General features: G+C 70.4%; 39 protein-coding genes, 1 pseudogene and 1 riboswitch (1 of these 41 running past the window's edge). Of the genes and pseudogenes, 12 read left to right on the forward strand and 28 right to left on the reverse strand.

The window, feature by feature from the left end:
* The 4 genes from EF387_RS03075 to EF387_RS03090 form a co-directional block, all read right to left on the reverse strand.
* Positions 1 to 490, reverse strand: the 5' portion of a protein-coding gene (locus tag EF387_RS03075) for a GntR family transcriptional regulator (protein WP_128374895.1). 206 nt of this gene lie to the left of the window's left edge; only the first 490 of its 696 coding nucleotides appear in the window; the start codon lies at positions 488 to 490; its stop codon lies beyond the left edge, outside the window.
* 236 nt (positions 491 to 726) lie between these two features.
* Complete coding sequence (locus tag EF387_RS03080; protein ID WP_128374896.1) at positions 727 to 1521, reverse strand: M23 family metallopeptidase; 795 nt, start codon at positions 1519 to 1521, stop codon at positions 727 to 729.
* A 12-nt stretch (positions 1522 to 1533) separates the two neighbouring features.
* Positions 1534 to 1690: riboswitch (cyclic di-AMP (ydaO/yuaA leader) on the reverse strand.
* Positions 1691 to 2128: 438 nt separating this feature from the next.
* Positions 2129 to 3514: a M16 family metallopeptidase gene (locus EF387_RS03085; protein WP_128374897.1), complete on the reverse strand. Its 1386-nt coding sequence runs from the start codon at positions 3512 to 3514 to the stop codon at positions 2129 to 2131.
* Positions 3511 to 4929: a M16 family metallopeptidase gene (locus EF387_RS03090; protein WP_128374898.1), complete on the reverse strand. Its 1419-nt coding sequence runs from the start codon at positions 4927 to 4929 to the stop codon at positions 3511 to 3513. Before EF387_RS03090 ends, EF387_RS03085 begins: the two co-directional genes overlap by 4 nt.
* Before the next feature lie 651 nt (positions 4930 to 5580).
* Here EF387_RS03090 and EF387_RS03095 point away from each other — a divergent pair.
* A complete protein-coding gene (locus EF387_RS03095) occupies positions 5581 to 8037 on the forward strand; it encodes a DNA gyrase/topoisomerase IV subunit A (RefSeq protein ID WP_128374899.1) in 2457 nt (818 codons plus the stop codon).
* 18 nt (positions 8038 to 8055) lie between these two features.
* Here EF387_RS03095 and EF387_RS03100 read toward each other — a convergent pair whose 3' ends face one another.
* The gene (locus tag EF387_RS03100; RefSeq protein ID WP_420802515.1) at positions 8056 to 9132 is read right to left on the reverse strand and encodes a CobW family GTP-binding protein; all 1077 of its coding nucleotides are present in this window, start codon (positions 9130 to 9132) and stop codon (positions 8056 to 8058) included.
* A gap of 317 nt (positions 9133 to 9449) precedes the next feature.
* Between EF387_RS03100 and EF387_RS03105 the strand changes: the two genes are divergently transcribed.
* Entirely contained in the window at positions 9450 to 10007 is a 558-nt protein-coding gene (locus EF387_RS03105) for a DUF6082 family protein (protein ID WP_128374901.1), read from the forward strand.
* A 132-nt stretch (positions 10008 to 10139) separates the two neighbouring features.
* On the opposite strand, the gene EF387_RS03110 is transcribed toward EF387_RS03105, so the two are convergent.
* Positions 10140 to 10376: a hypothetical protein gene (locus EF387_RS03110; RefSeq protein ID WP_128374902.1), complete on the reverse strand. Its 237-nt coding sequence runs from the start codon at positions 10374 to 10376 to the stop codon at positions 10140 to 10142.
* A 402-nt stretch (positions 10377 to 10778) separates the two neighbouring features.
* Here EF387_RS03110 and EF387_RS03115 point away from each other — a divergent pair, with 402 nt between their 5' ends.
* The 3 genes from EF387_RS03115 to EF387_RS03130 all read left to right on the forward strand — a co-directional run bounded on the left by EF387_RS03115 (position 10779) and on the right by EF387_RS03130 (position 14409).
* The gene (locus EF387_RS03115; protein WP_238431312.1) at positions 10779 to 11867 is read left to right on the forward strand and encodes a sucrase ferredoxin; all 1089 of its coding nucleotides are present in this window, start codon (positions 10779 to 10781) and stop codon (positions 11865 to 11867) included.
* A 197-nt stretch (positions 11868 to 12064) separates the two neighbouring features.
* Positions 12065 to 13732: a sensor histidine kinase gene (locus EF387_RS03125; protein WP_128374903.1), complete on the forward strand. Its 1668-nt coding sequence runs from the start codon at positions 12065 to 12067 to the stop codon at positions 13730 to 13732.
* Positions 13729 to 14409 (forward strand): response regulator, encoded by a 681-nt coding sequence (locus EF387_RS03130; protein ID WP_128374904.1) that lies wholly within the window; start codon positions 13729 to 13731, stop codon positions 14407 to 14409. The genes EF387_RS03125 and EF387_RS03130 overlap by 4 nt, the downstream gene beginning before the upstream one ends.
* 105 nt (positions 14410 to 14514) lie before the next feature.
* Here EF387_RS03130 and EF387_RS03135 read toward each other — a convergent pair whose 3' ends face one another.
* From EF387_RS03135 to EF387_RS03145, 3 genes are all read right to left on the reverse strand, one after another.
* A complete protein-coding gene (locus EF387_RS03135; RefSeq protein WP_128374905.1) occupies positions 14515 to 16107 on the reverse strand; it encodes a solute symporter family protein in 1593 nt (530 codons plus the stop codon).
* On the reverse strand, positions 16104 to 16658 hold the full coding sequence (locus EF387_RS03140; RefSeq protein WP_128374906.1) for a DUF485 domain-containing protein: 555 nt from the start codon (positions 16656 to 16658) through the stop codon (positions 16104 to 16106). The genes EF387_RS03135 and EF387_RS03140 overlap by 4 nt, the downstream gene beginning before the upstream one ends.
* Before the next feature lie 178 nt (positions 16659 to 16836).
* Positions 16837 to 18960, reverse strand: coding sequence for a DNA gyrase/topoisomerase IV subunit B (locus EF387_RS03145; RefSeq protein ID WP_128374907.1), 2124 nt, complete (start codon positions 18958 to 18960; stop codon positions 16837 to 16839).
* 441 nt (positions 18961 to 19401) lie between these two features.
* Between EF387_RS03145 and EF387_RS03150 the strand changes: the two genes are divergently transcribed.
* Positions 19402 to 19632: a DUF7455 domain-containing protein gene (locus EF387_RS03150; protein ID WP_128374908.1), complete on the forward strand. Its 231-nt coding sequence runs from the start codon at positions 19402 to 19404 to the stop codon at positions 19630 to 19632.
* A 183-nt stretch (positions 19633 to 19815) separates the two neighbouring features.
* On the opposite strand, the gene EF387_RS03155 is transcribed toward EF387_RS03150, so the two are convergent.
* The 6 genes from EF387_RS03155 to EF387_RS03185 form a co-directional block, all read right to left on the reverse strand.
* Positions 19816 to 20634, reverse strand: coding sequence for a S1 family serine peptidase (locus tag EF387_RS03155; protein WP_128374909.1), 819 nt, complete (start codon positions 20632 to 20634; stop codon positions 19816 to 19818).
* Positions 20635 to 21436: 802 nt separating this feature from the next.
* Positions 21437 to 22984, reverse strand: coding sequence for an RNA polymerase sigma factor (locus tag EF387_RS03160; protein ID WP_128374910.1), 1548 nt, complete (start codon positions 22982 to 22984; stop codon positions 21437 to 21439).
* Positions 22985 to 23521: 537 nt separating this feature from the next.
* Positions 23522 to 24409, reverse strand: coding sequence for a FadR/GntR family transcriptional regulator (locus EF387_RS03170; protein WP_128374911.1), 888 nt, complete (start codon positions 24407 to 24409; stop codon positions 23522 to 23524).
* A 688-nt stretch (positions 24410 to 25097) separates the two neighbouring features.
* A complete protein-coding gene (locus tag EF387_RS03175) occupies positions 25098 to 25856 on the reverse strand; it encodes an NUDIX hydrolase (protein ID WP_128374912.1) in 759 nt (252 codons plus the stop codon).
* Positions 25857 to 25918: 62 nt separating this feature from the next.
* Positions 25919 to 27973: a glycogen debranching N-terminal domain-containing protein gene (locus tag EF387_RS03180; RefSeq protein WP_128374913.1), complete on the reverse strand. Its 2055-nt coding sequence runs from the start codon at positions 27971 to 27973 to the stop codon at positions 25919 to 25921.
* Between the two features lie 188 nt (positions 27974 to 28161).
* Positions 28162 to 29715, reverse strand: coding sequence for a DUF4192 domain-containing protein (locus tag EF387_RS03185; RefSeq protein ID WP_128374914.1), 1554 nt, complete (start codon positions 29713 to 29715; stop codon positions 28162 to 28164).
* Positions 29716 to 30099: 384 nt separating this feature from the next.
* On the opposite strand from EF387_RS03185, the gene rfbB reads away from it, so the two are divergent.
* The 3 genes from rfbB to EF387_RS03200 all read left to right on the forward strand — a co-directional run bounded on the left by rfbB (position 30100) and on the right by EF387_RS03200 (position 34348).
* Complete coding sequence (gene rfbB, locus EF387_RS03190) at positions 30100 to 31113, forward strand: dTDP-glucose 4,6-dehydratase (RefSeq protein ID WP_128374915.1); 1014 nt, start codon at positions 30100 to 30102, stop codon at positions 31111 to 31113.
* A gap of 202 nt (positions 31114 to 31315) precedes the next feature.
* Entirely contained in the window at positions 31316 to 33484 is a 2169-nt protein-coding gene (locus tag EF387_RS03195) for a RecQ family ATP-dependent DNA helicase (RefSeq protein WP_128374991.1), read from the forward strand.
* 222 nt (positions 33485 to 33706) lie between these two features.
* A complete protein-coding gene (locus tag EF387_RS03200) occupies positions 33707 to 34348 on the forward strand; it encodes a hypothetical protein (RefSeq protein WP_128374916.1) in 642 nt (213 codons plus the stop codon).
* 720 nt (positions 34349 to 35068) lie between these two features.
* Here the strand turns inward: EF387_RS03200 and EF387_RS03205 are convergent.
* From EF387_RS03205 to EF387_RS03215, 3 genes are all read right to left on the reverse strand, one after another.
* Complete coding sequence (locus EF387_RS03205; RefSeq protein WP_128374917.1) at positions 35069 to 35689, reverse strand: hypothetical protein; 621 nt, start codon at positions 35687 to 35689, stop codon at positions 35069 to 35071.
* A gap of 68 nt (positions 35690 to 35757) precedes the next feature.
* Positions 35758 to 36459, reverse strand: a complete 702-nt coding sequence (locus EF387_RS03210; RefSeq protein WP_128374918.1) for a ribonuclease HII — start codon at positions 36457 to 36459, stop codon at positions 35758 to 35760.
* 207 nt (positions 36460 to 36666) lie between these two features.
* Positions 36667 to 37290, reverse strand: coding sequence for a TetR/AcrR family transcriptional regulator (locus EF387_RS03215; protein ID WP_128374919.1), 624 nt, complete (start codon positions 37288 to 37290; stop codon positions 36667 to 36669).
* Positions 37291 to 37466: 176 nt separating this feature from the next.
* Here EF387_RS03215 and EF387_RS03220 point away from each other — a divergent pair, with 176 nt between their 5' ends.
* A complete protein-coding gene (locus tag EF387_RS03220; protein ID WP_128374920.1) occupies positions 37467 to 39014 on the forward strand; it encodes an MFS transporter in 1548 nt (515 codons plus the stop codon).
* Between the two features lie 336 nt (positions 39015 to 39350).
* On the opposite strand, the gene EF387_RS03225 is transcribed toward EF387_RS03220, so the two are convergent.
* The 4 genes from EF387_RS03225 to EF387_RS03240 all read right to left on the reverse strand — a co-directional run bounded on the left by EF387_RS03225 (position 39351) and on the right by EF387_RS03240 (position 44042).
* Complete coding sequence (locus tag EF387_RS03225; RefSeq protein ID WP_420802516.1) at positions 39351 to 41045, reverse strand: DUF4153 domain-containing protein; 1695 nt, start codon at positions 41043 to 41045, stop codon at positions 39351 to 39353.
* A 576-nt stretch (positions 41046 to 41621) separates the two neighbouring features.
* Positions 41622 to 42527, reverse strand: coding sequence for an ADP-ribosylglycohydrolase family protein (locus EF387_RS03230; protein WP_128374921.1), 906 nt, complete (start codon positions 42525 to 42527; stop codon positions 41622 to 41624).
* A gap of 42 nt (positions 42528 to 42569) precedes the next feature.
* On the reverse strand, positions 42570 to 43229 hold the full coding sequence (locus EF387_RS03235; RefSeq protein WP_128374922.1) for a histidine phosphatase family protein: 660 nt from the start codon (positions 43227 to 43229) through the stop codon (positions 42570 to 42572).
* A 207-nt stretch (positions 43230 to 43436) separates the two neighbouring features.
* On the reverse strand, positions 43437 to 44042 hold the full coding sequence (locus tag EF387_RS03240; protein ID WP_128374923.1) for a YdbC family protein: 606 nt from the start codon (positions 44040 to 44042) through the stop codon (positions 43437 to 43439).
* 127 nt (positions 44043 to 44169) lie between these two features.
* Here EF387_RS03240 and EF387_RS03245 point away from each other — a divergent pair.
* Positions 44170 to 44733 (forward strand): annotated as a pseudogene (locus EF387_RS03245) (TerD family protein); the annotation flags it as partial.
* Positions 44734 to 44905: 172 nt separating this feature from the next.
* Here the strand turns inward: EF387_RS03245 and EF387_RS03250 are convergent.
* The gene (locus EF387_RS03250; protein WP_128374925.1) at positions 44906 to 47785 is read right to left on the reverse strand and encodes a vitamin B12-dependent ribonucleotide reductase; all 2880 of its coding nucleotides are present in this window, start codon (positions 47783 to 47785) and stop codon (positions 44906 to 44908) included.
* 139 nt (positions 47786 to 47924) lie between these two features.
* Complete coding sequence (nrdR, locus tag EF387_RS03255; RefSeq protein WP_128374926.1) at positions 47925 to 48476, reverse strand: transcriptional regulator NrdR; 552 nt, start codon at positions 48474 to 48476, stop codon at positions 47925 to 47927.
* Between the two features lie 511 nt (positions 48477 to 48987).
* On the opposite strand from nrdR, the gene lexA reads away from it, so the two are divergent.
* Positions 48988 to 49773: a transcriptional repressor LexA gene (gene lexA / locus EF387_RS03260; RefSeq protein ID WP_128374927.1), complete on the forward strand. Its 786-nt coding sequence runs from the start codon at positions 48988 to 48990 to the stop codon at positions 49771 to 49773.
* A 611-nt stretch (positions 49774 to 50384) separates the two neighbouring features.
* Here lexA and EF387_RS03265 read toward each other — a convergent pair.
* The 4 genes from EF387_RS03265 to EF387_RS03280 all read right to left on the reverse strand — a co-directional run bounded on the left by EF387_RS03265 (position 50385) and on the right by EF387_RS03280 (position 57538).
* Positions 50385 to 52367: an ATP-dependent DNA helicase gene (locus EF387_RS03265; RefSeq protein WP_128374928.1), complete on the reverse strand. Its 1983-nt coding sequence runs from the start codon at positions 52365 to 52367 to the stop codon at positions 50385 to 50387.
* Positions 52368 to 52728: 361 nt separating this feature from the next.
* Positions 52729 to 53622 carry a GNAT family N-acetyltransferase gene (locus tag EF387_RS03270; RefSeq protein WP_128374929.1) on the reverse strand — a complete coding sequence of 298 codons (894 nt, stop codon included), beginning with the start codon at positions 53620 to 53622 and terminating at the stop codon, positions 52729 to 52731.
* Between the two features lie 39 nt (positions 53623 to 53661).
* Positions 53662 to 55878, reverse strand: a complete 2217-nt coding sequence (locus EF387_RS03275; protein ID WP_420802517.1) for an IucA/IucC family protein — start codon at positions 55876 to 55878, stop codon at positions 53662 to 53664.
* A 193-nt stretch (positions 55879 to 56071) separates the two neighbouring features.
* Positions 56072 to 57538 (reverse strand): diaminobutyrate--2-oxoglutarate transaminase family protein, encoded by a 1467-nt coding sequence (locus tag EF387_RS03280; RefSeq protein WP_202918134.1) that lies wholly within the window; start codon positions 57536 to 57538, stop codon positions 56072 to 56074.
* Between the last annotated feature and the right edge of the window lie 133 nt (positions 57539 to 57671).

The following is a 57671-nucleotide window of genomic DNA, read 5'->3' on the forward strand; positions in this document are numbered from 1 at the left end:
CCGGCGCCTCGACCGCGTACATCCAGGCGATCTTGTGGCGCAGCTGGGCAAGGGTGGAGGTCAGCGCGGGACTTCCGGAGGCCTGCGCGAGCGTTTCGTGGAACCAGCCGCCCAGGGAGCGCAGATCCTCGCTGTTGCCCCGCCTGGCCCGCTCCTGGCCCAGCCTGACCAGACCGCGCAGCACCTTCAGATGGGCCTCTGTGCGGCGCTGGGCGGCCCGCGCGGCGCCCAGCGGCTCCAGCAGCATGCGCATCTCCAGCAGGTCGCCGGCCTCCTGCTCGGTGGGCTCCGCGACGCACGCGCCCGCGTGCCGACGGGTCACCACGAAGCCCTCGGCCTCGAGGGTGCGCAGCGCCTCGCGCACGGGGACGCGGGAGACGCCGTAGCGCCGAGCCAGCAGTTCCTCGGTGAGCCGGCTGCCGCGCTCGTAGACACCCGCGACGATGTCATCACGGATCGCCGTGCATACCGAGTGCGCCGGAATACGCATGACCGGACCTCCGCCTTAATCCCCGTGAAACGTCTTCGATTGACGCTTGTTCAGCAGACTCTATTGCAGAGGACCGGAATTTCCGATGGCGGGCCGAAACTCATGGATATTTTTTGGACACCACCCCCGTCCGAACAGGCAGTCGTCCGCCGCATCGGGCGTCGCGCCGAACGCGAAGGCCCCGGCTCGATGAGCCGGGGCCTCGGAAAGCGGTGGGGCGAGCGGGGGAACCCTCGTCAGACGTTCACTCCGTGCGAGCGCAGGTACGCGACCGGGTCGATGTCCGAGCCGTACTCGGCGCTGGTGCGGGCCTCGAAGTGGAGGTGGGCACCGGTGACGTTGCCGGTCGCTCCGGAGAGGCCGATCTGCTGCCCCGGGGTCACCGTCTGGCCCACGGAGACGCTGATGGACGACAGGTGGGCGTACTGCGTGTAGGTGCCGTCGTTCATCTTGATCACGATGTTGTTGCCGTACGCGCCGCCCCAGCCGGCCTCCACGACCGTGCCGGCGCCAACGGAGAGCACCGCGGTGCCGCTGGAGGCGTGGAAGTCGATGCCGGTGTGGCTGCCGGAGGACCAGACGGCGCCGCCGGACCCGTAGCTCGTCGAGACGTACGAGCCGCTGATCGGGGACACGAAGGTGTTCAGGCGCTTGCGCTCGGCCTCGCGGGCGGCACGCTCCTTGGCCTCGCGCTCCTTCTCGGCCTCCTCGGCGGCCTGCTTACGCGCGGCCTGCTCGGCCTGCTTACGCGCGGCGTCCTCGGCCTGCTGGCGCGCGGCCTCCAAGGCGGCCTGCTCCTGGGCGGCGGCCTGCGCGTCGATCTGCTGGGCGGCCGTGTCGCCGAGAGAGACGACCGGGGTGAGCCCCGTGTCCTCGGGCGAGGGGGTGCCGTCGGCGGCGAGGGCGGGGGCGGCGAGGGTTCCGATGACACCGGTGGTGGTCAGCGCGGCGAGGCCCGTGACCTGGGCGGTCCGGCGCGTGGTGGTGCGGGTCGGGCGACGGTGCTTCCCGGTGGCACGGGTGAACGCCATGAAGGGGGTGGTCCTTTCCTTCCCTCTCGCCTACCGGGTTAGCTGACGGGTTCGGAGCAGGAAGGTCTCCTACGGCCACCCCTCGCAGGGCGTCCGATTCACCCCAGGGACTGCGGTTGGGTCCCCGGCTCCCCTGGCTCGCGCCATGGGGACTCGGCGATGACTGTCCGGTGCCGCGGGTGCGGCGCACTGCCTGACGAACAGCCGGACTGACGCTAAGCGGGAGTCCTTTCGAACAGCAAACGAATCCCGGTTTTTGTAGCCCACACCACAGAGCAGACAGGTAACTCCTGCACCAATACGGACATTTAAAGACCCCGGTGGCTGTGCGCCACCGGGGTCCCGGCTGTGCGAATGAGGTCCGCCGGAGCCCGACGGACGTGTCAACTAGTGCCACGGCAGGCAACGTTTGCCCGGTAAGGAGCGGCGTCCGGTGCGTGCTCTGGGGGTACCCCCTGCTCGAATAGCTTGGGGGAGTGCCGGCCGGAAGTCCTCGTACTGGACGTACTTGGGCTTTCGGCCGGTGCGGCGAGTGGGGGTCCCCCTGCTCGAAGAGCTTGAGGGAGTGCCGGGCGACGCGACGGGGCGAACGTTGCCTGTTGCGGCACTAGCCCGTCACGACCGTCACTTCGCCGATCCCCAGAGCCTTGACGGGCTCCGCGATCTGCGCCGCGTCGCCGACCAGGATCGTCACCAGCCGGTCCACCGGGAATGCGCTGACGGCGGCGGCGGTGGCCTCCACCGTGCCGGTGGCGGCGAGTTGCCGGTAGAGCGTCGCCTGGTAGTCGTCCGGGAGATGCTGCTCGACCTGGTCGGCCAGCGTGCCCGCGACGGCCGCCGCGGTCTCGAACTTCAGCGGTGCGACGCCCACGAGGTTCTGCACGGCGATGTCGCGCTCGGCGTCCGTCAGTCCCCCGGCGGCGAGCTTGCGCAGCTCGTTCCAGAGGTCGGCGAGGGCCGGGCCCGTGTTCGGGGTGTCCACGGAGCCGCTGATGGCGAGCATCGCGGCGCCCGTCCCGTCGGGTGCGGAACGCAGCACCTGCCCGAACGCCCGCACACCGTAGGTGTAGCCCTTCTCCTCGCGCAGCACCTTGTCCAGGCGCGAGGTGAGGGTGCCGCCGAGGCAGTACGTTCCGAGCACCTGAGCGGGCCACACGCGGTCGTGGCGGTCCGCGCCCACCCGGCCGATGAGCAGCTGCGTCTGGACGGCGCCGGGACGGTCCACGATGACGACGCGCCCGGTGTCGTCGGCGACCACCGGCGGAACGGGGCGCGGCTCCCCGGACGAACCCGTCCAGGCACCGAGCGTGTCGGCCAGCAGCGCGTCGAGGTCGGTGCCGGTGAGGTCGCCGACGACGACCACGGTGGCCGTGGCGGGGCGCACGTGCTTCTCGTAGAAGGCGCGTACGGCCGCGGAGTCGATGCCCGCGACGGTCTCCTCGGTGCCCTGGCGCGGGCGCGACATGCGCGAGGTGGCCGGGAACAGCTCCTTGGAGAGCTCCTTGGCGGCGCGCCGGCCGGGGTTGGCCATCTCGTGCGGGATCTCGTCCAGGCGGTTGCGCACGAGGCGCTCGATCTCGCTGTCCACGAAGGCGGGTGCCCTGAGGGCGTCGGCGAGCAGTCCGAGCGCCTTGGGGAGCCTCGACACGGGCACTTCCAGGCTCAGGCGGACGCCGGGGTGGTCGGCGTGCGAGTCGAGGGTGGCGCCGCAGCGTTCCAGTTCGGCGGCGAACTCCTCGGCGGAGTGCTTGTCGGTGCCCTCGGAGAAGGCCCGGGCCATGATCGTGGCGACCCCGTCGAGTCCGGTCGGCTCGGCGTCCAGCGGGGCGTCGAGGTGGATCTCCACGGCGACGACCTGCTGTCCGGGGCGGTGGCAGCGCAGCACCGTCAGGCCGTTGTCCAGGCTGCCGCGCTCGGGCGCGGGGAACGCCCAGGGCCTGGCCTCGCCGGGCTGGGGCTGCGGGTGGAACTCCATGCTCACGAGCTCGGTCACTTCGCCGACTCCTCGTTCTCTTCGGTCGTTTCGGCGGCTTCGGCGGCTTCGGCGGCTTCGGCGGCTTCGGCGGCTTCGGCGGCTTCGGCGGCCTGCGGGGACCCGGTGTCGGCCGTGACCGGCTCGTACACGAGCACCGCGCGGTTGTCGGGGCGCAGCCGGGCCTTCGCGACCTCCCGCACCTCCTCCGGGGTGATCTCGAGCACGCGCTGCACGGCGGTCAGCGCGAGCTGCGGATCGCCGAACAGGACGGCGAACCGGCACAGTTCGTCGGCACGGCCCGCGACCGTGCCGAGCCGGTCCAGCCACTCGCGCTCCAGCTGGGCCTGGGCGCGCTCCATCTCCTCCGGCGTCGGGCCCTCCTCGGCGAACCGGGCGAGCTCCTCGTCGACGGCCGCCTCGATCACCGGGACCTCCACGTCACCGGACGTCTTCACGTCCAGCCACCCGAGGGAGGGCGCTCCGGCGAGCCGCAGCAGTCCGAATCCGGCGGCGACCGCCGTACGGTCACGGCGGACCAGCCGGTTGTAGAGGCGGGACGACTCACCGCCGCCGAGTACCGTGAGCGCCAGGTCGGCCGCGTCGCACGCGCGCGTGCCGTCCTCGGGGAGCCGGTAGGCGGCCATCAACGCGCGCGCGGGGACCTCTTCCTCGACGACCTCGCGCAGCTGCTCGCCGATGATGTCGGGCAGCGCTCCGTCACGCGGCTCGGGCTTCCCGTCGTGCGCGGGGATGGAGCCGAAGTACTTGTTGATCCACGCGAGCGTCTGCTCCGGATCGATGTCGCCGACGACCGACAGGACGGCGTTGTTCGGGGCGTAGTAGGTGCGGAAGAAATTCCGGGCGTCCTCCAGCGTGGCCGCGTCCAGGTCCGCCATCGAACCGATCGGGGTGTGGTGGTACGGGTGGCCCTCCGGGTAGGCGAGCGCGGTGAGCTTCTCGAAGGCGGTGCCGTACGGGACGTTGTCGTAGCGCTGACGGCGTTCGTTCTTGACGACGTCCCGCTGGTTCTCCATCGACTTGTCGTCGAGCGCGGCGAGCAGGGAGCCCATGCGGTCGGCCTCCAGCCAGAGGGCGAGCTCCAGCTGGTGCGCGGGCATGGTCTCGAAGTAGTTGGTGCGCTCGAAGCTGGTGGTGCCGTTGAGCGAGCCGCCCGCGCCCTGCACCAGCTCGAAGTGTCCGTTGCCGTCGACCTGCTTCGAGCCCTGGAACATCAGGTGCTCGAAGAGGTGTGCCAGGCCGGTGCGCCCCTTGGCCTCGTGACGGGAGCCGACGTCGTACCAGAGGCACACCGCCGCGACGGGGGTCAGGTGGTCCTCGGAGAGGACCACGCGCAGGCCGTTGTCCAGACGGTGCTCGGTTGCTGTCAGGCCGCCGGAGCCGGCCTCAGCTGTGGCCGTGTGACCCATGGGCATGTACGTCCCTTCGATCGCGGAAAAGGCATCGCGGAAAAACCGTGGAATCCTGCCGGTCCTGCCACTGTATGCAAGCGCGCGGACCCCTGGCGAAGTTCCGGCGCGGTGTACGCCCTGAGCGGATCGGTGGGGTCGCCGCGCGGCCAGGACCCGGGGCTCGGTCGCACAGCGGGCGACCGCGGGCGACCGCTGTGCGACCGTGGCGGGACGCTCACGGTGCGTCCCCGGGCGACCAGCGGGCCCCGTCGGGGCCTTGCCCGGCCCCTCGGGCCCTCCACCGAGCTCTCGAGAGGTCTCGACGGCTCTCGACTGCGCTCGAGCAGGTGGCGCGCAGGTCGCCCGGGACGACGGGCGGCTCCGCCGGGCCCGTGACTGGTGTGGCGTGCATACGGTGACGGGCCTCGGAACATGGCCCCGGACCGGACCTGCCCACCGCGACGCGGGCCCCGGCGCAGCCCGCGAGAGAGGGGGTGAGCAGCCGGCGAGAGAGGCGTGGTGGGCCCGCGAGAGAGGGTGATGGAGCCCGCGAGAGAGGGGTGATGGGGCCCTGGGACAAGGGGCGTGGTCCGCGTTGTCAGTGCGGCGGTCCACAATGGAGCGCGTCAGATCCGTACATGCCCCGGCAGAGACTGTGAAGGAGCCGCAGCAGCGATGGCCCGCCGCAGCACGAAGACCCCGCCGCCCGACGACTTCGAGGAGAAGATCCTCGACATCGACGTCGTGGACGAGATGCAGGGCTCCTTCCTCGAATACGCGTACTCGGTCATCTACTCCCGAGCGCTGCCGGACGCCCGTGACGGCCTCAAGCCGGTGCACCGCCGCATCGTGTACCAGATGAACGAGATGGGCCTGCGCCCCGACCGCGGCTACGTGAAGTGCGCGCGGGTCGTGGGCGAGGTCATGGGTAAGCTCCACCCGCACGGCGACGCGTCGATCTACGACGCCCTGGTCCGCCTCGCCCAGTCCTTCTCGATGCGTGTGCCCCTGGTCGACGGCCACGGGAACTTCGGTTCGCTGGGCAACGACGACCCGCCGGCCGCGATGCGGTACACCGAGTGCCGCATGGCCGACGCGACGAGCCTGATGACGGAGTCCATCGACGAGGACACGGTCGACTTCGCCCCGAACTACGACGGCCAGGAGCAGGAGCCGGCGGCCCTGCCGGCGGCGTTCCCGAACCTGCTGGTGAACGGCGCCTCGGGTATCGCCGTGGGCATGGCCACGAACATGCCGCCGCACAACCTCGGCGAGGTCATCGCGGCGGCCCGGCACCTCATCAGGCACCCGGGCGCCGACCTCGACACGCTGATGAAGCACGTCCCGGGCCCGGACCTGCCCACGGGCGGCAAGATCGTCGGCCTCTCCGGGATCAGGGACGCCTACGAGACGGGCCGCGGCACCTTCAAGATGCGTGCCACGGTGTCGGTGGAGACGGTGTCCGCCCGCCGCAAGGGCCTGGTCGTCACCGAGCTGCCGTTCGCCGTCGGCCCGGAGAAGGTGATCGCCAAGATCAAGGACCTGGTGAGCTCCAAGAAGCTGCTGGGCATCGCCGACGTCAAGGACCTCACGGACCGCGCGCACGGCCTGCGTCTGGTCATCGAGATCAAGAACGGCTTCGTGCCGGAGGCGATCCTGGAACAGCTCTACAAGCTGACGCCGATGGAGGAGTCCTTCGGCATCAACAACGTGGCGCTGGTCGACGGCCAGCCGCTCACCCTGGGTCTGAAGGAGCTGCTGGAGGTCTACCTCGACCACCGCTTCGAGGTCGTACGGCGCCGCTCGGAGTTCCGCCGCGGCAAGAAGCGCGACCGGCTGCACCTGGTCGAGGGCCTGCTCACCGCGCTGCTGGACATCGACGAGGTCATCCGGCTGATCCGCTCCAGCGACAACTCCGCGCAGGCCAAGGAGCGCCTGATGGGGCACTTCTCGCTGTCGGAGGTCCAGACGCAGTACATCCTGGACACGCCGCTGCGCCGGCTGACCAAGTTCGACCGCATCGAGCTGGAGGCCGAGAAGAACAAGCTCAACGCGGAGATCGAAGAGCTGACCCGCATCCTGGAGTCGGACGCGGAGCTGCGCAAGCTCGTCTCGGGCGAACTGGCCGCGGTGGCCAAGAAGTTCAGCACCCCGCGGCGCACCGTGCTGCTGGAGTCCTCCGGCGCGCCGGCCCAGACCGTGCCGCTCCAGGTCGCCGACGACCCGTGCCGGGTGCTGCTGTCGTCGACGGGGCTGCTGGCCCGCACCGCCAACGGCGATCCGTTCGTCACGGACGAGGCCGCAAAGCGCGCCAAGCACGACCTGATCGCCTCCGCGGTCCCGGCCACGGCCCAGGGAGAGGTGGGCGCGGTGACGTCCGCCGGTCGGCTGCTGCGGCTGAACGTCATCGACCTCCCGCAGCTGCCGGAGTCGGCGACGGCGCCCAACCTCTCCGGAGGAGCACCCATCTCGGAGTTCCTCTCGACCCTCGCCGCGGACGAGAAGGTGGTCTGCCTGACCACCCTCGACGAGTCCTCGCCGGGCCTGGCGCTGGGTACGGAGCAGGGCGTGGTCAAGCGCGTCGTCCCCGACTACCCCTCCAACAAGGAGGAGTTGGAGGTCATCACCCTCAAGGAGGGCGACCGGATCGTCGGTGCGGCCGAGCTGCGCACGGGCGAGGAGGACCTGGTCTTCATCACGGACGACGCCCAACTGCTGCGCTACCAGGCCTCCCAGGTGCGTCCGCAGGGGCGTCCGGCGGGCGGCATGGCGGGCGTCAAGCTGACGGAGGGCGCGAAGGTCATCTCCTTCACGGCGGTCGACCCGGCCGTGGACGCCGTGGTGTTCACGGTGGCGGGCTCGCGCGGCACGCTGGACGACTCCGTCCAGACGACCGCGAAGCTGACCCCGTTCGACCAGTACCCGCGGAAGGGCCGGGCCACCGGCGGCGTGCGCTGCCAGCGCTTCCTGAAGGGTGAGGACTGCCTCTCCTTCGCCTGGGCGGGCCCGGCACCGGCACGGGCGGCGCAGCGCAGCGGCCTGCCGGCCGATCTCCCGGAGCCGGACCCGCGCCGGGACGGCTCGGGCGTCTCACTGTCGAAGACGGTGGCGGCGGTGGCGGGACCGGTGTAGCTCAGACCGGCGCGTCGCTCAGACCGGCGCGCCCGGTTCCTGGACGTCATCCGCGTCCGGCACGTAACGGAGGACGCCCCACATGCTGTGTTCATCGGCGTGGGGGGCGTCCTCCGCGCATACGTCGAGCGCTTTGCCGAGGGCCGCGGTGTCGATGTCCGACCCGATGAGGACGAGTTGTGTGAGCCGCTGGTCACCGGGCGCCCACGGCTCCGGGTAGAACCGCAGGAAGCGCCCGACGGCGTGGACGGTGTAGCGATTGGCCGCGTCATGGGGACCGAAGTCGACATAGCCCTTGATCCGGTAGAGCCCTTCGGGCCGGCTGTCGAGGAAGTCCATGAGCCGGCGGGGACTCAGCGGAGCCTCGGAGGTGAAGGAGAGGGCCTGATAGGCATCGTGCAGATGCTGGGTCGGCTCGTGCCGCCGATCATCATTCAGGTCGTCGAAGGAGAGCTGTCCGAGGCGTTCGGTCACCGGCTTAGGGTCGAACAGGATCTCCGGATCGATCCGGCCGTACGAGGCGGAGACAACGGCGGCGCGGTCGGTGAGCGTCCGTACGAGCCCCAGGACCCGTTCCCGCTCCGCCTCGGGCACACGGTCGGCCTTGTTGACGACGACGAGGTCGGCGATTGCGAGATGCCGGTCGAGCTCTGGGTGCCGGCTCCGGGTGGCGTCGAACTCGGCGGCGTCGACGACCTCGACGAGTCCTCCGTAGACGATGCGCGGATGCTCGCTGGCGAGCACCATCTTCACGAGTTCCTGAGGCTCGGCGAGCCCACTCGCCTCGACCACGATGACGTCGATACGGGTGGCGGGATGGGCCAGCCGCTCCAGGTAGAGGTCGAGTTCGCCGGCGTCGACGGCGCAGCACAGGCATCCGTTGCCCAGTGAGACGGTGGAGTCCCCGAGCGCACCCGCGACGGCCATGGCGTCGATCTCGATGTCACCGAAGTCGTTGACGATCGCGCCGATCCGGCTGCCGCGGCTGCTGTGCAGGAGATGGTTGAGGAGAGTGGTCTTGCCAGAGCCCAGGAAGCCGGCAAGGACGACGACCGGGATCTGCTGTTCACTCAACTGGGGTTCTCCTTGCTGCACTTGGTGCGACGGGCCGTCACGCTTCCGTGATGCCGAACGGGGCTCGGCTCCGTACGGCGATCGACGCGCAGCCAGGATACGAGGCACCTGAATCTCCGCGGAGCGAACGGTTGTCAGCAGCGCCAGGGGGGCACACGCTGTGCATGGCGCAGAAAAATGCGACCCGCGCTTCCTTCTGTGCGCCTCCTTCTCCGCCTCCCGGCACCCGAACACAGATCGGCACCCTGGGAGACGGCAAGCGCCGCCACCGCTGCCGGTCCCCTCCCAGTCGACCGCACCCGACGACCGGCGGACGGTCGCCTGAATCGGGGGTTGGCATGACCACATGGAACTCTGGGACGGGGAGGGCACGGTTCGCCGCCATGGCGGGCCTGGCCGTCGCAATGGGCGCCGCGGCGTTACTGACCAGCCACTCGCGCAAGTACGACGAACTGCGCCGCCGACTCGAGCGCATCGAACAGGCGGGCCAGTGGCAGCGGCACGCAGATCTGTCCCATCAGCAGCAGTTGCTGATCGAGCTCCTGAGCAAGGCCATGGACGACCCGGACCTGGCCGCGGTACTGGACACGTACGAAACCGACGTGCCTCCAAGAACGCAGCGGCAGTTCCTCTTCGCCAACGCGCTCTACACCAATGCCCTGCATGCCTACCGGCTGGGCATCGTCAGCCTGGAGGAGTTGCACGGATACCTGCGGATCACATGCCAGAACGCGATCTTCCGTCAGTACTGGGAAGCCACCCGCCACCATCGGGCCAGCCTGGACGACTCATCGGACGAAGCGCGTACCGGACGAATGGTGGACCAGCTCATCCGGGATCTGGACGATGCGGAGGAGTGGTGGGTCGCGGGGGAACTCCCGCGCGACTTCCAGTAGGCCGCGCGGGTGGACCCGCCCGGTGTGGTGCTCAGGGACCTGTTACCGGCGGCCGTACCGGAACGCGGTGGAACGGCAACGGCCCGGCAGTGCGCGTCGCACCGGCGGGCCGCGAGCGTGTGATGGGACGGGCTACACGTCCGGAATGTCAGCCTTTGCCCGGATGAGTGTCTCGCGCGTGATGACGACGATGCGCTCGTAGTTCGCGCGGGACGCATCGCCGGGAAGTTCGCCGTCGAGTGCTGCTGTGGCCTCTGTCCCGATGACCGCGAAATTGCCGTCGCTCAGTTCAAAGATGTCAGGGCAGGACTGACCGTTCAGGCTTCCGCGCTCACGCGGAGACGCCCCTACTCGACGCACGATCTTCACCGGGGGATCACGAATCCTTGCAACTTGGAGACTTGGAGTAACAGAGCCCTCCGAGCGCGGTGTCCCTCGGAGTGATCGGCGCCGACCAGGCAGGGGTACACCGTGGCGCGTTGAATGGTTCTCCACGGAGAGGGTGCTCCCCCGGAGTGCCCATACGAGGGGCAGGCGACAACATACTCGGGATCCGGTGCCGGTGTTGTAGAAGATGCAGATCCCAACGAGTGAAGTCCTTGTTTCCGGGAGGGGCGGATCACCCTTAAGGACTCACGTGGGCGCTCGCGGCCGGCAGCCGCTCAACGCGGAGTCGCCGCACGCCCTGGGGGCAAACACCTGCCCTGTGATCAATCCCTCAAACGCCCCACATGATTCGCCGGGCACTCAAGTCAGGTTAGGCTCACCTTCGTGAGCCCGTGCACCACCGCGTCCCGCGACCTCGACGAACCTCTCGCCGGGACCGCCGCCACCGCCCGAACCTGGCTGCTGCTCGAACAGCCGGGACCGTGGGGTGCCCGCGCGCTCACCTCGAGCCATCTCGACCCCGTGCTCGGCCGGGCCCTTGAGGCCGCCGCCGAGGGGACCGGCGTACGGGTGGCGCTGATCCGCAGGCCGGGCCGGCACGCCGACTGCCGCGACGCCCACGAGCGGCGCGTGTACGCGGCTCACACGACCCCCGGCAACACCTGGCTGCACAGCGCCGTGACGACGGACCCGCAACGGCTGCTGGACATCGACTTCGCCTCCCTGGGCATGGGACTTCCCCACACCTTCGACGCGGCTCTCGGCGGCACGGCGCACACCGGCGACCCGCTGGCCCTCGTCTGCACCAACGGCAAGCGCGACCGCTGCTGCGCCCTCCTCGGCCGCCCCCTCGCCGCCGAACTGGCCGCCTCGGGGGTCGAGGGCGTCTGGGAGGTCACGCACCTGGGGGGCCACCGCTTCTCGCCCACCATGCTCGTGCTCCCGTACGGGTACGCGTACGGGCGCGTCCAGGCCCACCACGTCAAGGAGATCCTCCAGGGCGTCCGGGAGGGTCGTGTCGTCACCGAGGGGTGCCGCGGCAACTCCGCCTGGGAACGGCCGGGGCAGGCGGCGGAGCTCGCGGTGCGCGCGGCCACGGGCGAGGAACGTGCGGACGTTCTCCGAGTCGTCCGGACGGAGGGCGTACCGGGAGTCGCGCCGCAGGGCGTACCAGGCGTAGTACAGACGGTTGCCGGGGACGCCGACGGCACCGCGCGCGGGGCCGGTGCAAGGCCGGACGGCGCCCCGCTCTTGGAAGCGATCCCGCGCTCGGAGGCGACCCCCCGCGGGGAGGCGACCCCGTGCTGGAAGGTGACGGTTGCCCACGCGGACGGCCGCCGGTGGCACGTCACCGTCGCCCAGGGCCGCGCCCTCCCGCCCCGCCCGGAGAGCTGCGGCAGCCCCCTCGGATCTCCGGCGCGCATGGACGTCGTCGCCGTGCACGAGGAGGCACCGGTGCCCGTCCTGCGCTGAACGACGGATCCGCGCTCGACGGCCCGCCCCCGCCACACCGAACCCGTCGGCATGGCGGCACGGCCCGTCCGCACTACGGGGCGTGCCACCCGCTGAAGCATCCGAACGGCGCCGAAGCGTCCGACCGGCGCCGAACGTACGAGATCCCCACCACACCCCTACGGCACGGCCCGCACTCCCCCGTACCGTTTCTGGGTATGAGCCCCACCCCTCCTGCCCGTCGGCTGCGTCTCGGTCTGCCGAAACGCGTCTTCCAGCAGGTGCTGCTGATGCAGGTGGCAATCGCCGCCGGGGTCGTCGTCCTGGCCACCGGGTTGTTCCTGGCACCCCTGAGCCAGCAGTTGGACGACCAGGCGATGCGCCGGGCGCTCTCGATCGCGCAGACAACGGCCGTCCAGCCGCAGATCGCGAAGGACCTGAAGTCGACGCGCCCGACGGCGGACGGACCCGTGCAGTCCGAGGCGGAGCGGATCCGCCACGCCACCAAGGCCGAGTACATCGTCGTGATGAACACGGACGGCGTGCGCTGGTCGCACACCGATCCCTCGGAGATCGGCAAGGTCGTCTCCACCGACCCGAGGCGCGCCCTGGCCGGCCAGGAAGTCATGGAGATCGACAACGGCACCCTGGGCCGCTCGGCCCGCGGCAAGGTGCCGCTGCGCGACGCCCAGGGGCACATCATCGGAGCGGTTTCGGTCGGCATCGAGTACGACAGCGTGCGGGCCCGGCTCGTCCACGCCATCCCTGGGCTCTTCGCCTACGCGGGCGCCGCCCTCGCCATCGGGGCGCTGGCCGCGTACCTGATTTCCCGACGAGTCCAGCGGCAGACCCATGACCTCGCCTTCTCCGACATCTCCGCGCTGCTCGCGGAGCGTGAGGCGATGCTGCACGGCATCCGTGAGGGGGTCGTGGCGCTCGACCGCGCCGGGCGCATCCGGCTGCTCAACGACGAGGCCCAGCGGCTGCTGGGTCTCGACGGTGAGGCGATCGGGCGGCCTCTGGACGACGCGCTCGGCCCGGGGCGCACCACGGACGTGCTGGCCGGGCGGGTCAACGGCACCGATCTGCTGACCGTGCGCGGCCAGCGGGTTCTGGTCGCCAACCGCATGCCCACGGACGACGGCGGCGCCGTCGCCACTCTGCGCGACCGTACGGAACTCGAACAGCTCGGCCGCGAACTCGACTCCACACGCGGTCTGATCGAGGCCCTGCGTGCCCAGGACCACGAGCACGCCAACCGGATGCACACCGTTCTCGGGCTGCTGGAACTGGAGATGTACGACGACGCCGTGGAATACGTCGGCGAGGTGGTCGGGGACCACAGGGCCACCGCGGAACAGGTCACCGAGAGGATCCACGACCCCCTGCTGGCCGCGCTCCTGGTGGGCAAGGCGACGGTCGCGGCCGAACGCGGCGTGGCCCTGTGGGTGTCGGACAGCACGCTGTTGCCCAACCGGCTGGTCGATCCCCAGGGGCTGGTGACCGTGGTCGGGAACCTGGTCGACAACGCCATCGACGCCGTCGCGGGCTCCCGGCACGCGCGCGTGGAGGTCGAATTGCGGGCGGAGGGGCGTACGGCGGTCCTGCGGATACGTGACACCGGGCCCGGCGTCCCCGAGGACCGGCGCGAGCTGATCTTCACGGAGGGCTGGTCGACCAAGAAACCACCGGCGCACGGAAAACGCGGGATCGGACTTTCCCTGGTGCGCAGGCTCGCCGAACGGCAGGGTGGCACCGCGTGCGTGGACGACGCGGAGGGCGGCGGCGCGGAGTTCACGGTGGTCCTGCCCGAAGCGCTCACGGAACCCGGAACACCTGTAGAGCCCACCGCGCTCATTACGGCCGCCAAGGAGGAGTCACGATGATCGAGGTCCTGGTCGTGGACGACGACACCAGGGTCGCGAAGGTGAACGCCGCCTACGTGGACAAGGTCGCGGGCTTCCACGTCGCCGCCGAGGCGCACTCGGCGCAGGAGGCACTGCGGCAACTGGAGCTGCTGCCACAACTGGACCTCGTGCTGCTGGATCACTATCTGCCGGACGAGACGGGTCTCGCGGTCGTACAGGAGATGCGCCGACGCGGTCACCAGACCGACGTGATCATGGTGACGGCGGCACGGGACGTCTCCACTGTGCAGGCGGCGATGCGGCACGGCGCACTGCAGTACCTGGTCAAACCGTTCGCGTTCGCGGGCCTGCGCGCCAAGCTCGAGGCGTACGCGGAACTGCGGCGCACCCTCGACAGTGGCGGCGAGGCCGAACAGGCCCAGGTGGACCGCATCTTCGGGGCCCTGTCGGCGGGTTCGGAGCCGGATCTGCCGAAGGGGCACTCCCCCACCACCGCCGAGCTCGTCCGTCGTGCCCTGGTGAGCGCCGAAGGCCCGCTGTCCGCTCAGGAGATCGCCGAGCGGACCGGACTGAGCCGGCAGACCGCCCAGCGCTATCTGAAGCTCCTGGAGCGCACCGGGCGGGCCACGCTCACCCTGAAGTACGGCGACGCTGGCCGCCCGGAGCATCGCTACGCCTGGGCGACCCGCACCTGAGTACACGACCGGGATCAGCGCGGCCTGAGTCCGGTGGACCAGCGCGTGCGCGAGCGGGGTTGAGGCACGGTCATCTGATCACCGCGGCCGACGCGACGCCGTCCGTCACACCGCCCCGGCCCCGGTCAGCGCCCGCACCTCCGTCTCCGCGTGCCGAGCCTCGTCCGGTGGCTCGGGGGACGTGACCGCTCCGAGCCACCCGGCGAGGAAGCCCAGCGGGATGGAGACGAGCCCCGGGTTCTCCAGCGGGAAGTACTGGAAGTCGAGGTCGGGGAAGAGCGAGGCCGGGCTGCCCGACACCACGGGTGACAGCACGACGAGCACCAGCGCAGGCACCAGGCCGCCGTAGACGGACCATACGGCGCCGCGGGTGGTGAAGCCGCGCCAGAACAGCGAGTAAAGCAGCACCGGCAGATTCGCGGACGCGGCGACGGCGAAGGCGAGACCCACCAGGAACGCCACATTGAGGTCGCGCGCGAGCAGCCCCAGTGCGATCGCGACGACTCCGATCCCGACCGCGGCGGCACGTGCCACGGCGACTTCGCTGTGGGGCTTGGCACGGCGCCGGCGCAGCGAGGCATACAGGTCGTGTGCCACCGACGCCGACGACGCGAGGGTGATCCCGGCGACGACCGCGAGGATGGTGGCGAAGGCGATCGCGGCGACGACGGCGAACAGGACCGTTCCGCCCGTTGATCCCGATCCGCCGCCCAGATCGAGCGCCAGCAGCGGCACCGCCGTGTTCCCCGCCGGGTTCGACCTCCGTACGGCGTCGGAGCCGACGAGGGCCGCCGCGCCGAAGCCCAGCACGATCGTCATCAGATAGAAGCCGCCGATCAGACCGATGGACCAGACGACGGACCGCCTGGCGGCCCGCGCGGTCGGCACGGTGTAGAAGCGGGACAGGATGTGCGGCAGCCCGGCCGTACCGAGCACCAGCGCGAGTCCCAGGCTGATGAAGTCGAACCGCGCGGTCCAGTCCCCGCCGTACTTCAGTCCGGGAGCGAGGAAGTCGTCACCGTGACCACTGCGCTCCGCCGCCGTGCGCAGCAACTGGTCGAAGTCGCCGTGGAAGCGCACCAGCACGAGCGCTGTCAGCGCGACGGTGCCGCCCATCAGCAGGACCGCCTTCACGATCTGGATCCACGTGGTGGCCCGCATCCCTCCCAGCGAGACATAGATCACCATGAGCGCGCCGACACCGATCACCGCCCAGTTGCGCGCCGCGCCGCTCGTACCGCCCAGCAGCAGCGCGACCAGGCTGCCCGCCCCGACCATCTGCGCGACCAGGTACAGGACGGACACGGTCACCGAGGAGGTTCCCGCCGCGATCCGCACCGGCCGCTCCCTCATCCGGGCGGCGACGACGTCGGCCAGCGTGAACCGGCCGCAGTTGCGCACCAGTTCAGCGACCAGGAACAGCACCACCAGCCAGGCGACGAGGAACCCGACCGAGTAGAGCAGCCCGTCGTAGCCGTAGAGCGCGATGAGCCCCGAGATGCCGAGGAAGGAGGCGGCGGACATGTAGTCGCCTGCGATGGCGAAACCGTTCTCCATCGGGGAGAACAGACGCCCTCCCACATAGAACTCCTCCGCCGACCCGTGCCGGTCGCGGCTCACCCAGGTGGTGATCCCCAGAGTGACGGCGACGAACGCGCTGAACAGCAGCAGCGCCAGCATCTGGTGGTTCCCCGTCACCGCTCACCACCCCTGACCGTGCGCGTCAACTCCTGGGTGTCCCAGCGCAGTTCCAGTGCGGCCCGGTCCCGGCGCAGCCGCGCGTGCCGGGCGTACGCCCAGGTGAACAGGAAGGTGGTGAGGAACTGTCCCAGCCCCGACAGCATCGCCACGTTCACCGCGCCCGCCACCGGCCGCGCCATCAGCCCCGGAGCGGAGGTCGCGGTCACCACGTAGACCACGTACCAGGTGAAGAAGACGGCCACGGCCGGAACCACGAACCTCCGGTACCGCCTGCGGACTTCTCGGAAGGCCTCGCTGCGCTGAACCTCCAGATAGATCTCGGCCGCCGCGGTGCGGTCCTCCGGTCGACGTCGCGGGGACGCTGCCGCCGGGGTGGGCGCGCCCGTACCGTCCAACTCGCCCCAGCCGGAGGCGAGTGCGTCGTACCAGGGGTCGTCGAGCCTCACCGGTCCGGCCGCCCCCGTGGCGACCGGTTCCGGGCCGTAGCCCTCCTGGGGCACGACCGACCTCTCAGGACCGCGTTGGCGACCACTGTTGCTTGACTGCATGCCCAAGGATGGGCAGATCAGGAAGATCCCGGACTCTTCTCCCGGTGCTGTTCACCCCATCAGGTGACCTGACTGCCGGGTGGCGCCCACGAGACCCTTCCCGTGGGCGAAACGAGCACGGCTCCGCCCGGGCACCGCGGCGGGTGCCCGGGCGGAGGCGTGCGGTCGGTGCGGAGCGCTACGCGTCGATGCGCGAGCGGTCCAGCGTCGCGGCCGAACTGGAGATGAACTCCTTGCGCGGAGCCACCTCATTGCCCATCAGGAGGTCGAAGACCTGCTCGGCGGCCTCCAGGTCGGTGAGGTTGATCCGGCGCAGGGTGCGGTGGCGCGGGTCCATGGTCGTCTCGGCCAGCTGGTCGGCGTCCATCTCACCGAGGCCCTTGTACCGCTGGATCGAGTCCTTGTACCGGATGCCCTTGCTCTGGAACTCCAGCAGCTTGTCGCGCAGTTCGCGGTCCGAGTAGGTGTAGACGTATTTGTCCTGGCCCTTCTTCGGCTGGATCAGTTCGATACGGTGCAGCGGCGGCACCGCGGCGAACACCCGGCCGGACTCGACCATGGGCCTCATGTACCGGTGGAACAGCGTCAGGAGCAGGGTGCGGATGTGGGACCCGTCCACATCGGCGTCGGTCATCATGATGATCTTGCCGTAGCGCGCCGTGTCGATGTCGAAGGTCCGGCCGGACCCCGCACCTATGACCTGGATGATCGCGCCGCATTCGGCATTCTTCAGCATGTCCGACACGGACGACTTCTGAACGTTGAGGATCTTGCCGCGAATCGGGAGCAGAGCCTGGAACTCGGAGTTCCGCGCCAGCTTGGCGGTGCCCAGCGCGGAGTCGCCCTCGACGATGAACAGTTCGCTGCGCTCGACGTCGTCGCTGCGGCAGTCGGCGAGCTTGGCGGGCAGCGAGGAGGACTCCAGTGCCGTCTTCCGGCGCTGCGCGTCCTTGTGCTGGCGGGCCGCGATACGGGTCCGGGCCGCGGCGACCGCCTTCTCCAGGACGACCCGGGCCTGCGCGGCGGCGTCCCGCTTCGTCGAGGTCAGGAATGCCTTGAGCTCCTTGGTGACCACGTTGGTCACGATGCGGCGGGCGGCCGAGGTGCCGAGCACCTCCTTGGTCTGGCCCTCGAACTGCGGCTCCGCCAGGCGGACGGTGACGACGGCGGTGAGCCCCTCCAATGCGTCGTCCTTGACGATGTCGTCCTCGGCGACGCGCAGCATCTTCTTGGTGCGCAGTACTTCGTTCATCGTCCTGGTGACGGCCTGCTCGAATCCCGCGACGTGGGTGCCGCCCTTGGGGGTGGCGATAATGTTCACGAAGGACTTCAGGGTCGTGTCGTAGCCGGTGCCCCAGCGCAGCGCCACGTCCACGCCGAGTTGCCGGGTGACCTCGGTGGGCGTCATCTGACCGTGGTCGTCGAGGACCGGAACGGTCTCCTTGAAGCTTCCCTCGCCGGAGAAGCGGAGGACGTCGCAGACCGGCTTGTCCGTGGCCAGGAACTCACAGAACTCGCTGATCCCACCGTCGAAACGGAATGACTCCTCGCCCTTGCTGCCGTCCTCGCCGAGTCCGTACTCGTCGCGGACCACGATGGTCAGGCCGGGCACCAGGAACGCGGTCTGGCGGGCGCGCTGGTGGAGGTGCTCCAGGGACAGCTTGGCGTCCTTCAGGAAGATCTGACGGTCCGCCCAGTAGCGCACGCGCGTGCCGGTGCGGGTCTTGGGGATCCTCTTGGCCTTGCGCAGGCCGCCCTTGGCCTCGAACTTGGCGTCCGGACCGAGGGACGCGAACGCTCCGGGAACGCCCCGACGGAAGCTGATGGCGTGGGTGTGCCCGGCCCGGTCGACCTCGACGTCCAGACGCGCGGAGAGCGCGTTCACCACGGAGGCGCCCACACCGTGCAGACCACCGGATGCCGCGTACGAACCGCCGCCGAACTTGCCGCCGGCGTGCAGCTTGGTCATCACGACCTCGACGCCGGAGAGGCCGGTCTTGGGCTCCACGTCGACCGGGATGCCACGGCCGTTGTCACGCACCTCGACCGAGGCGTCGTCGTGCAGGATCACCTCGATGTGGTCGCAGTAGCCGCCCAGGGCTTCGTCGACGGAGTTGTCGATGATCTCCCACAGGCAGTGCATCAGACCACGACTGTCCGTGGATCCGATGTACATGCCGGGACGCTTGCGCACCGCCTCGAGCCCCTCGAGGACGAGCAGGTGCCGCGCGGTGTAGTTGGAACCGTCCCGGTCTGCTCCGGTCAGCAACGCTGTGGACGGCACGGACGTATCGGCGGTCACGCGGTTCGCTCCTCGCTGAATTTCAGTTGGGGCCCTCTGGGGTAAGGGTCCGGCTTCGGTCGCCGCTCCGAGGGTACCGAGGCCTGGTAGAGCCGATGTAACGCCACCCTCGCCCCGGAACCAGACTAGTGCAGGCTCGTATGCGTGTTCGATCCCTCGATGGAGTGAAGTACATATCACGTTCCCTTCGGGGCATGAACCATTTAGGCTCCGGGCACGTCCTCATGAACAACCGGCAAGCCAGCCGGTAGGACCGAACCTGACAGCAAGAGCGAACCCGTACGACACGAAGACACGCAATACGGCTCATTCGCCGCCAACCGGCAGCAGCCAGCCGCCGAGAAAAGCAATTTTCGAGGAAAAGCCAAGAGCGGGAACGTTTTCGGCCTGGTTGGATGTTGACCCTGGTACGACAGCTCGTCGAGCTAGAGAAGAGGCGACGTGACTACTGTTCTGACCCCCGCGAGCCCGCTGACGGCCGCAGACCGCTGCGACCGTTGCGGTGCACAGGCCTACCTGCGAGTCGTCCTGATCAGCGGCGGTGAACTGCTCTTCTGCGCCCACCACGGACGCAAGTTCGAGCCGGAACTCAAGAAGATCGCCGCTGAGATACAGGACGAGACGGAGCGGCTGACGACCGCTCCGACCAGCGCAGCCGACGAGGAACGCTGACACATCGCAACGACGAGCCAGCTCCGGCAAGGCCGGTCATCGGGCGGCCGCACCTGCACCCGCAGGGCGGCCGCCCGTCCTCATGACAGCGGAGTGTTATTCCCGTCACGCACCCCTCGGGCGCGGGCGCGATACGGATACGGACACGGACACGGGCACTGGCGGAACCGGCCCGGGAGAGCCTCAGCGGCTCGGCCGAAGCTTGCGGACCACGTCCGAGACCCGTGTGTAGACCCCCGGGCTGGCGGCCTGTCCACAGCCGCTCCCCCACGAGACCAGACCGATCAGACGCCCCGAGGCCACCAGGGGTCCACCACTGTCACCTTGGCAGGCGTCTCGCCCGCCACCGGTCGCCCCGGCGCAGAGCATCGAGGCCGGCACATACGTGCCGTCGGCGCTGCCCGGATACGCCCTCTGACAGGTCGCGTCGGGCAGCACCTCCACCCTCGCGCCCCGTAGCGCGCGTGCGTAGTCGCCCGCCCCCGTGGTGTCTCCCCAGCCGTAGACGGTGGCGCTCGTACCCGGCCGGTACGCGGCGTCACCCATCGGGGCCATGGGGATCACAGCGCCCTGTGGCAGCGCGCTCGCCAGCGTGAGCACGGCGAAGTCGCCGGCGTTGGTGCGACTGCTGTAGTCAGGGTTGACCGTGACGTCGCGCACCCGGATCTCGCGACCGTCCGACGCGAGCAGGTCGCTGCGGCCCTGGATGATCGCCAGATCCGACAGTTCCCGGACCGGCCCACCCAGGGCCTCCTCGCCCATACAGTGGGCCGCGGTGAGCACCGTCGACCGGCCGATCACCACACCGCCGCAGAACTGCCCCCCACGCGTACCCCCGAACCGGTCACGGCTGGCGACGGCCACTGTCCAGGGGACCGCGGACGCCTGGACGGGAAAGCCGCCGATGACGACGCTGTCGGCCGCCGCGGTGCCGGGCGAGGCCAGGGGTATCACGGCCGCCACGGCCGCGAGTGCGAGTGCTCGGGCGAATGGACGAGGCATGCGCGTTCCTCACTCTGAGCTGACAGAGACATACCCAGAGTGATCCAGCCTGGCAGTGCTCGCATGCCGCGCAAGGCCCGAGCGCTCCCGTACGCCCGCTGCCGCTCCTACAAGCCGGGGCGCGCGTGCGCTACGACAGCGCGAGCGTCAGAAGAGGCCTGAGAGCCGGTCCAGCGCGTCGTGGAGACGCGCGGTCCCTGAGGACCCGCCGCGGTCCCCTGAGACCCGCCGCGGCCCCAGGGACCGCGGGGACTGCCCGTGGTGCCGTGCGCGGGCAGGGCGCGAAGTGGCAGGCATGGCGCCACAGCTGCTCGGCACGACCGTCCAGGCACGGCGATTACGTCCGCCCGGCTACGACCGCCGGCACGGCGCGACAGCTGCTCGGCGCCGCAGCCGCTCGGCGCAGTGGCCAGGCTCAGGTGTGAGAGCCGGCTCTGGGGGCGCCGGTGCTCCGTGCAGCCGCCAGAACTCCTCGGCACGGCCGGCGGGGGCGGGCTCGGCACGGCCGACGGCCTCGGCCCGTCTGGCAGGCTCACGGGGCCGACGGGGCGGGCTCGGCACGGCCGACGGCCTCGGCCCGTCTGGCAGGCTCACGGGGCCGACGGGCTCGGCGTGGGGGGCGGGCGGGCAGCGCGGCTGGGGGCTCCGCGTAGGCGGCGGGCTGGGCGCGGCTGGTGGGCTCTGCGCGGGCAGCAGGCACTACATTTCCGGCGCACGCATGCCGAAGGGCCCGGCTCCCCCGCGGGAGCCGGGCCCTTGGCCGTGCGGCCAACCAGTGGCCGACGAAACCTAGGACCGCGTTCTAGTCCAGGTAGTCGCGCAGGACCTGCGAGCGCGACGGGTGACGCAGCTTCGACATCGTCTTGGACTCGATCTGCCGGATGCGCTCACGGGTGACGCCGTACACCTTGCCGATCTCGTCGAGGGTCTTCGGCTGACCGTCGGTGAGACCGAAGCGCATGGAGACGACGCCCGCCTCGCGCTCGGACAGGGTGTCGAGGACAGAGTGCAGCTGCTCCTGCAGGAGCGTGAAGCTGACCGCGTCGGCCGGGACAACGGCCTCGGAGTCCTCGATGAGGTCACCGAACTCGCTGTCGCCGTCCTCACCCAGCGGGGTGTGCAGCGAGATCGGCTCGCGGCCGTACTTCTGGACCTCGATGACCTTCTCCGGGGTCATGTCGAGCTCCTTGGCCAGCTCCTCCGGGGTGGGCTCGCGGCCCAGGTCCTGGAGCATCTGACGCTGCACGCGCGCGAGCTTGTTGATGACCTCGACCATGTGCACCGGGATACGGATGGTGCGGGCCTGGTCGGCCATGGCGCGGGTGATCGCCTGGCGGATCCACCAGGTGGCGTACGTGGAGAACTTGTAGCCCTTGGTGTAGTCGAACTTCTCGACCGCGCGGATCAGACCGAGGTTGCCCTCCTGGATGAGGTCCAGGAAGAGCATCCCGCGGCCCGTGTAGCGCTTGGCCAGCGAGACCACCAGACGGAGGTTGGCCTCCAGGAGGTGGTTCTTGGCGCGGCGGCCGTCCTCGGCGATGATCTCCAGCTCGCGCTTGAGCTTGGGGGCGAGCTTGTCGGCGTTGGCCAGTTTGTCCTCGGCGAACAGGCCGGCCTCGATGCGCTTGGCGAGCTCGACCTCCTGCTCGGCGTTGAGCAGGGGGACCTTGCCGATCTGCTTGAGGTAGTCCTTGACGGGGTCGGCGGTGGCCCCGGCGGCGGCGACCTGCTGCGCGGGCGCGTCGTCCTCGTCCTCGTCGGAGAGGACGAAGCCGGCGTTCTCGGCGACCTCGGGTTCCTCACCGGTCTTGCCGGGAGCCGGGGTCTCCTCGAGCGCCTCCTCGTCGAGCAGCTCGACGTCGTCCTTCTTCGCGGCGGTCTTCTTGGCGGGCGCCACCTTCTTGGCGACGGTCTTCTTGGCGGCGGCCTTCTTGGCCGCCGTCGTCTTCTTGGCAGCTGCCTTCTTCGTGGGGGCGGCGTCCTCGGCGACAGCGTCGGTGGCGGGCGCCACCGGGGCGGCGGTGGCGGTGTCCTTCCTGGCCGTCGCCGTCTTGGCCGCGACGGTCTTGGTGGCGGTCCGCTTGACCGGACTCTTCGCTGCGACGCTCTTTCGGGTGCGCTTTGGCTCCGCGGCACTGACCATCAGCGTCACACCCTCTTCCTCGAGGATCTGGTTGAGGCTGCGCAGTACGTTCTTCCACTGAGTGGCCGGAATCTGGTCAGCTTCGAAGGCCCGACGCACGTCATCGCCGGCGATCTGCCCCTCAGCCTTTCCCCGCTCAATGAGCGCCATGACAGAGACGGACTCGGCGATCTCCGGCGGGAGCGTACGGGATGTGCTGGCCGACACGAACAACCTCTCGGAACGTTGGAAAACGGCTTCCGGCCCCGTCCAGGATGGACCGGAGCCGACGACCGTCGACTGGGGGATGAGCCGACGGCGCGGGCGGGGGCCGGGAAGATGCACAGCGCCGTGACCGGCGTCCGTATTCCCTCCTCGACTGTCACCTCTTAGGTCATCGCGCTGTTTCCCGGAGCGTTACGCCCAATCTTCGTGGCCCGAGTCACACCTCGTAACCACGCAAAAGCGTCCAGATACGGCCATACGTGGTCAGCAAGGGGCTCTAACGCGGCCGTGGGGGGGGGGGGGGGGGGGATGGGGGGGGGGGGGGGGGGGGGGGGGGGGGGGGGGCCCCCCCGGGGCCCGCCCCCCCCCGGCCCCCCGCCCCTCGCCGGATTCCAGGGGTCCGGCGAGGTCCGGCGGCACGTCGACGGACGGTCGAAAATTGTCGAAGGACCACCGAGAGACGGCAGAGGAGCGCCGAGAGACGACGCGGTGCGCCGCGCACCGGGCACACGCCCCGGTCGCATTCGCCTCGGCAGGCGGTCAGTGCTCGCGCGGGGCAGGCACCACGCGTTCCACCTCGGGGTGGACGGTGAGCAGTTGACGCATGGCCGTCTCGGCTCCGGCTCCGTCGCCCGAGGCCAGGGCGTCGACGATGCGGGCGTGGTGTCCGAGGGAGCCGTCGTTCGGGCGGTCACAGCTGGTGGCCGGGCCGCCGGAGACCTGCAGGGCGGCCGAGACGATCCCGGACAGGTGCTCCAGCATGCGGTTGCCGGCGACCTGGATGAGCAGCGAGTGGAACTCGGTGTCGGCGCGCGAGTAGGTGAGCGCGTCGCCCTGGTCGAGGGCGTGGCCCATGATCTCCACCATGTCCGAGAGACGCTGCTGGACCTCCTCCCTGCCGTGTCCGGCTGCCAGCCGGGCGGCGAGCGGCTCGATCGTCCAGCGCAGCTCGCTCAGCTCCCGCCGTTGGTCGTCGCGCTGTGGCCCGAAGGCCCGCCACTCGATGATGTCGGGGTCGAGGAGGTTCCAGTCACTGACGGGGCGGACGCGGGTGCCGACATTGGGGCGGGCACTGACGAGCCCCTTGGCCTCCAGTACGCGCAGCGATTCGCGGACGACGGTACGGGAGACCTCGAAGCGCTGTCCGATCTCCTCGGGAACCAGCGGACGGTCGGCGCCCAGATCGCCCGAAACGATCATCTGGCCCAGCTGCTGAACGAGTTGGCCGTGCAGTCCGCGCCCCCGGCTGCCGGCGGTGCGACGGCCGACGCGGCCCAGCTCCGGGTCCGCGGTCTCCCAGGCGGAGACGCCGACGCGTTCGACGGCGGAGGGTTCTGCGTAGGGGTAGCGGTCGAGTTCGCCCGGTCCTGCGAGGCCGGAGTCGGCGGAGCGGGCGGTGGTCATCATGGTGTGCGCAAGGGTACTCACGGATCCTTTGTCGGCGTGGCCTCCAAGTCCCTTGAGGTCTTTGGTGAAAAGCACACGAAAGGGTGATCGCTTACCTCGCCGCAATTGACGCCTTATCGGAAAGAAATGCGCGCACTACGAGGAGTTGTCGTACAAGGCCGGGCGGAAGAGGACCGACCGTGTCACCGGACCAGGTTCCGCAGTCCGGCGGCCGGGCCGGCGCGAAGTGGCCCTATCCACGACAACCTCCTTGCTCCGCAAGGAAGTTATTCGACCACCCAACCCGCGGACGCACGTCTTCCAGCACCGATCGGCCACATCGCGGGCGGCGAGCGGCACGACCTCCCAAGCTCCACGGCAGCGGTTCGCACGGCAGACCCTCGCGCGGCCTCGTGTGCGAGCGCCACGACGCGGCCCCCCGCGGCCGACACGGTGGGACACGGGTTCCCCGATAGGTGGCAAGGCCCGTGTCCGCGGAACGCGGCAAGTCGACGACGAGATGTGCACCCGCCGCACTGTGCCCGTCCTCGGCCGACCCGACGCGGCATGGCGGGCTATAGGCACAGCCCGCGCGCGACTTGGCGATGCCGAGCCCAAGTGCTCGCCTTGGTAGGCGAGTTGACGGCCCGGATTGACAAACTTCAGTCCGGGCATCGGCGCGGGCCTCAAGTGGGCGCTGCCGCGGCCTCATTGGCGACCCGAGAGCAGTTCAGACCTCGGGGCGCAGCATCGGCGGGTTGAGCAGCGTGGCGCCGCCCGCGCGGAAGAGCTGGGCGGGGCGTCCACCCTGGCGCGTGGTCGTACCCCCGGTGGGGACCAGGAAGCCGGGTGTGCCGGTCACCTTCCGGTGGAAGTTGCGGGGGTCGAGGGCCACGCCCCACACCGCCTCGTAGACCCGACGCAGCTCACCGACGGTGAACTCGGTCGGACAGAACGCCGTGGCCAGCGAGGAGTACTCGATCTTGGAACGGGCGCGTTCCACACCGTCCGCCAGGATCTGCGCATGGTCGAAGGCGAGTGGCGCGACCGGTTCGCCCTCGCGTCCGTAGCCGCCCTGGCTGAGGAGTTCCTCGACGGGCGCCCAGCGGGCCCCCTGGGCATCGCCGCCCGCGCGTGGTGCGGGCAGGTCGGGGGCCAGGGCGAGGTGGGCGACGCTGACCACGCGCATCCGCGGGTCGCGCTTGGGATCACCGTAGGTGGCGAGCTGCTCCAGGTGCGCGCCGTTGTCCTGGGCGGGGGCGTCCGGGTCGTGGGCGCGCAGGCCGGTCTCCTCGCCGAGTTCCCGCGCGGCGGCCTGAGCCAGGTCCTCGTCGGACCGCACGAACCCTCCGGGAAGCGCCCACCGCCCCTGGAACGGTGATTCACCCCTCCGCACCACCAACGCGCAGAGAGCATGGCGGCGCACGGTCAGCACGACCAGGTCCACGGTGACAGCGAACGGAGGAAAGGCTGAGGGGTCGTAGGGCATGCCGCGATCATAGTCGTCTGCCTGACGATAAACACTCCCTTCTCCGGGTGCATCGCCCAAGGTCATGGTCCCAACTGCAGTCCGTCGGCCGCTTCCTCGACCATGGCCAGGCCGAGCCTGCTGACCCGTATCGAGAAGGGGGCGCCCGCGATCCGCAGATTGGTCAGACCCAGTTCTCCCACGGGGGCGCTGGAGACGGGCCGGAGGGTGACCGTCCCGCCGGGAACGTCCGGGCGGATTCCCGCGACGGCGGTCAGCAGGAGGACACCGGCCGCGGCAGCGGTGGCCGCCGGGCGGCACGCGGCAGGATGCGGCAACGGGGCGCCGCCTGCCGTGCGCTGCTCCCCCGCGAACATCTCCGGCAGCCGATGGCCGAAGTGCTCGGCAGCGGTGAGCAGCCCGCGCAGCAGCCCGCTCGCTTCCCTCTCGTATCCGGCGGCGGCCAGGCCGGCCACGGCGAGGGCCGTCTCCTGGGTACGGACGGCGCCACCGCGATGACCGAACGGGTTGTAAGCCGCCTCCTTCGTGCCGAGGCTGCGCAATCCCCAGCCGGAGTCCATCGCGGGGGCGCCGAGCAGCCGGGCGAGCTGTTCGGTCTGCACCTTGTCGAGGAGGCCCGGGGCATGGGTGCCTGCGCCGAGAAGGCCGGTGTCGAGGAGGTGGACGGTGTGGGACCCGAGATGAGGCAACGGGCGACCGTCCGGGGTGCGGGCTGCGGCGGGTCTGCCACCGCCGCGGTCCTCGATCCAGAAGTCGTCACGGAACGCACCGCGCAGGTGCTGTGCCCACTCGCGCAGTGCGGGGCCGCCCGGGCGGTTGTGTTCGTCGAGGAGCCCGGCACCGAGGATCGCGGCGCGGTGCGCATGGGCCTGGGTCTCGCAGCGGACGTGGATGTCGGGCAGGTAGGGCTTGTCGTCGGCCGTCGCGCGTAACCAGTTCAGGCAGCGTTCGGCGGTGGGGAGCAGTTCCTCCGTCTCGTGGCTGGGCAGGCCCCAGCGGTGGGCTTCGGCGAGGAGAACGGGGAAGAGCAGAGTCGCCTCGATGCCGGTGCAACTCGGAGGCAGATGGGGGCCGGCGTCCCGGCGGGGGCCGGGGATCATGCCGGCCCCCGGGCCCCGGCCGGTGAGCTGGGTACGGGCGAGTGTGCGCAGGGTCCCGGAGGCGAGCCGGGTACCGAGTGGCAGAGCCATCCGGGCCGCGGCGAGGGCGTCCGCCGGGGCCAGGCCACAGCGCCAGGGAGCACCTGCCGCGAGGTGCAGGTCGGTGGGGTGGTCGGGGTCGCGCAGCAGCAGGGCGTGCAGATCGTCGATGCTCGTGTCCAGCAGTGACCGCGCCCGGGGGTCGTCGCCCTCCGCGCGGGCCGGGGCCATGTGGTTGGAGGCGCTGCGGCTCGCCGTACGGATGGGGCCCGAGCCCGCCGGACGGACACGGAGTTCGAGGCTTTGGGCGCCGCCCGGCGGCAGCTCCAGCTCCCAGCGGAGCACGCCCGCGGAGGCCAGGGTGTCCTGTGGCGGCGGGTGGGCGGTCAGCACCGAGTGGCCGCTCGGGGAGGACCACCGCAGTCCGGAGTCGTGGACGGTGGCGCGAATGTCGGGACCCGCTCTGCCGGAGGCGACGGCGGCCATTTCAGCGAGGTCCGTGGCGAGTGCCACCTCCACGGGGAAGCGGAGATGCCGTCCAGAGGAACTGCGCAGGGTGATGCGCTCGGTGCCGTCGGCGTAGCGGACGCGCTCCACGAGGACATCCGGGTCGGGGGCGCCGTCGGCGGTCATGCGCAGCGTCGCGACGAAGCGGGCGCAGTCGGCGGCGAGCATGCTCGCCTGCACGGCGAGGGGCTCGCGACCTGCCACCCGGAGCCGGCAGCGGGAGAGCATGCGGCGGCCCGCACGGTAGAAGCCCTCCAGGCCGATGCCGGTCAGCTGGCCCTGATCGGTGGAGATCGCCAGTCCCGGAAGCGCCACGCAGATCAGGGCGGCGTGGGTCGCCGGGAGCTCCGCGGGCCGGCGTGCGACCGGTGTGGCGGTGGCGACGCCTGGGGCCGCGGAGACGGGCGCCGGCTGTCTGGAGAGGGCGGGTTCGTCGTTGCAGGAGGTCGGATGCGGGGTGGGCAGGAGCATGGGGCGGGTTCCTCTGGGGTCTCCGCGCCGGGTACGCGCTCGGCGCCGGGTGGGGGTTCCGGAGAGGCCGGGGCGGCAGTGCGGCCGGGTGGGACCGCGCCTACCGCCACCCAGGTGAACGGAACGGTGCGCCATGGGGTCACGGCCACGAGTGCCGAGCCGATCGATCGGGGTTGGGCCGGGGGTGTTCATGTCCCGCTTTCCGTTTCGTCCTTGCCCTGCTTCTCCCGGGTGCGGACCGGCTTCTCCGAGCCGCGGACAGGGGGGTGGGCGTTTGTGGTGCCAGGGCCATGGGCGGGGTGGGAGCGGCGCGATGCGGGGCGTGCGGGACGGTCGCTCGGCCGGGGAGCCGTCCTGGCCGCGGTCCGGAGCCTGGGACGACGACGCGCGAGGAGCGACGGCGTCGGTGCGGCGGGGGCGGGTGCGGCTTTCAAGGTCTCGACAGGGGCCTTGTCCGTGGGAACCAGGAGTGCGGGCTCCGCTGGAAGGACGGATTCGATTTCCCCCGGTTCCCCCGGTTCCCCCGGTTCCCCCGGTTCCCCCGGTTCGACCTGGTCTGCCGCCGAGGAGGCCGGTGCCGTTTCGGTCGCTCCGGGCGCGCGCAGACAGCGGCGTACGGACTCCGGGTCCAGGCCTTCGTTGCATGCCTGGTGGAGGAGGCGGGCGAACAGGTAGTCGGGGTCCGCGGCCAGGGCCATCGCCCAGGCCTCACGGGCCTCCAGCTCGTCTCCGCTCGACCATGCCACCCAGCCGGTGAGGGTCAGCGGGGCCGCGGCGTGCTCCCGGTAGGGACCGACGCAGCGGCGGGCGAGGGCTCGCCACAGGCGTAGCGCGGGGGCGGCCTCGTCACCCTCCATCCAGGCCGCGGCCCGGTCGCGGGTCGTGCGGTCCTGGAGGCCGAGGATCAGCGTGGCGGCTTCCTCGTGGGCGAGCAGTTCATCGTCACGCAGATCAGCCTGGAGCGTTCCGGACACAGGCGGGGCCGCGGCGAACCGGTCCCTGACCCGGCGGGCGAGATCAAGGGTCTCGGTGGCCACCTGCCCGCGGTCCGCCTCCTCGAGGAGCCTGGGAATCAGGGCCAGCCCCGCGGTGTCCAGCGCCGTTTCCTGAGCGAGCGCCCCTGCGGTCTCCCACGGAACGAGCCGGGCCCTCAGCTCCTTGAGAGTGCCGCGTACCTGGATGCCCGCATAGGTCGCCGCGGCGGCCAGGACGGAGGTGCCGGGCAGGCCCACCGGGATACCGTCGTCGGGGCAGCAGCCGTTGCCCGGACAGCAATAGGACCAGAATCGGCCGTTCGAGATGCACAGGGCCTCCACCACCGGGATGTCGAGGGTGCCGCACGTCGTCCGCACAACCTGGGCCAAGGGCCGCAGGCGTTCCATGATCTCGCGGCCCGAGCCGCCGTCCGTGGGGTCCTGGCAGAGGAAGAGCACGATGCTCTCCGGGCGCGCTCCACGGCGTTCGCTTCCGTTGACCAGGCCCCGCGTCAGTTGTTCGGCCACGGCGGGCCAGTCGTCCGAGTGCGCGGGAATGCCCAGGCGTGCGCGGCCGCCGAAGCGGCCTCGGCCGTCGTGCCCGTGCAGAGCCACCAGCACGATGCTGTCCTCCGGGCGGTAACCGAGTAGATACGGCAGGGCATCCGCCAGTTCGGCCGGCGTGCGCAGGGTCACCTGCTGCTCCGCGGCGGTCTGGGAAGTCTTGCCGTGACCGGAGAAGCCGGCCGCTTCGTTGTGATTCGTCATGCGGCGACGATCTCGCGGATCCCAGCCTTCCGCTTAGCGCTGTGGATAAGTCCGATCAGGACCACGACAAGACTTGTCCACAGGCCGCGGCGGTGAGCCGGGCGGGGCGGCAGACTGGCGGCAGCCGCTGATCAGCGGACATGCCGGATACTGGGGCATGTCGGCCGGGGAGGGCGCCGACCGGGGAGGTACACCGACCAGGCCGAGAACGGGGCCGCCGTCGGATGAACCTCACGGGGGAGCAGATGCGCCTCGGCCACGTGCAGCGTCACGTCAATGGCGATGTACGCGGAGGGTACGCACTGATCGGCTCGGCATCGCAACCCGTAAGCCTGAGTCGCCGCCGACGCCCGGCAGGCGACGGCACTCGCGTGGAGGTCGCGCATGACGCGCAGGACTGGCAGCCCAGACTCCGGGAAGATCCTGGTCACCGGAGGCGCCGGCTTCATCGGCTCGCACTACGTCCGCACCCTCTTGGCCGGTGGCTACGAGGGACACGAACGTACCGAGGTCACCGTCCTGGACAAGCTGACGTACGCGGGCAACCGGGACAACCTGCCTGCCGAACACCCGCGGCTGACCTTCGTCCGCGGCGACGTCTGCGACCTGCGGCTCCTCCTCGACCTGTTCCCGGGACATGACTCGGTGGTGCACTTCGCTGCCGAGTCGCACGTGGACCGCTCGCTGGTGTCGGCCGCGGAGTTCGTCACAACCAACGTCTCCGGCACACAGAGCGTGATGGAGGCCGCCCTGCGCTCGGGGATCCGTCGGGTGGTGCACATCTCCACGGACGAGGTGTACGGCGCAATCGAGAAGGGTTCCTGGACGGAGGAGTCTCCGCTGCTGCCCAACTCGCCCTACGCGGCCGCGAAGGCGGCGTCGGACCTGATGGTCCGCTCGTACTGGCGGTCCCACGGCCTGGACGTCTCGATCACCCGCTGCTCCAACAACTACGGCCCCTACCAGCATCCCGAGAAACTCATCCCGCGCTTCCTCACCAACCTCCTGGAAGGCGAGACCGTCCCCTTGTACGGCGCGGGCACCAACGTCCGCGAATGGCTGCACGTCGACGACCACTGCCGGGCCGTCCAACTGGTGCTGGCGCATGGCCGGGCCGGCGAGATCTACAACGTGGGAGGCGGCAGCGAGCGGACCAACCGCGGGATCACCGAGTTGCTGCTGGAACTGACCGGCAGCGACTGGTCCAGCGTGGTGCACGTCCCCGACCGCAAGGGACACGACGTGCGCTACTCCCTCGACGATTCCAAGATCCGCGACGAGCTGGGGTACGCCCCGCGCGTCTCCTTCGAGGCGGGGGTGGCGGCGACGGTGGCCTGGTACCAGGACAACCCGGGCTGGTGGAAGGCGGTCAAGCACGCTCAGGAGGGACTGCGATGATGCGCACCGCGCCCCGGGAACCCGGCCGCCCCGCCGCGCGCCGGTACCGCATCCTCAGCCGTGGACGATCAGTCTTGAGCATGTCAGGAGTTCTCCCCAGCCCAGCAGCCCCGCTCGCACGATGTCGGACCCATCGGGTTGCATGGACGCCATGAGCAACGACGACCCGCGACCCACGCCCGGAGAAGACGCGCCGACCTCGATGGACGCCCCCGCCGCGCACCAAGCCCTGCGGACCGCGGCCGACGCCGTGCTGGCCCGCCTCGTCGGCGCCCCGGCGGGTGCGGCGCGGTTGCGCGAGGACCAGTGGCGCGCCATCGAGGCACTCGTCGCCGACAAGCGCAGAGCCCTGGTCGTCCAGCGCACCGGCTGGGGGAAGTCCGCGGTGTACTTCGTGGCGACGGCGCTGCTGCGGGAGCGAGGCGCGGGCCCGACGGTCATCGTCTCCCCGCTGCTGGCACTCATGCGCAACCAGGTGGAGGCGGCCGCCCGCGCCGGAATCCACGCCCGGACCATCAACTCGTCCAACCAGGAGGAGTGGGAGACCGTCCAGCACGAGGTGGCGGCCGGCGAGGTCGACGTGCTGCTGGTCAGCCCGGAGCGGCTCAACAACCCCGACTTCCGCGACCAGGTACTGCCCAAGCTTGCGGCGGCGACAGGACTTCTGGTGGTCGACGAGGCCCACTGCATCTCCGACTGGGGCCACGACTTCCGCCCGGACTACCGCCGGCTCCGTACGATGCTCGCCGACCTGCCACCGGGCGTGCCGGTCCTCGCCACCACGGCTACGGCCAACGCGCGGGTGACGGCCGACGTGGCGGAGCAACTCGGCACCGGCGGCACCACCGACGCCCTCGTGCTGCGGGGCCCGTTGGACCGCGAAAGCCTCAGTCTCGGTGTGGTGCGACTGCCGGACGCAGCCCACCGGATGGCCTGGCTCGCCGAGCACCTGGACGAGCTGCCGGGCTCGGGCATCGTCTACACGCTCACGGTGGCCGCGGCCGAGGAGGTCACGGCGTTCCTGCGGCAGTGCGGACACAGGGTCGCCTCGTACACCGGACGTACGGAGAACGCGGACCGCCAGCAGGCCGAGGAGGACCTGCTCGCCAACCGCGTCAAGGCGCTGGTCGCCACCTCCGCTCTCGGTATGGGCTTCGACAAACCCGACCTCGGCTTCGTGGTGCACCTGGGCTCGCCGGCGTCGCCGATCGCGTACTACCAGCAGGTGGGCCGCGCGGGACGCGGTGTCGAGCACGCCGAGGTGCTGCTGCTGCCGGGCAAGGAGGACGAGGCGATCTGGGAGTACTTCGCCTCGGTCGCCTTCCCCCCGGAGGAGCAGGTCCGGCGCACCCTCGACGTGCTTGCCCGCACCGATGGCCCCATCTCGCTGCCTGCTCTGGAGCCGCTGGTGGAGCTGCGCCGCTCCCGCCTGGAGACGATGCTCAAGGTCCTGGATGTGGACGGCGCGGTCCGCCGCGTCAAGGGCGGCTGGGTGACCACAGGTGCCCCCTGGCTCTACGACACCGAGCGGTACGCGTGGGTCGCCAAGCAGCGCGCAGCCGAGCAGCAGGCGATGCGGGACTACGTAACGACCACGGGCTGCCGTATGGAGTTCCTGCGGCGCCAACTGGACGACGAACAGGCGGCGCCGTGCGGGCGCTGCGACACCTGCGCGACACCGCGCTTCGGCGACTCCGTGTCCGCGGGGGCACTCGATGCGGCGCGTGGCGAGCTCGGCCGTGCCGGAGTCGAGGTCGAACCCCGGAAGATGTGGCCGACAGGGCTGCCGGCGATCGGCGTCAGCCTGAAGGGACGGATTCCGGTCGGCGAACAGGCCGCGCCCGGGCGGGCGTTGGGGCGGCTGACGGACATCGGCTGGGGCAACCGGCTGCGCCCCTTGCTCGCCCCGCACGCCTCGGACGGGCCCGTGCCCGACGACGTGGCGAAGGCCGTCGTGGGCGTCCTGGCGGACTGGGCGAAGGGACCCGGCGGCTGGGCCTCGGGGGATCCCGAGGCTCCCCCGCGCCCGGTGGGCGTGGTGACCATGGCCTCCCGCTCCCGGCCCCGGCTCGTGCAGAGCCTGGGCGGACGGATCGCCGAGGTCGGGCGACTCCCCCTGCTCGGATCCGTCGAATACGCCGTCGAGGTCGCCCGGGTGCCCCGGAGCAACAGCGCGCAGCGGCTGAAGGCGTTGGCCGGGGCGCTGACGGTGCCTCCCGCGCTGGCCGCCGCGCTCGAGGAGGCGGGTGGACCGGTCCTGCTCGTGGACGATCTGACGGAGACCGGCTGGACCCTCGCCGTGGCCGCGCGCATGCTGCGGCGGGCCGGTGCGCCGGGCGTGTTGCCGTTGGTCCTCGCCGTCCAAGGATGACCGTCGGCGTCGGCAGCCGTCCTGTGCGCAGGGATATAGCCAACGGATCACCACAAAACGGTCGGCTGCCTCAATTGCTCGTTGCCGCAAGGCGATACGCCAGGAAGAATTGAGGTCCGCTCCCCGCACGGCTCGCCTTGGTCCGGCAGGGCTTTACTGGGGTGCGTACTCCCAAGTCCGACCTCCGCCCGCAGCCGTGGGCGCGTAGCCGAAGGGAGGCCCGTGACCTTCGGATTCGCTCCGTCCTCGGCGGCACCGATGTCTGAGTTCTCGACGTCTGCCAACGCGTCCGTCGCTTCGGCCAACCCGTTGACCCGCATACTCGAACCCGCGGAGTGGGCCGCGGCGGGAATTCCGCTGCTGCGCAATCCGCGCGAGGTGGTCAGCGGGCTGCACTCCCGCCATCTGCCGCGCCCGTCGACCGCGGTCGTGGCCGTCCTCGATCCCGACGAACGGCTGCGGGCGAGCGCCTCGTTCACCCGGCGCCCGGCCGCGGCGGACGGCTGGGTGTTCCGCAACGCACTGCTCGCGCAACTGCGCCGGGTCATCCCACACGACCTGCGGCGGCGTACACCGGTGCGGACCGCCGTGCTGCTCTACTGCCGTGACGGCGATGCGCGCTGGACGGAGGAGGACGGGGCGTGGATGTGGGGCCTGCGTGACGCCTGCACACTGCACGGGCTGCGCTGCGGCGCGTACATCACGTTGACTCGTGATGGCTGGCAGGTACTGGGCGAGGGCCGTGGCGGCCGCCGCCCTCACGCTGGCTCTCCCCCCGAGCCCTTCGACCCGGCGGAGGCGACGCCCCAGCCGCGTACCGGAGGCGTGGCGTCGGAGATACTGCGCCGAGTGGCGGCACGCTGAGCCGTCCTGTGCCCGGGTGCGCACGGCGCACGCTCCGGCTCAGGCAGGCTCCGGTTCCGGCCATGCTCCGGTTCCGGCGCGCGCTCCGGTTAAGGCGCGCCTTCCGGTTCAGGTTCGCTCGGGCTCAGCCACGCTCCGTTCCGGCTCGGGGTGCTTCATCACTCAGGATGGAGCGTGTCAGGCACCGGAGCGTGTCCCCAGTGCCCGCGCGCACGCACGCAAGCGGAGGCCGGGGCGGCGGAGCTTTGCACCGGTTCCATCGACGAGCCGTCCTGTCCCAGAAAGGCAGCGGACGGGCCGGAGCAGCACTTGTGGGTCGGGACCGGGCGCGCCGGAGCGCCACGGGGGCGCGGCTCCGCACGCTGCCGCACCGTAGAGGGCGGCTCGATACACAGGCACGGTTGCGCGTGCACGCCCCAGCCCACTACCAACCGCCTGGCAACTGACAACGGGCAACTGGCAACTGGCAACTGGCAACTGGCACGCACCAACTGCCCAGCTTCGGGGGTGCCTTCGCAACCCGCGGAACGTCGGGCGCCCGGAACCAACGGGGCCGGCAACACGCCCCATCGCATCCGTCGGCCGACGCCGGCGCAGCCTGAAGCGCCCACCTCGCTCGAGCCCGCCGGCACGTCCACCCGGTGAACTCAGGTCGGTGCGACGGTGTTCAGGTGCCGCCTCGGCGGCACCCCGGCACCGGCCCCGGGCGGGCCGAGGGTGTCAGACCCCCGCGCCCAGCCCCGCGTTGATCGTCGTGGGATCCCCGCAGACGATCAGCAGTGCACGGGCCCGCCCATGCGCCAGCGGCAAGGCGGTGGCGGCCACCGACTCGGACCCGCCGTTGACGGCGACGACGACCACCGGGCGGGACGCCGCTCGGGCGGCGACGGAGGCGTCGGCGTAGAACACGTCGTCGCCCGCGTCGTGCTGGGCCCAGTACGCGGCCTCGCCGAAGGACAGTTCGTGGGCGGCCCACGGATGCGGCTCGCCGGTGGTGATCACCAGCACCTCACCGGGGGCACGGCCCGATTCCAGCAACAGGTCTACGGCTTCCTCCGCCGCGTCCAGCGCCCCCTCGGCCGAGGCCGGGATCAGCTGGATCTGCGGGGTGGCAGCGGGGGCCACCGGGGCAGCAGGCCCCGGCTTGGCCACGGCCGGCTCACGCGACGCACGCTGCGCCGGCGGCATCGGCCGGGGTCCCGGACGACCGGGACGCGCCGGCGCCGCGGGACGGGGGCCGGGTACGGGACGAGGGGTCGGCGCGGTACGGCCGGTGGCCGGAGTGACGCGGGGACCCTGGGCACTCTCGTGAATCTGAGGCTCCTCGGGAATGAGAGGCATGAGCTGATGTTTATCAAACGCCGGTGCGACTCGCCTCGGCGGGTGGCACATGAGTGCGAGCGGAATCGTCAGAAGTCGAAGCCCAACTGGCCCTCGATCTCCGGAACGCTTCCGTCCGCCCAACTGCGGACCTTCTTGAGGTGCCGCCACTGGGGCAGCGCATCAAGATACGCCCACGACAACCGGTGGTGCGGGGTGGGTCCCCGTTCCGCCAGCGCGGCCTTGTGCACCGGTGACGGATACCCGGCGTTGGCCGCAAAACCGAAGTCTGCATGGTCGATACCCAGTTCGGCCATCATTTTGTCGCGCCGGACCTTGGCAATCACGGAAGCCGCCGCGACCGCCACGCAGGACTGGTCACCCTTGATGACCGTCCGGACCTTCCAGGGCGGGCCGAGGTAGTTGTGCTTGCCGTCGAGTATCACCGCGTCGGGGCATATGGGCAGCCCGTCGAGCGCACGCACCGCGGCGAGCCGCAGTGCCGCCGTCATCCCGAGTTCGTCGATCTCCTCGGGAGAGGCGTGCCCCAGGGCGTAGGACGTCACCCACCGCTCCAGTTCCTGGGCGAGGACCGTACGCCGCTTGACGGTCAGCAGCTTGGAGTCGGTGAGTCCCTCGGGCGGCCGCCGCAGGCCCGTCACGGCCGCGCAGACGGTGACCGGACCGGCCCACGCACCGCGCCCCACCTCGTCGATGCCTGCAATGACCTTCGCTCCTGTGGTGGCTCTCAAGGAGCGCTCGACACTGTGGGTGGGTGGTTCGTACGCCATGACGCCCTTAGCGTACGCCGCCCTCCGTCCCGTTCGACACCCAGGTTTCCCCGAGCAACCAGCGCCCCGCACGACGAGGTGACCCCGGCCGTGGTCCATGCGCTGCGGCGCCCGCCGCGGCGCATCCCGGCCCGGTCGGATCACCCGCCGGCGACCCGTCGAAGCCAGGTCCGACCACCCACCGCAAGCCGCCCCGGGCCGACCCCTTCAGTCGCGGTCCGAGCACACAAGCGGAACCATCACCTGGTCGATCATCTCCTCCAGGTCCCGCTCGCTCCATTCACTGCCGCACACCTTGGAGCGGTACATCATCAGCGCCGGAATCACATCAGCCACATACGCGTTGACGGCACCGGACCACACCTCTCCGCGCTCGATACCGCGCTGCAGAATCGCCTGAATGAGCTTTACGCCCGGCTGCACGACACCCTCGATGATCACACTGTGCAGGCGCTGAGCGATCTCGGCATCACACTCGTGAATGACCGACAGCATCGCGAAACCGGAACGCGAGTACATCGCCTCGCGCATCTGACGGCAGAGCGCCAGCAGGTCCTCCCGCACACTTCCGCGGTCCGGCACATCCTCCACGCGCGGCAGTCCGGCCTTCAGGGCGTCCGCCACCAAGTCCTCCTTCGAGGGCCAACGACGGTAGACGGCTGCCTTGCCGGTCTGGGCCGCCGCGGCGACGCCTTCCATGGTCAGACCGTTCCAGCCGACGGTGCCGAGTTGCTCCAGCGCGGCGTCGAGGATCGCGCGTTCGAGCACGGCACCACGCCGGCGGGAGGTGACCGTCTGGGCGGTAGGGGCCGTCCAGTGCGAAGTAGCCATCTGTGTTTCTCCGTTGAGCGGCGGGACGGGGATTCCCGCATGAGGGGGTGAGCGGGGATGCGGCGTTCCGCGGCGGTGAGCTTCAGTGAACGCTTGCGTTCACTGTCGGGGACTCACTACCGTTTGAAGCCACAGTGAACGCGAGCGTTCACTAAAGAACTTGTGGGGGACCCATAGTGACAACCTCTCAGGTAATCCAGGATCGAAAGCCCGGGGCGGCCAGGCGGGAGGGGCGCCCCGGCATAGCCCTCACGGTCATCGCGGCCTGCCAACTCATGGTGGTACTGGACGCGACGATTGTGAACATCGCTCTCCCGCACATTCAAGACGCGCTCAAGTTCTCGACCACCGACCTCACATGGGTCGTCAGTGCCTACACCCTCACGTTCGGCGGTCTGCTGCTGCTCGGCGGCCGAGCCGGTGACATCCTTGGCCGACGCCGGGTCTTCCTGACCGGCATCCTGCTGTTCACGCTCGCCTCGCTGCTCGGCGGACTCGCCCAGGAGCCCTGGCAGTTGCTGGCCGCACGCGCCCTGCAGGGGGTGGGCGGTGCGATCGCGTCACCGACCTCACTGGCGCTGATCACCACGACGTTCCCCGAGGGCCCTGAAAGGAACCGGGCCTTCGGCGTCTTCGCCGCGGTCTCCGCGGGCGGCGGTGCCATCGGTCTGCTCGCGGGCGGCATGCTCACCGAGTGGCTCGACTGGCGCTGGGTGCTCTTCGTGAACGTCCCGATCGGTGTGCTGATCGCCGTCCTCACCCCGCTCTACATCAGCGAGTCCGAACGCCATCCCGGGCGTTTCGACATCGCGGGCGCCCTGACCTCGACGGCCGGCATGGCATCCCTGGTGTACGGGTTCATCCGGGCCTCCGAGGAAGGCTGGCGGGACGACCTCACGCTCGCCTCGTTCGGCGCGGCCATCGTGCTGCTGCTGGCCTTCGGTTTCATCGAGTCGCGGGCCCGCGAACCCATCACTCCCTTGAGGATGTTCGCCGACCGCAACCGCTCGGGCACCTACGTGATCATGCTGAGTCTGGCCGCGGCGATGTTCGGAATGTTCTTCTTCATCGTCCTCTTCGTGCAGAACGTGCTGACCTACACACCGATCGAGGCCGGTCTGGCCTTCCTCCCCGTGACGGTGGCGATCGTGACCGGCGCGGGTCTCTCACAGCGGTTCCTGCCGGTCCTCGGCCCCAAGCCGTTCATGGTGACCGGCGCGGCGCTCGTCGCCGTCGGCATGGGCTGGCAGACCTTCATCAACCCGGACAGTTCGTACGTGAGCGGGGTGCTCGGCCCCATGCTCGTGTTCGGTTTCGGCATGGGCCTGAACTTCGTGACACTGACCATCACCGCGGTCTCCGGTGTCGAACCGCACGAGGCGGGCGCGGCCTCGGCCCTGCTCAACGCCACGCAGCAGGTGGGCGGTTCCCTCGGGCTGGCCATCCTGACCACGGTCTTCGGCTCGGCCGGCAAGGACGAGGCGAAGAAGCAGCTGCAGGACTTCATGGCCAACGCCTCGCCCGAACAGAAGGCGGAGTTCGCCAAGTCCCAGGAGCTGCCTCCTCCCTGGGGTCACGAGGTCCTCGCGCACGGCATCGCCACCGCTTTCGTCCCCGCGGTCGCCATGGCACTCGTCGCCTTGCTGACGGCGGCGGTCGTGATCCGCGTACGGAAGAGCGATCTTGAGGCACTCGCGGGTACCGCGGGGCCGGTCGGAGGCTGAGGGCACCGAGGTCTGGGGTGGCGACGACGTCGGCAGTCCGAACGGCACCCTTGATCGGGACTGCGGCCATGATCGGGACTGCGGCCATGACCGGGGTAGCGGTCCCGATCGGGCAGCGGTCCCGATCGGACGGCGGCCCCGAGGGGAGGGCGGCCCCGATCGGAGGGCGGCCCCGATCGGAGGGCGGCCCCGAGGGGAGGGCGGCCCCGAGGGGAGGGGCGGTCCCGATCGGAGGGCGGCCCCGAGGGAACACAGCGCCTGTGACACACGCCACCCCATGGTCATCGGCTGCCGCCCGGGGCGCTCCGCGACAGGAGACAGGAGGCAGGAGGCGCTCTACCGGTAGTCCAATTCCACCCGCTCCTGTGCGCACTTCTCCCAGTCCACCGGCGTCTTCACCGGGTGGTCGCGGAGCACGTCCCGGGCCCGTGCCTCTCCCCAGCTGGTCGCGTACCAGGGCCGGTCGACCGCGACTGTCCGGCTGAAGGACTCCAGCACACAGGACCGCAGCGGCTCCTTCAGTTCGTCGAGGGCCGGAACGGCGTCTGATGACAGCCCGCGCGCGTACTCGAGGTCGAACTTGCCCGACTCCTCGAACCGCTGGACGTTGCGTTCGGCGATCAGCGCGTCAGGGTTGATCAGCCCGAAGGCGAGCACACCCGCCGCGGCGGAGGCCGCCACCGTACGCGGAAGCCAACGGGCGCCCCACACCCCGGCCGCCATGATCAAAACGATGATCAGGCCCAGCCACAGCTCCACGGCCAGCACCGAGAGCCTCAGTCGCGTCAGGCCGTACGCATCCACGTACATGTCCATACGCCGCACCGCCGATGCAACCACGACGAGCGCCAGGGCACAGAGGGTTCCCAGCACCGCGCGGACCAGCGTGCGGTCACGTGACCCGTCGCGCGGGGCCCAGCGCAGCGCGAGCACGATGACGAGCAGGGTGAGCAGCGTGGCGAAGAGCAGTTGCCAGAATCCCTGGCGGGCGTACTGGGCGTAGGTGAGTCCGGTCTTGTCCAGCACCTTCTGGTAGCCGCCGAAGAGTACGGCGAGCTGGACGGCGTTGAAGGCCGCGAACAGGGCGGCCAGGACGACGAGGGGCAGCGCCCATTCCATCCGGCCACGGGCCTGCCCCTCGGGCACCTCGACACTGTCCCAGCGCACGGGGGCGGCGGCCGCGTGCGCCGCTGCCAGCGCGCCGACCACGCCGAAGACGAGCAGCACGAAGCGCCAGGGCCCGTCGGACACCGATGCGTCCGGTATCAGGTCGCCGAGCAGGTCCGCGAATGCGGCGTCGGCCCCCGCGAACAGCGTCCCGAAGATCACCAGCAGTACCGCGGTCACCGCGAGCGCGCGCAGCAGCGGGCCGATCCCGGCGTGCGTGCCGCGAGCGCGCTCGCGGAACCCGCGCCAGCCCCACATGGGCCCGGTGACAAGGGAGTTGAGAATACCGATCGGGCCGAGCAGGACGGCGGGCCAGGTACGGCCGCCGTGCAGCGCCAGCGAGCCCAGCGCCACGGCGCAGACCACGGCCAGGAACGAGGGCCAGTCGGCGTCGCGCAGCGCCGGCACGGTGAGCAGAGCCAGGCCGCCGGTCCCCCAGGCGAGGCCCCACGCGCGCGGGCGACGCCCGGCCGCCTGTCCCGCGTAGTACGCGGCGAGCGCGGCCGGGACCGCGACGATCAGCAGGTTGACCGCCAACCCGTCACCGAGCAGCAGCATGCTGAGCAGACCGGTGGCCAGCGCCGCCCCGAGGGTCGCCGTGCGCACCGGTGCGGGCTCCTCGACCTGGAGCTCGGCGAGCCAGGGAACGGGAACGAGGACCTGCCGCCCGAGCTGCGGCTCTGCCTCTGCCGTCGGCTCCGCCTCGCCCTCCGGCTGCCCCGGGCCCTCGTCCGGGCTCGTCCCGGGGACGGCGTCCTCGGGTTCCCGCCGGCCCGCGAGTTCGACGCCCGCGCCCTGGTCCTTCTTCTCCTCGTCACCCGGCCGTCGGTCACTCGGCTCGGGCGTGGACGGTTTCTCGGACACGGGCCCCCTCCCGACCGGTCACCGCGCGGCTCACCCCGTTGGCGGAGCGCTGCTGACCGGAGTCACTTTGGCGCGCACCCGTCATGATCAACAGGCGGCACATGGCGGCCAGGTTATCCACGCGGCAACCGACGAAAGCCATTCTGTGGCAGGGCTGTGACAGTGCGGGGCCCGGTGAACGGAGTCAGGCGTCGGAGCCCGGCGGACGGAGTCAGTGGAGCGGGACCCGGCGGAGGGAATCAGGGGCCTGCGCCCCGGCGGACGGAGTCAGGGGGCCGGGAGGGTCCGTGGTCGTGATTCCGTGTGCGAAGTTGGACGTGCCGGGCCCGGGTGCTCCGTGCGTGCGGTTCGCGGGCCGCATCCGGACGCACGGTGTCGTCCACGGGCGGGTGCGGCCACGAAGGCGGTCCGCCGGCCGCGCCCCGGCCTACCGCCGACTACAGTGCCTCCGCCTCCTCAGGCCTACCGCACCTACCGCACCTACCGCCGACTACCGTGCCTGCCCAGGCCTACCGCGCCTACCGGGGACTTCCCGGGCCTACCCGGGCCTACCCAGGCCTACCGCGCCACCCGGGCCTACCCCGCGAACGTCGCCCACCGCGGCAGCGGTTCCGTCCGCGCCGTCCACTCGTCCGGAGGCGCCCCCGCCTTGCCGGAGGCCACGATGCCGCCCACGATCGCGCAGGTGGTGTCCACGTCGCCGCCCGCCCGGGCGGTGGTCCAGAACGCCCGCTCGAACTCGCCGAGGGCGCGCGCAGCGGACCAGAGCGCGAACGGCACCGTGTCGTGCGCCGTCGTACGCCGTCCGCAGCCCAGGACCGCGGCGACGGTGCCCTCGTCGTCGTAGTCGAGCATGTCGCGGGCGCGCCGCAGCCCCGCCCTGACGGCGCTCTGCGGCACCAGGGCGATCACCCCGTCCAGCAGCGTCTCGGCGCTCGGCGGTCCCGCCGGGGCGGCAGCCAGCGCGGCGGCGGCAGCGACGGCCGTCGCGCCGGCGACGGCCTCCCGGTGCTGGTGCGTGGGATAGGCGGAGATCTCCGCCTGGTGCGTGGCCTGCTCGGGATCGTCGGCGTACCAGGCTCCGAGAGGGGCGATCCGCATTGCCGCTCCGTTGCCCCACGATCCCTGACCGTTGAAGAGGGCCGACGACAACTCCCGCCAGTCACCGCCCTCACGCACCAACCGCAGCAGGCGGTTGACCGCAGGGCCGTAGCCCCGGTCGAAGTCGTGGTGCTCGGCGAAGGAGCGGGCCAGCGCGTCCTGGTCGATGCGCTGGTGGTCGGCCAGCACGGCCACGACCGAGCAGGCCATCTCCGTGTCGTCGGTCCACTGCCAGAGGCCGTCCGGCAGGGCCCGGCGGCCCAGCAGCGGGTAGTTCGCGGGCACGAAGAACTGCGAGCCCAGTGCGTCTCCCACCGCGAGCCCACGCAGGCTCGCGAGCGCGCGGCCCAAGCGCCCGTCGGGAGAGGAGTCAGCGGTCATCGCGGGGTCACTCTAGCCGGTGACCCCGGGATTCATATCCGGCTATCCGGTGATCCCATACGGTTCGGGGTCGCGCCAGCGCTCGAAGGGGCGGTCGAGCGTGTACTTGCCGTCGCTTCCCAGAACGAGCATGCGCGTCTCCGCGTTTCCGGGGTTCGACAGGCACTCGAACTCCGCCACCGACCAGTGGAACCACCGCATGCAGAACAGCCGCATGGCCAGGCCGTGGGTCACCAGGAGCACGTTCGGCGGATGGTCGGGGTCCTCGAAGCTGCGGAACAGACTCTCCAGGAAGCCTCCGACCCGGTCGTAGACATCGGCCCCGGACTCACCCTGCGCGAACCGGTAGAAGAAGTGTCCGTACGCGTCCCGGTACGCCTTCTGGAGCCGTACGTCGTCGCGGTCCTGCCAATTGCCCCAGTCCTGCTCGCGCAGCCGTGGCTCCTCGCGGATGCGGACCAGTTCGGGGTCGAGCCGGAAGGCGCGGAAGGTCTCGTGCGTGCGGCGGTACGGCGACACGTACACGCTCACCCGTTCCCGGCCGAACACCCTCCTCAGCCGTTTGCCCGTCTCCTCGGCCTGTTTCCACCCCTTCTCGGTGAGCGCCAGGGCGTGGTCGGGCTCACGCTCGTACACGGTGTCATCGGCGTTGCCCTCCGATTCGCCGTGCCGGACAAGGACGATGCGCCGTGGTCGTGCCATGCAAGAACCCTAGATCGAGTGAGCCCCAATCGAGAATTCGTGCGCACCGTATACGGCGCATCTCACACAGTGACGGGAGTGGAAGTGTGCGGCAGAGGGGTGCACGTTCCGCGGGAAACCAACCGCCAAGGGGCGCCGGTCCGGAAACCGTCGTCAAGGGGACGGCGGTGAGGTCGGGGTTCGGGCGGCGGTCCGCCGGTGCGGATCTCAAACGGTCCAGCTGGGCTCGAGGTCGACGATGTCTCCCGTGAGAGCGGCGACGTCGGCCTCGATCTGTGCCCTGAGGGCGAGGCGTTCCACGCGTTCGACGCGGTACTTGCCGTGTTCCGCGGCCGACTGCCACATGGACAGGACCAGGAACTCATGGCCGGGCGCCTCGCCGAAGAGACCTCGGACCATGCCGGGCGAGCCCGCCATCGCCGGGTTCCACACCTTCTCCTGCATCAGGGCGAAGTGCTCCGCGCGCTCCTCATGGACGCGGCAGAAGGCGACCCGCACCAGGTCGGTGTCCGTGAATCGCGGTTCGAAGCCGGTCTTGACGTCGAACCGGTGGTCGAACAGTTTCACCTGGGCATCCTTGAAGGTGCCCGACTGAGCGGCCGCGAGCCGGTCGTGCGAGCGGGCCATGAAGGAGTCGTAGAAGGCACGGCTCTCCCAGAAGGCGAAGATGTGCGCGACGCCCTGGCGCCCCCTGCTCCAACCACCGCCCTGCCCCCGAAAGCCCGGCTCGCCCAGAAGCCCCGCCCATTTTCGCTGCCCCCGCTCGAACCCGCGGCGGTCGACCACGGTGCAGCGAATCCACTTGACCAGCACCGCGCCATGGTAAGGCCACGGAGCGTGGCCTTGGTCACGCTCCCGGCGAGTGCTTCCGCGCGAGTGCCCGCGCGCTCGTGGCACGATGGACAATCAGCCCTGACTACCAGGCAGTTGGGGCACACCTGGGGGAGGAGACGTTTCGGTGAACGGCATCAGCAAGGGGCTGGGCAAGGTCGAGGTCGCCGTGAAGTGGGATCCGAGCCCGATGGGCGAGCCGGCCACTGACCTGGACCTCGTGGCGGCGACCTACCTGGCGGCCGAACCCTCCGGTACCCCCTCTTATGTGGTGCACTTCGACCGCCGCTCCCCCGACGGCACCATCACGCTGAACCGGGACAGCCGCGATGGCAAGGGCTTCGGCTGGGACGAGGTGATGACCCTGGAGTTCAATCGCCTGGACGCCCGGTACGGGCGTGTGGTGGTCGGTGTCGTCATCCAACAGCGCGATACGAAGCGGACCTTCGCCCATGTCCACAACCCCGGTCTGCGTATCCGCGAGGGATACACCGACCTCGCGGTGAGCGACTTCCAGGACGTCCGCGACGCCACGGCGGCCACAGTCGGCGATTTCGTGCGCGACGGCTCCGGGGGGTGGGAGTTCCGCCCGGGGCTCCTGGGCTTCGCCGACACGGACCTGATGGCCTTCACCAGGACGATGGGCAGCACCGCCGGCCCTGAAGGCTCCTGACCCGCAGGGACTTCGGGCCGCGCCGAGAGACCGGCTCCGTGACCCGGTCACAGGGCATTCGTCCCGAACGCCGAAAGTCGCGTCCCAGGACCGGGGGTTGGCCAAGGGCGGTGGAGCCGAGGTATTCGGCTCCACCGCCCTGACCGGACTCACACCCTGACGGTGCCCGGAATCAGCTGCAGCCGCTGGTCGAGCCGCAGCCCTCGCAGATGTAGCAGGAACCGGCCCGCTGCATCTTCGTGCCGCAGGAGAAGCACAGCGGGGCGTCGGCCTGGATGCCCAGCTGCATCTCCACCAGTTCGGCGCTGGTGTGGGCCTGCTGCGGAGCCGGCTTGGCCGCCTCGGGCCGCGGCACGGCGACCGCCTTCAGCTCCTGCTGGCGCGGGGCCGACTGCGCGAGCCCTTCGACGTCCACCTCGTCGTCCGCGGGCTCGTATGAGCCCGTCTCCAGGTGGCGCTGGCGCTCCTCCGCGGAGTGGATGCCGAGCGCGGAGCGGGTCTCGAAGGGCAGGAAGTCCAGCGCCAGGCGGCGGAAGATGTAGTCGACGATCGACTGCGCCATCCGCACGTCCGGGTCGTCGGTCATACCGGCGGGCTCGAAGCGCATGTTGGTGAACTTCGAGACGTACGTCTCCAGCGGCACGCCGTACTGCAGACCCACGGAAACCGCGATGGAGAAGGCGTCCATCATGCCCGCGAGGGTCGAGCCCTGCTTCGACATCTTCAGGAAGACCTCGCCGAGACCGTCGTCCGGGTAGGAGTTGGCGGTCATGTAGCCCTCGGCGCCACCCACCGTGAAGGAGGTGGTGATGCCGGGACGGCCCTTGGGGAGGCGCTTGCGGACCGGGCGGTACTCGACGACCTTCTCCACGGCCTCGCGGATCGTCTCCTCCGCCTTCTCCGCGATCTTGTCTTCCTTCTTCTTCGCGGAGAGCGGCTGGCCGACCTTGCAGTTGTCGCGGTAGATCGCGAGCGCCTTCACGCCCATCTTCCAGGCCTCGAAGTAGACCTCTTCGACGTCCTCGACGGTGGCACTCTCGGGGAGGTTGACCGTCTTGGAGAGCGCGCCGGAGATCCACGGCTGGATCGCGGCCATCATGCGGACGTGCCCCATCGCGGAGATGGAACGCTCGCCCATGGCGCAGTCGAAGACCTCGTAGTGCTCGTGCTTGAGGCTCGGGGCGTCGATCACATTGCCGTGCTCGGCGATGTGGGCGACGATCGCCTCGATCTGCTCCTCCTGGTAGCCCAGGCGGCGCAGGGCCTGCGGGACGGTGCCGTTGACGATCTGCATCGAGCCGCCGCCGACCAGCTTCTTGAACTTCACCAGCGCCAGGTCGGGTTCGAGACCCGTGGTGTCGCAGGACATCGCGAGACCGATGGTGCCGGTCGGGGCGATGACGGACGCCTGGGAATTGCGGAAGCCGTTCTTCTCACCGAGGCGCAGCACGTCCTGCCAGGCCTCCGTGGCCGCGGCCCAGACCGGGGTGTCCAGGTCGTCCATGCGGACGGCAGCGGCGTTGGCGTCGGCGTGCTGCTTCATCACGCGCAGGTGCGGCGTGGCGTTGCGGGCGTAGCCGTCGTACGGGCCGACGACCGCGGCGAGTTCGGCCGAGCGGCGGTACGACGTGCCGGTCATCAGGGAGGTGATGGCGCCGGCGAGGGCACGGCCGCCATCGGAGTCGTAGGCGTGACCGGTCGCCATCAGCAGGGCGCCGAGGTTGGCGTAGCCGATGCCGAGCTGACGGAAGGCACGGGTGTTCTCACCGATCTTCTGCGTCGGGAAGTCCGCGAAGCAGATGGAGATGTCCATCGCGGTGATGACGAGCTCGACCACCTTGGCGAAGCGCTCGACGTCGAAGGACTGGTTGCCCAGACCGTCGTCCCTCAGGAACTTCATCAGGTTCAACGAGGCGAGATTGCAGGACGTGTTGTCCAGGTGCATGTACTCGCTGCAGGGGTTCGAGCCGTTGATACGGCCGGACTCCGGGCAGGTGTGCCAGTTGTTGATGGTGTCGTCGTACTGGATGCCGGGGTCGGCGCAGGCCCAGGCGGCCTCGGCCATCTTGCGGAACAGCGCCTTGGCCTCAACCTCCTCGATGACGTCGCCGGTCATCCGCGCGCGGAGGCCGAACTTCTCGCCGTTCTCGACGGCCTTCATGAAGGCGTCGTTGACCCGGACCGAGTTGTTGGCGTTCTGGTACTGGACAGAGGTGATGTCATCGCCGCCCAGATCCATGTCGAAGCCCGCGTCACGGAGGGCGCGGATCTTCTCCTCCTCCTTCACCTTGGTCTCGATGAAGTCCTCGATGTCGGGGTGGTCGACGTCCAGGATGACCATCTTGGCGGCGCGGCGGGTGGCACCGCCCGACTTGATCGTTCCTGCGGACGCGTCGGCGCCGCGCATGAAGGAGACGGGGCCGGAGGCGTTACCGCCGGAGGAGAGCAGTTCCTTGGAGGAACGGATGCGGGAGAGGTTCAGCCCGGCGCCGGAGCCGCCCTTGAAGATCATGCCCTCTTCCTTGTACCAGTCGAGGATCGACTCCATGGAGTCGTCGACGGACAGGATGAAGCAGGCGGAGACCTGCTGCGGCTGGGGCGTGCCGACGTTGAACCAGACGGGGCTGTTGAAGCTGAAGATCTGGTGCAGGAGGGCGTGGGCGAGCTCGTGCTCGAAGATCTCGGCGTCGGCGGGCGAGGCGAAGTACTTGTAGTCCTCCCCGGCCTTCCGGTACGTCTTCACGATGCGGTCGATCAGCTGCTTGAGGCTGGTCTCGCGCTGCGGCGTACCTACGGCACCACGGAAGTACTTGCTGGTGACGATGTTGACCGCGTTCACCGACCAGAACTCGGGGAACTCGACGCCGCGCTGCTCGAAGTTGACCGAGCCGTCGCGCCAGTTGGTCATGACGACGTCACGGCGCTCCCAAGCCACCTCGTCGTACGGGTGCACGCCTGGGGTGGTGTGGATGCGCTCGATACGCATCCCCTTGCCGGCCTTTGCCCCCTTGGCTCGTGAACCGCGTGCCGGACCGCTCGCCGTCTCTGTCATGCCGCCTCCCTATATCGGGCTAAAACGCCCCGAAGTGCCCCGTTGTTCCCGTGGCACGGTGTTGTGTACTGGGTCGCGCGCCGAGCGCACTCGGCCGTCCGCGACAAGTCCTGATCGCCGGCCGGGGCCGGCCCGCCGGTCAGTCGGCGGTGGTGGCGGGCACGGGGGCGTCGGCCGCCGCTCCGGACCCGCGATCGTTCCCCCGGCACCCCACGTCCGCGTCTTCGTCGTCCGCGGCGGGGCGCCCCGTCTGTTCCCTGAGTTCCGCGATGGCGGCCTCGAAGTCCTCCAGCGAGTCGAACGCCCGGTAGACGGACGCGAACCGCAGATAGGCGACGAGATCCAGCTCCTGCAGTGGGCCGAGTATGGCCAGCCCCACGTCGTGGGTGGTCAGTTCGGCGCTTCCGGTGGCACGCACCTGCTCCTCGACCCGCTGGCCGAGCTGGGCGAGTGCGTCTTCTGTGACGGGCCGCCCCTGACACGCCTTGCGTACGCCGTTGATGACCTTGGTGCGACTGAACGGCTCCGTCACTCCGCTGCGCTTGATGACCATCAAGGAGCAGGTCTCCACGGTCGTGAAGCGGCGGGAGCAGTCGGGGCACTGGCGGCGCCGACGGATCGACGTGCCGTCGTCCGTCGTCCGGCTGTCGACGACACGACTGTCAGGGTGCCTGCAGAAGGGGCAGTGCATGGAACCCCCATCCCTCCTTACACGCACGACTCAATAGCCCCGCAAGGCCTCTTGGGCCCCTCGGAGCAGCCCCCAGCATAGGCGATCGCTCCGGCCCTGAAGACCGGGGGGACCACAACTTGTGGGGCGCTACTGCAATCCAACCACTAGATCTGGGGTCCGAGCGTAAATTCCACCCCAAAGGCGTGTCGAACCCCGATGGCGGCATGTGCCGCAGAGCCATATCCGTCTCCCAGATACGGCGATACGGTGGTCCACGCACAGAAGGGGACGGGTTCCCGATCTTCGGGATTGCCGGTTGGCAAACTTCGGAGCACCCCGCGGGATCATCGACCCGGCGGAGGATTGTAACGTAATCAACCGAATTGCCCTGCAGACAAAGCGAGGGCCATACACCCCGACTCATGGTCACGTAAGGCAATCCGCATTTTTTCACTCGAACGTGTGTTTGGCGCAACCTTTCGAAAGCAACTACCGTTGGGCAGCAGGGAGACCATCGAGAGGGGCCGCCGTGACCACCACCGCAGACAGCGCCACCATCACCGCCCAGGACCGCTCCCAGGGCCGACTCGAGCCGGTGCATGCCATGACTGAAGCCGTGAACCATGAGGGTCCCAAGCCCGCACGCTCCCTGCCGGGCCGACCTCCAGGCATCAGGGCGGACAGCTCCGGGCTGACCGACCGGCAACGCCGGGTCATCGAGGTCATCAGGGACTCCGTGCAGCGGCGCGGGTACCCGCCGTCGATGCGCGAGATCGGACAAGCCGTGGGGCTGTCCAGCACGTCCTCGGTCGCACACCAGCTAATGGCCCTGGAGCGCAAGGGCTTCCTGCGCCGCGACCCCCACCGCCCGCGCGCCTACGAGGTCCGGGGCTCCGACCAGGCGGCCACCCCGCAGCCCACCGACACCGCCGGAAAGCCGGCCGCCTCCTACGTCCCGCTGGTGGGCCGGATCGCCGCCGGCGGCCCGATCCTCGCCGAGGAGTCGGTGGAGGACGTCTTTCCGCTGCCCCGGCAACTGGTCGGTGACGGCGAACTGTTCGTTCTCAAGGTCGTCGGCGACTCGATGATCGAGGCCGCGATCTGCGACGGGGACTGGGTCACGGTCCGCCGCCAGCCCGTCGCCGAGAACGGTGACATCGTGGCCGCCATGCTGGACGGAGAGGCCACGGTCAAGCGCTTCAAGCGCGAGGACGGCCATGTCTGGCTCCTCCCGCACAACTCCGCGTACCAGCCGATCCCCGGCGACGAGGCGACGATCCTCGGCAAGGTCGTGGCGGTACTGCGGCGGGTGTGACCCCGCGGCGGCGGAAGACCCCGCCGCCCTCCTGATCCGGACCCCGGAACCCCCTGCGCCGGTTCCGGGGTCCTGTGCGTCTTCCTATCGGGGCCTGCCGGTTCCCGGGGGCGTGCTATACCGACCAGGGCATGCCGGTTCCCGGGGGCGGGTGCGTATACCGACCGGGGCCTGCCTGTTCCGGTGGTGCGGCGCGTTTTCCGACGAGGGCACGTCCTGTCCCGGTTCGGTGAGTCGGGACTGGGGTCTGGTGCCTGGGACGGCGCGCGTCATGCGAGCGGTCGGGCCCCGGCGACCGGCCCGCGGGCGGCGGCGATCCCCGCGGCGGGTAGAGCGCCGGCGGCTCGTCGGCATCGGCGGGCCGACACAGGCTCTACGGGGGTGTCAGGTGTCCCGCTGCCTCGGCGGCGAGCCTCCGCCAGGCGTCCATCCGCGACGGACCGCCCGCGAACTCCAGAGCCACCCGGACGCCGGCCGACGAACCACGCACCGGCGGGCCCGCCCGTCAGACCTACAGCCGTCGCGCATGTTCCCCCGGGCCCACCGATTTCCGTGTGGACCGTTCAGCCGCGCCGGCACCACGGCCGTGCAGCCGCGGCATGCGTCAGGTGCTACGCGTCCGCCGTCTCCGTCTTGCGTGCCACCTCGTCGATCGCGGCCAGGGAGCGGCGTACCTGGTTGCGGTCCGTCGTGTACCAGAAGTCCGGCAAGGACGCCTTCAGATAGCTGCCGTAGCGTGCGGTGGCCAGCCGTGGGTCCAGAACGGCGACCACGCCGCGGTCGCCCGAGGCTCGGACGAGCCGGCCCGCTCCCTGGGCCATCAACAGAGCCGCGTGGGTGGCGGCGACCGCCATGAAGCCGTTGCCCCCGGCTTCCTCTACCGCCTTCTGGCGAGCGCTCATCAACGGATCGTCCGGGCGGGGGAATGGGATCTTGTCCATGACCACCAGTTGGCAGCTGGGACCGGGTACGTCGACGCCCTGCCAGAGGGACAGCGTTCCGAACAGGCACGTCTTGGGTTCCGCCGCGAAGTTCTTGATCAGTTCACCGAGGGTCTCCTCGCCCTGGAGCAGGATCGGGAACTCCGGGATGTTCGACCGGAGCTCCTCCGCCGCGAGCTGAGCCGCCCGCATGGACGAGAACAGGCCCAGCGTGCGCCCGCCCGCCGCCTGGATCAGCTCGGTGAGCTCATCGAGCATGTCCGTACGGTCACCGTCCCGCGCCGGCCGCGACAGGTGCTTGGCGACGTACAGGATGCCCTGCTTCGGGTAGTCGAACGGCGAGCCGACGTCGACGCCCTTCCAGACCGGCAGATCCTCACTCTCCGTGCCTTCGGGGCCGAGCCCCAGCGAAGCGCCCACCCCGTTGAAGTCCCCGCCCAGCTTGAGGGTCGCCGAGGTCAGGATGACCGAGCGGTCAGCGAAGAGCTTCTCCCTCAGCAGTCCCGACACGGACATGGGAGCGACACGGAGTGACGCTCCGAAGCGGTCATGGCGTTCGTACCAGACGACGTCCCACTCGGAGCCGTTGGTGATCCTCTCCGCCACGTCGTGCACGTTCTGCACGGACGCCAGCGCCTGTTTGCGTACGGCGTCCTCGTCCTGGACGGACTTGTCCCTGGTGGTGCCGAGCGCGGAGATGACCGTCCGGGCGGCGTCACGCAGCGCCATCAGCGCGTAGCCGAGGTCCTCCGGGATCTCCTCGAGGCGGCCGGGCAGAGCCAGTTCCATGACCCGCTCGAAGCCCTCGGCGGCGGTCTGGAGCTGGTCGGCGGCTTTCTCGTTCACCAGTTTCGCGGCGCGCCGCACCGCACGGTTGACCTGGCCCGGAGTGAGCTCGCCGGTCGCCACGCCGGTGACCCGGGAGACCAGCTCATGGGCCTCGTCCACGATCAGTACCTCATGCTGCGGGAGGACCGGCGCGCCCTCGATGGCGTCGATCGCGAGCAGCGCGTGGTTGGTGACGACGACCTCGGAGAGCTTGGCACGATCGCGGGCCATCTCGGCGAAGCACTCCGCTCCGTAAGCGCACTTCGAGGCTCCGAGACACTCCCGGGACGACACGGAGACCTGGGCCCAGGCCCGGTCGGAGACGCCGGGCGTGAGGTCGTCGCGATCGCCTGTCTCCGTCTCGTCGGACCAGTCGCGCAGCCGGATCAGGTCCTGACCGAGCTTGCTGGTGGGGGCTGCGGCCTCGAACTGGTCGAACAGGCCCTCCTCCTCGTCCTGCGGCACTCCCTCGTGCAGCCGGTGGAGACACAGGTAGTTGGAGCGGCCCTTGAGCATCGCGAACTCGGGGCGGCGGCGCAGCAACGGGTGCAGTGCCTCCACCGTGCGCGGCAGGTCACGCTCAACGAGCTGACGCTGCAGCGCGAGGGTGGCGGTCGCGACGACCACTCGCTCTCCGTGCGCGAGCGCGGGCACGAGGTAACCCAGCGACTTTCCTGTGCCGGTACCGGCCTGAACCAGCAGATGGGAGCTGTCGTCGATCGCCGTTGCGACGGCTTCGGCCATGGTCACCTGGCCGGGGCGCTCCGTACCGCCGACGGCAGTGACGGCAGCATGCAGGAGTTCGGGGAGTGAGGGCTTCGTCATAGCGCTGCCACCCTACGGCGCCCCGCTGACAAACGGGCGGCCAAGTCCGGAGCGGAGGGTGTGATCAGGACGCCTGCGGTATGGGGGATCTGGATCACGACGGGCTGGACTCCTTGCGTCGAAAGCCTCGCCCGGGCCCGGGGGGACTCGGGCGGGCGCGGGGGGCATGGGGCCGGGGGCGGGCATGGGGCGGACTCTGTGCAGGCATGGGGGCGCGGCGTCGGGTCGGCCGGTGCGGCCAACCGACCTGTGCCGCCAACCGGTCCGTGCGGCCGACCGCTGGATCGGCGTCGGCCGTTGAAATCGGCTCGGATCCGGGTGGAACCGAATCGGCACGGGCGGTGTACAGAGAGTGACGGGCCTACAGCAGATCGCGCAGAGCCCGGTCGCGGACCATCAGGGCGGCCCGCTTACCGGGCAGGTCGACCTCTGCGGAGAAGCGGAAGCCCGCTGTCAGAAAGGCGGAGATGGAAGGGGTGTTGCGAAGGTCGGGTTCTGCGATGACTCGTGCGCAGGAGGGACGCCGGTCGAGTGCGAGATCGGCGACCGCTCTCAGCAGGGTGCTGCCCAGCCCTCGGCCGCGGTCGGCGACACCGCCGATGAGGAGGTGGATTCCGGTGTCGTGCGGACGGACGGGGTAGTGGCGGGCCAGTGGATCGAGGTCGGCTCGGTAGATCTCCCAGAAGCTCATGGGTTTGCCGTCCAACATGCCCATGCACGGCAGGCTGCGCCCGTCCCCTCCCAGTTGCGCCCGCAGATGCGCCTCGGTCACGGCCGCGTCACCGGCCAGTGACCAGAAGGCGGCGACGGCGGGGTCGTTCATCCATCGGCTGACGAGCGGGAGATCGAGCGGGAGGCTCACGGGACGGAGGTGAAAGGTGCCCACAGGGGTACTGATGGGCCCCCAGTCGGCGGGGTGGTCGAGCAGGGCGCCGATGGATGCTGGGCGGTCGGCGACGGGCAGGTACGGCTCACCGAGCGGCCGGTCCGGGTTACGGGGCGGCGTACGGGCGTGGTCGGCAGCCGGGTGCGGGCGGACGGCGGGCGGGGGCGCGCCTTCGTCTGCGGGAGTCGGACGGTGTGCTGCCGGACCCGCCTCGTCGGTGTCCGGGAGGGCGATGCACTCGGCGGGCAGACGGAGTTCCAGCGTGTCCTCATTGTCCGGGCACGAGTCCGCGACGCAGGGGCCCGGGCCGGGACCGGGGGCGGCGACGGACACGGTGCCGGCGTCGGTGCTCGCATCGTTGGGAGGCACGGCGACGCTCCTCTCAGGAGACGGGGTGGGGCAAGTTCCTCAGGAGTGGAGGGGATTGGCGATGGTGACGTAGACAGACTGGGTGTCGACCGGGCCGACGAGTTCGTCCAGCCCGTGCAGCCGGGTCAGGAGGTTGGCCTTGCAGCGCAGCACGGGTGAGTCGAGGAGTAGCGATGGCAAGGTCGTACGCGGGGCCTTGGGTCCGGTCGCGGTGTCGGCGAGGAAGCGCCGGAAGGCGGCCAGCAACAACCCTTCGTCGGCGAGGCGTTGAGAGCCGAAGGCCCCGATGAGTCCAAGGACGTTGTTGATGGCGAGGTAGTAGGCGAAGCGTTCGTCGGTGACCTCGTCGGAGACGAACGTGTCGCTGTGCTCACCGATGCCGGGCAGCCGCTTGTCGAGGTCGGCGCGGCGGGACTCGCGGAAGTAGTAGCCCTGGTTGTCGCGGTAGCGGCCGCCCGCGGGCCAACCCTCGGCGTCCAGTAGGACGAGCGTGTTCTGCTGGTGGGCCTCCAGCGCAATGCCGGTCGCGCCGTCCAGCCAGAGGGCAGGGCGTACGACGTGCTCCAGGTAGCGCAGGAACCACTCGGCGGAGACGGCACCGCGCGAGCGGCCGGTGCGCTCGGCGAGCCGGCCGACGGTCGCGGCGAGCCGGGAACGCATGGCGGGGACTTGGGGGCCGGAGGGTTGGGTTGACCTCGGTGCGCACTCGGGGCCGTACCCAGTGGCGGGCCGGTCGGGCACGGGGCGGGGGGAGACGAATCCGGCGACGCAGGAGACGTCGACGTCGGGGTGGAACGGGTTGTGGCGGATCACCACGTCAAGGCCGGGCACGGGGTTGCCGTCCTCGTCGTCGACGGCGAGCCAGGCAGGATCGCGGACGATGTCGAAGTCGGGGTGGGCGGCCTTCCAATCCGCACCCAGACCAGTGCGGAGCAGGCGGTGGACCTCGACACCGCGATGGAGTTCCTTACGGAGGTTCTCCCTGAGGGAGTTGGTGATGCGCAGTGCCAGCGACAGTTTGAGCATCGCGGGAGCGCCGGAGCGGTAGAGGGTGCGTACGGAGGAGGTGGGGTACCAGGCGGGGCCACGGATGCCGAGGTCACGGAGGAGACCACGGTCGAGCAGGGCGGCGACGGCGGGGCGGTGCCTGAGTTCGCGGAACTGCCAAGGGTGCAGCGGCAGGGCGGCGTGGCCGTCCGGGAGGTCCAGGCCGTCGCCGGCGAGACGAGAGGTGAGCCGCGCCGCCGGGACGGGACGGCCGCGCTCGGTCCACGCCGAGTCGGTGGCCAGCGCGGTGGGGGCGACAGCCAGCCAGTGCAACGGGAAGGAGGCCCGCAACTCCGGTGAGTAAAGGGGTGCCTCGGTTTCGGAGAGGCTCTCACGGCTCTTCGGGGTGGGGTGCAGTGGATGGCCGAGGAGGAGGGATTGTTCGGCGGAGAGGAAGAGGTCGGGTTCGTCGCCGGGGTGCCTGCGGCGGTCGCTGATGAACAAGGTGACGCGCCGCACGGAGTCGGCGACGCGTCCCACCAGGTCGGCGGAGTCGTACGGTGAGCGCAGCGGTTCGGCCCCGTGCGGCGCGGTGGTGCCGTCCGGGAGCGGCTCGATCCGGTGTGCTCCCTCCGGGAGCGGCTCGGCCCGGTGTGCTCCCTCCGGGAGCGGCTCGTTCGGGCGTGTTTCGTTCGGGCTCCGCTGCGGCCCTTGCTCTGGGGCTTCTACCGCGTTCGGCTCTGTGGGTGTCTCTCGTGCCAGTAGTGCCGCGAGCGTGACCGCGTCCAGGGTCGGGGCCGGTGCGGGGGCGGTGGCCAAGCGGGGGAGGCCGAAGCGATGCCATCCCGTGGGGGACCAGTAGTGCACCGGGACGAGGAGGTCGGTGCCGCTGTTCGGGAGCGGGATGCGGAGGGTGCCGTTGCCCGGTGAGGCCAGGCCGGTTTCCCGTACCCAGCAGCGCAGCAGGTTCTCGATGGCTGCGGCATCGGAGGCGATCCGGGGATCCGGGTGGTCCAGCAGGTGGGTGGTGGTGGCGCATTGCTGGTCGGCGGGTCTCGCCGCTGCGGTGACAGCGTGCGCCTGCAGGGCGCCGGTGCCGTCCGTCTGCCGGCTTCCGGCCGCGTCCGTCTGCCGGGAACCGAGGACGTCTTTGTGCCCGGCACTGGCGCCGGCTGCCTGGTTAGGGATCGATGCCGCCTCGGGTGCGGGTGGGGAGTCGGTGCGCTCGGGAAGGTCTGGGCGGCCATCGGGTGCCGGGGTGGGGTTCACGGTGGTCCTTGCCGGGAGGCGTGCCTGTTTGTGCACGGCTGCGGAGTGGTTCGGTTGGGTGGTGAAGTGATGGGGGGTGGAGGGATTGGGGGGTGAAGGGATGGCGGGGACGTGCCCAGGGGCCCGAAGCCACCGGGGGAAGTCGCGATGTGGCTGGCCGCGGTGCACCGGTGTGCGGGCGTCGACGCGAGTGCTATCCCGCGTCGTGTGCGCGTACCGCTGCGGTCAGTGCGTCCGCGAGGCGGTCGAGTACGGCGGTCGCCTGTTCGTCGGTGATGGTCAGCGGTGGCAGCAGACGTACGACACCGGCGTGCCTGCCGCCCAGTTCGACGATCAGGCCCCTGACGAGGCACTCGCGTTGCACGGCCGCGGCCAACGTGGGATTCGCGGGCCGCGGTTGACTCACGGTGGAGGTCTCCGCGGTCTGTGCCGTCTCCGCCGTCTCCGCGGTCTCCGCGGACCAGTCGTCCGGTCCTCCCGTGCACCACGGCCGGTTCGGGGTTTCGACGATCCCCTCGGGTTCGACCAACTCGAGTCCGATCATCAAGCCTCTCCCCCGCACGTCCCCGATGGCCGGGAACTCCGCCGCGAGACCGCGCAGTTGGGCCAGCATGCGGGAGCCCAGCACGGCCGCCCGCTCGGCCAACCCGTTCTCGCGGACGTATGCGAGGGTGGCCGCGCCGGCGGCCATGGCGAGTTGGTTGCCGCGGAAGGTGCCCGTGCGTGCGCCCGGTTGCCAGGTGTCGAGGTCCTCGCGGTAGACGACGACCGCGAGCGGGAGGCTGCCGCCGATCGCCTTGGAGAGGACCATCACGTCAGGGGTGATGCCGCTGTGCTCGACGGCCCAGAAAGTGCCGGTGCGGCCGACGCCCGTCTGCACCTCGTCGACGATCAGCGGGATGTCACGGGACGCGGTGATCTCACGCATCCGCCGCATCCAGCGATCGGGCGCCGGGAGCACTCCGCCTTCGCCCTGCACCGGTTCCAGGATCATCCCGGCGGGCCGCGTAGCCCCCGAGGCGGGATCGTCGAGCACGGACTCCGTCCAGTGCGCGGCGAGTTCGGCGCCGCGGTCCCCGCCGATCCCGAACGGGCAGCGGTAGTCCTGCGGATAGGGCAGCCGCGTCAGGCACCCATCGCGTGCTCCCTCGGAGGCTTGGAACGCCCCCGCAGACATCCCGTGGCTCGCCCCGGTGAACGCCAGCAGACCGCTCCGCCCGGTGGCGGCGCGCACCAGTTTCAGCGCGGCCCGGACCGCGTCCGTGCCGGCGGGGCCGCAGAACTGCACGCGGGCACGCCGGGCGAGACCGGACGGGAGGGTGCGGAACAGCTCCGTGGTGAAGGCGTCCTTGACCGGCGTCGCCAGGTCCAGCGCATGCAGTGGCGCTCCCGAGTCGAGCACCTTGCGGATGGCTTCGAGCACCACGGGGTGGTTGTGGCCGAGCGCCAGGGTCCCCGCGCCCGAAAGGCAGTCGAGGTAGCGGCGTCCGTCGGCGCCCTCGATGGTCAGTCCGCGGGCCCGCACGGGCACGATCGGCAGAGCACGCGCATAGGTGCGCGCCTTGGACTCACGCGCCGACTGACGGCGCAGGATTCCCTCCTGCGCGCCCCGTTCCCCGGCGCCGCGTCCCGCTCCGGGCGCCGACTCCGTCACGGCCACGCCGTCGGTCACAGCCACGTCGTCAGTCACGGCCACGCCGTCGGTCACAGCCACCTTGTCGGTCCTCCCGCTGCCCAGAGGCCAGTTGTGCGCAAGCCATCGGCCTGGGGACCAGTTGTCCGAAGGTGTCCAG

Source organism: Streptomyces cavernae, assembly GCF_004023625.1.
Taxonomy (GTDB): domain Bacteria; phylum Actinomycetota; class Actinomycetes; order Streptomycetales; family Streptomycetaceae; genus Streptomyces; species Streptomyces cavernae.

What these genes read in the sequence shown, in the direction of transcription:
- EF387_RS03080 (WP_128374896.1), bottom strand. Translation starts at nt 1,521, where the DNA reads ATGGCGTTCACCCGTGCCACCGGGAAGCACCGTCGCCCGACCCGCACC.
- EF387_RS03090 (WP_128374898.1), bottom strand. Translation starts at nt 4,929, where the DNA reads ATGCCCATGGGTCACACGGCCACAGCTGAGGCCGGCTCCGGCGGCCTG.
- EF387_RS03095 (WP_128374899.1), top strand. Translation starts at nt 5,581, where the DNA reads ATGGCCCGCCGCAGCACGAAGACCCCGCCGCCCGACGACTTCGAGGAG.
- EF387_RS03105 (WP_128374901.1), top strand. Translation starts at nt 9,450, where the DNA reads ATGACCACATGGAACTCTGGGACGGGGAGGGCACGGTTCGCCGCCATG.
- EF387_RS03125 (WP_128374903.1), top strand. Translation starts at nt 12,065, where the DNA reads ATGAGCCCCACCCCTCCTGCCCGTCGGCTGCGTCTCGGTCTGCCGAAA.
- EF387_RS03130 (WP_128374904.1), top strand. Translation starts at nt 13,729, where the DNA reads ATGATCGAGGTCCTGGTCGTGGACGACGACACCAGGGTCGCGAAGGTG.
- EF387_RS03140 (WP_128374906.1), bottom strand. Translation starts at nt 16,658, where the DNA reads ATGCAGTCAAGCAACAGTGGTCGCCAACGCGGTCCTGAGAGGTCGGTC.
- EF387_RS03155 (WP_128374909.1), bottom strand. Translation starts at nt 20,634, where the DNA reads ATGCCTCGTCCATTCGCCCGAGCACTCGCACTCGCGGCCGTGGCGGCC.
- EF387_RS03175 (WP_128374912.1), bottom strand. Translation starts at nt 25,856, where the DNA reads ATGCCCTACGACCCCTCAGCCTTTCCTCCGTTCGCTGTCACCGTGGAC.
- EF387_RS03180 (WP_128374913.1), bottom strand. Translation starts at nt 27,973, where the DNA reads ATGCTCCTGCCCACCCCGCATCCGACCTCCTGCAACGACGAACCCGCC.
- EF387_RS03185 (WP_128374914.1), bottom strand. Translation starts at nt 29,715, where the DNA reads ATGACGAATCACAACGAAGCGGCCGGCTTCTCCGGTCACGGCAAGACT.
- rfbB (WP_128374915.1), top strand. Translation starts at nt 30,100, where the DNA reads ATGACGCGCAGGACTGGCAGCCCAGACTCCGGGAAGATCCTGGTCACC.
- EF387_RS03195 (WP_128374991.1), top strand. Translation starts at nt 31,316, where the DNA reads ATGGACGCCCCCGCCGCGCACCAAGCCCTGCGGACCGCGGCCGACGCC.
- EF387_RS03205 (WP_128374917.1), bottom strand. Translation starts at nt 35,689, where the DNA reads ATGCCTCTCATTCCCGAGGAGCCTCAGATTCACGAGAGTGCCCAGGGT.
- EF387_RS03210 (WP_128374918.1), bottom strand. Translation starts at nt 36,459, where the DNA reads ATGGCGTACGAACCACCCACCCACAGTGTCGAGCGCTCCTTGAGAGCC.
- EF387_RS03215 (WP_128374919.1), bottom strand. Translation starts at nt 37,290, where the DNA reads ATGGCTACTTCGCACTGGACGGCCCCTACCGCCCAGACGGTCACCTCC.
- EF387_RS03230 (WP_128374921.1), bottom strand. Translation starts at nt 42,527, where the DNA reads ATGACCGCTGACTCCTCTCCCGACGGGCGCTTGGGCCGCGCGCTCGCG.
- EF387_RS03235 (WP_128374922.1), bottom strand. Translation starts at nt 43,229, where the DNA reads ATGGCACGACCACGGCGCATCGTCCTTGTCCGGCACGGCGAATCGGAG.
- EF387_RS03250 (WP_128374925.1), bottom strand. Translation starts at nt 47,785, where the DNA reads ATGACAGAGACGGCGAGCGGTCCGGCACGCGGTTCACGAGCCAAGGGG.
- nrdR (WP_128374926.1), bottom strand. Translation starts at nt 48,476, where the DNA reads ATGCACTGCCCCTTCTGCAGGCACCCTGACAGTCGTGTCGTCGACAGC.
- EF387_RS03265 (WP_128374928.1), bottom strand. Translation starts at nt 52,367, where the DNA reads ATGACGAAGCCCTCACTCCCCGAACTCCTGCATGCTGCCGTCACTGCC.